General features: G+C 70.8%; 30 protein-coding genes (2 of these 30 cut by a window edge). 7 read left to right on the top strand and 23 right to left on the bottom strand.

Annotation, left to right across the window (positions count from 1 at the left end; translation table 11 throughout):
* A protein-coding gene (locus tag ACLQ14_RS12015) for a substrate-binding domain-containing protein (RefSeq protein WP_425813251.1) crosses the window boundary here: on the top strand, positions 1-1,085 show its 3' portion. Its footprint begins 34 nt before the window's first position; the window shows 1,085 of its 1,119 coding nt (coding positions 35-1,119); its start codon lies off the left edge, out of view; the stop codon is at positions 1,083-1,085.
* 83 nt (positions 1,086-1,168) lie between these two features.
* Here ACLQ14_RS12015 and ACLQ14_RS12010 read toward each other — a convergent pair whose 3' ends face one another.
* The 5 genes from ACLQ14_RS12010 to ACLQ14_RS11990 form a co-directional block, all read right to left on the bottom strand.
* A complete protein-coding gene (locus ACLQ14_RS12010) occupies positions 1,169-2,689 on the bottom strand; it encodes an alpha-N-arabinofuranosidase (protein WP_425813249.1) in 1,521 nt (506 codons plus the stop codon).
* A gap of 57 nt (positions 2,690-2,746) precedes the next feature.
* Positions 2,747-3,670, bottom strand: a complete 924-nt coding sequence (locus ACLQ14_RS12005) for a carbohydrate ABC transporter permease (protein WP_425813247.1) — start codon at positions 3,668-3,670, stop codon at positions 2,747-2,749.
* Complete coding sequence (locus tag ACLQ14_RS12000; protein ID WP_425813245.1) at positions 3,670-4,620, bottom strand: carbohydrate ABC transporter permease; 951 nt, start codon at positions 4,618-4,620, stop codon at positions 3,670-3,672. Before ACLQ14_RS12000 ends, ACLQ14_RS12005 begins: the two co-directional genes overlap by 1 nt.
* A 57-nt stretch (positions 4,621-4,677) precedes the next feature.
* The gene (locus tag ACLQ14_RS11995; RefSeq protein WP_425813243.1) at positions 4,678-6,069 is read right to left on the bottom strand and encodes an ABC transporter substrate-binding protein; all 1,392 of its coding nucleotides are present in this window, start codon (positions 6,067-6,069) and stop codon (positions 4,678-4,680) included.
* A gap of 150 nt (positions 6,070-6,219) precedes the next feature.
* Complete coding sequence (locus ACLQ14_RS11990; RefSeq protein ID WP_425813242.1) at positions 6,220-7,308, bottom strand: LacI family DNA-binding transcriptional regulator; 1,089 nt, start codon at positions 7,306-7,308, stop codon at positions 6,220-6,222.
* A gap of 213 nt (positions 7,309-7,521) precedes the next feature.
* Between ACLQ14_RS11990 and ACLQ14_RS11985 the strand changes: the two genes are divergently transcribed.
* Complete coding sequence (locus ACLQ14_RS11985; RefSeq protein ID WP_425813241.1) at positions 7,522-9,057, top strand: alpha-N-arabinofuranosidase; 1,536 nt, start codon at positions 7,522-7,524, stop codon at positions 9,055-9,057.
* A gap of 53 nt (positions 9,058-9,110) precedes the next feature.
* Here ACLQ14_RS11985 and ACLQ14_RS11980 read toward each other — a convergent pair whose 3' ends face one another.
* The 4 genes from ACLQ14_RS11980 to ACLQ14_RS11965 form a co-directional block, all read right to left on the bottom strand.
* Positions 9,111-10,574, bottom strand: a complete 1,464-nt coding sequence (locus tag ACLQ14_RS11980; protein ID WP_425813239.1) for a glycoside hydrolase family 43 protein — start codon at positions 10,572-10,574, stop codon at positions 9,111-9,113.
* A 192-nt stretch (positions 10,575-10,766) separates the two neighbouring features.
* A complete protein-coding gene (locus tag ACLQ14_RS11975; RefSeq protein ID WP_425813237.1) occupies positions 10,767-14,189 on the bottom strand; it encodes a family 43 glycosylhydrolase in 3,423 nt (1,140 codons plus the stop codon).
* Between the two features lie 105 nt (positions 14,190-14,294).
* Complete coding sequence (locus ACLQ14_RS11970) at positions 14,295-19,337, bottom strand: Ig-like domain-containing protein (protein ID WP_425813235.1); 5,043 nt, start codon at positions 19,335-19,337, stop codon at positions 14,295-14,297.
* Between the two features lie 291 nt (positions 19,338-19,628).
* Positions 19,629-20,642 (bottom strand): LacI family DNA-binding transcriptional regulator, encoded by a 1,014-nt coding sequence (locus tag ACLQ14_RS11965; RefSeq protein WP_425813233.1) that lies wholly within the window; start codon positions 20,640-20,642, stop codon positions 19,629-19,631.
* 228 nt (positions 20,643-20,870) lie between these two features.
* Here ACLQ14_RS11965 and ACLQ14_RS11960 point away from each other — a divergent pair, with 228 nt between their 5' ends.
* From ACLQ14_RS11960 to ACLQ14_RS11945, 4 genes are all read left to right on the top strand, one after another.
* Positions 20,871-22,196: an ABC transporter substrate-binding protein gene (locus ACLQ14_RS11960; RefSeq protein ID WP_425813231.1), complete on the top strand. Its 1,326-nt coding sequence runs from the start codon at positions 20,871-20,873 to the stop codon at positions 22,194-22,196.
* A gap of 193 nt (positions 22,197-22,389) precedes the next feature.
* Positions 22,390-23,352, top strand: a complete 963-nt coding sequence (locus ACLQ14_RS11955; RefSeq protein WP_425813229.1) for a carbohydrate ABC transporter permease — start codon at positions 22,390-22,392, stop codon at positions 23,350-23,352.
* A gap of 11 nt (positions 23,353-23,363) precedes the next feature.
* Complete coding sequence (locus ACLQ14_RS11950; protein WP_425813227.1) at positions 23,364-24,182, top strand: carbohydrate ABC transporter permease; 819 nt, start codon at positions 23,364-23,366, stop codon at positions 24,180-24,182.
* 8 nt (positions 24,183-24,190) lie between these two features.
* On the top strand, positions 24,191-26,122 hold the full coding sequence (locus tag ACLQ14_RS11945; RefSeq protein WP_425813225.1) for a glycoside hydrolase family 127 protein: 1,932 nt from the start codon (positions 24,191-24,193) through the stop codon (positions 26,120-26,122).
* A 71-nt stretch (positions 26,123-26,193) separates the two neighbouring features.
* Here ACLQ14_RS11945 and ACLQ14_RS11940 read toward each other — a convergent pair whose 3' ends face one another.
* From ACLQ14_RS11940 to chvE, 11 genes are all read right to left on the bottom strand, one after another.
* Positions 26,194-30,879, bottom strand: a complete 4,686-nt coding sequence (locus ACLQ14_RS11940) for a family 43 glycosylhydrolase (protein WP_425813223.1) — start codon at positions 30,877-30,879, stop codon at positions 26,194-26,196.
* 131 nt (positions 30,880-31,010) lie between these two features.
* The gene (locus ACLQ14_RS11935) at positions 31,011-36,254 is read right to left on the bottom strand and encodes a family 43 glycosylhydrolase (RefSeq protein ID WP_425813221.1); all 5,244 of its coding nucleotides are present in this window, start codon (positions 36,252-36,254) and stop codon (positions 31,011-31,013) included.
* Positions 36,251-39,424, bottom strand: a complete 3,174-nt coding sequence (locus tag ACLQ14_RS11930; RefSeq protein WP_425813219.1) for an OmpL47-type beta-barrel domain-containing protein — start codon at positions 39,422-39,424, stop codon at positions 36,251-36,253. The genes ACLQ14_RS11935 and ACLQ14_RS11930 overlap by 4 nt, the downstream gene beginning before the upstream one ends.
* A 39-nt stretch (positions 39,425-39,463) precedes the next feature.
* Positions 39,464-44,152 (bottom strand): alpha-L-arabinofuranosidase C-terminal domain-containing protein, encoded by a 4,689-nt coding sequence (locus ACLQ14_RS11925; protein ID WP_425813217.1) that lies wholly within the window; start codon positions 44,150-44,152, stop codon positions 39,464-39,466.
* Between the two features lie 234 nt (positions 44,153-44,386).
* The gene (locus ACLQ14_RS11920; RefSeq protein WP_425813215.1) at positions 44,387-45,562 is read right to left on the bottom strand and encodes an ABC transporter permease subunit; all 1,176 of its coding nucleotides are present in this window, start codon (positions 45,560-45,562) and stop codon (positions 44,387-44,389) included.
* Positions 45,559-46,641: an ABC transporter permease gene (locus tag ACLQ14_RS11915; RefSeq protein WP_425813214.1), complete on the bottom strand. Its 1,083-nt coding sequence runs from the start codon at positions 46,639-46,641 to the stop codon at positions 45,559-45,561. The genes ACLQ14_RS11920 and ACLQ14_RS11915 overlap by 4 nt, the downstream gene beginning before the upstream one ends.
* A complete protein-coding gene (locus ACLQ14_RS11910; protein ID WP_425813212.1) occupies positions 46,638-48,185 on the bottom strand; it encodes a sugar ABC transporter ATP-binding protein in 1,548 nt (515 codons plus the stop codon). Before ACLQ14_RS11910 ends, ACLQ14_RS11915 begins: the two co-directional genes overlap by 4 nt.
* Positions 48,186-48,294: 109 nt before the next feature.
* Positions 48,295-49,281, bottom strand: coding sequence for an ABC transporter substrate-binding protein (locus ACLQ14_RS11905; protein WP_425813210.1), 987 nt, complete (start codon positions 49,279-49,281; stop codon positions 48,295-48,297).
* Positions 49,282-49,581: 300 nt separating this feature from the next.
* Positions 49,582-50,799, bottom strand: a complete 1,218-nt coding sequence (gene mmsB, locus ACLQ14_RS11900) for a multiple monosaccharide ABC transporter permease (RefSeq protein WP_425813208.1) — start codon at positions 50,797-50,799, stop codon at positions 49,582-49,584.
* Complete coding sequence (mmsA, locus tag ACLQ14_RS11895) at positions 50,796-52,340, bottom strand: multiple monosaccharide ABC transporter ATP-binding protein (protein WP_425813206.1); 1,545 nt, start codon at positions 52,338-52,340, stop codon at positions 50,796-50,798. The genes mmsB and mmsA overlap by 4 nt, the downstream gene beginning before the upstream one ends.
* Before the next feature lie 64 nt (positions 52,341-52,404).
* Positions 52,405-53,550 (bottom strand): multiple monosaccharide ABC transporter substrate-binding protein, encoded by a 1,146-nt coding sequence (gene chvE, locus ACLQ14_RS11890; RefSeq protein ID WP_425813204.1) that lies wholly within the window; start codon positions 53,548-53,550, stop codon positions 52,405-52,407.
* Between the two features lie 428 nt (positions 53,551-53,978).
* Here chvE and ACLQ14_RS11885 point away from each other — a divergent pair, with 428 nt between their 5' ends.
* Complete coding sequence (locus ACLQ14_RS11885; protein ID WP_425813202.1) at positions 53,979-54,965, top strand: phosphotransferase family protein; 987 nt, start codon at positions 53,979-53,981, stop codon at positions 54,963-54,965.
* Positions 54,966-55,094: 129 nt separating this feature from the next.
* On the opposite strand, the gene araA is transcribed toward ACLQ14_RS11885, so the two are convergent.
* The 3 genes in view from araA to ACLQ14_RS11870 are tightly spaced (at most 55 nt apart) and all read right to left on the bottom strand, a layout consistent with a single transcriptional unit that may run on beyond the window.
* Complete coding sequence (araA, locus tag ACLQ14_RS11880; protein ID WP_425813200.1) at positions 55,095-56,609, bottom strand: L-arabinose isomerase; 1,515 nt, start codon at positions 56,607-56,609, stop codon at positions 55,095-55,097.
* Positions 56,606-57,343 carry an L-ribulose-5-phosphate 4-epimerase gene (locus tag ACLQ14_RS11875; protein ID WP_425813199.1) on the bottom strand — a complete coding sequence of 246 codons (738 nt, stop codon included), beginning with the start codon at positions 57,341-57,343 and terminating at the stop codon, positions 56,606-56,608. Before ACLQ14_RS11875 ends, araA begins: the two co-directional genes overlap by 4 nt.
* A 55-nt stretch (positions 57,344-57,398) precedes the next feature.
* Positions 57,399-57,671, bottom strand: the end of a protein-coding gene (locus ACLQ14_RS11870; RefSeq protein ID WP_425813197.1) for a xylulokinase. It continues 1,335 nt past the right edge of the window; the window shows 273 of its 1,608 coding nt (coding positions 1,336-1,608); the start codon falls outside the window, past its right edge; the stop codon is at positions 57,399-57,401.

The raw sequence follows: 57,671 nt of genomic DNA, 5'->3' as shown, positions 1-57,671 counted from the left end.
GGCGCCACCAGGTCCTCGAGGAGCTCCAGCGCCACGGCACCGTGCGCGTCTCCGACCTCACGGACGTGCTCGGCGTCTCCGCTATCACGATCCGTCGGGACATCGCGCAGCTCGCCGACGAGGGGCTCGTCGAGCGCGTGCACGGCGGCGCCAGCCTCCTGCAGCGAGGCGCGGCCGCCGACGACGAGGAGCAGCCCACCCCGGCGGCGAACCGCCTGCTCCCGTCGGGCATGCGCCTCGGCATCCTCGTCCCGTCCCTGGACTACTACTGGCCGGAGGTCGTGCAGGGCGCCCAGGAGGCGGCATCGGACCTCGACATGACCGTGATCCTCCGGGGCTCGTCCTACGAGGCCGCCGACGAGCGCCCGCAGCTGCGGCGGCTCGTCGAGCGGCAGGGCGTCGACGCGCTCGTGATCGCACCGCGCGCCGACGTGCCGGCGGCTGCCGCGACGGCCGAGTGGCTGCACGAGACGGGGCTGCCCACGGTGCTCGTCGAGCGCACGGCCACCTACGGGCCGTACCACGCGGCCATGGAGTCCGTCGTGACCGACCACGCGCTCGGGGCCGGCATGGCCGTGCGTCACCTCGCGGACCTCGGCCACGAGCGCATCGGCGTCGTCGTCGCCCGCCAGAGCCCCACCGCGCCGCACGTGCACCGCGGCTGGCTCGAGGCCATGTCCGAGTCGGGCCTGGACGTGACGTCCACCGTCGACGCCGCCGTCCCCGACTCGCGCGCCGCCGCGTGGGACGCCGAGCTCGACGCCATCCTCGACCGCTGCCTGGAGACCCGGACCACCGCGCTGCTCGTGCACGCCGACCCCGAGGCGATGGCGCTCGTCCAGCGCTGGGAGGACCGCGGCCTCACCGTCCCTGGCGACCTGTCCGTCGTCGCCTACGACGACGAGGCGGCGGGCCTGTTCAGCCCGCCCCTGACGGCGGTGCGCCCGCCTCGTCGGTCGATCGGGCGGGCGGCCGTCGAGCTCGCGGCGGCCCGGCTCGCCGACCCGGACCGGCCCGCCCACCGGGTCGTGATCAGCCCGTCCCTGCGCGTCAGGAAGTCGACCGCCGCACCGGCGTCGGCCTGACCGCACGCCCTCCGCAGCTGAACGACGGAGGGGCACCGCGGACCTTGTGGTCCGCGGTGCCCCTCCTCCGTCGAGCCGTGCGCTCAGGCGCCCGCGTCCCGCCCGAGCCGGACGACGGTCCACGACACGGGCGGCAGCTCGCCCTCCACGCGCCCGTCGGCGACCTTGAGCGACGTGTTCGCCACGGGGCCGACCGAGGAGTCGTCCTCGACGGTCGCGCGCCAGTGGACGTCGGGGTTGGCGAGGGTCAGCGCCTCGGTGACCGACCCGACGGCGAACGCCCGCGCGTCGATCTCGAGGTGCACGGGGGCGTCGACGGACCGGTTGACGACGAACAGGACGATCTCGCCCGTCTCCGGGTCGTGCGTGGCGACGGTGTCGACCACGGGCACGTCGCCGAACTTCGCCGTCGGCGTCGTGGGCGAGCCGACGACGGCCCGCAGCACCTCGCCCTTCGCGTGCGCGGCGGTGAGCGCGAACGGGTGGAAGATCGTCTGCTTCCACGCGGGGCCGCCGGGCTCCGTCATGATCGGCGCGATCACGTTGACGAGCTGCGCGAGCGACGCGGCGTGCACGCGGTCGGTGTGCCGCAGCAGCGAGATCAGCAGGCTACCCACGACCACGGCGTCGGCGACGTCGTACCGGTCCTCGAGCAGGACGGGCGCGACGGGCCAGTCGTCGCCCTTCGGCGGCGCGGACGGCTCGGCGTTCTGGTACCAGACGTTCCACTCGTCGAACGAGATGTGGATCCTCTTCTCGTGCTTGCCGGCGGCCCGGACCTGGTCCGCAGTCGCCGACACGGCGTCGACGAAGTGGTCCATGTCCACGGACGACGCGAGGAACGACGCGAGGTCGCCGTTCTCCTCCCAGTAGTACGCGTGCGCCGACACGTAGTCGACGTGCTCGTACGTCTCGGTGAGGACGGTGCGCTCCCACTCGCCGAACGTCGGCATCCCGGAACCCGACGAGCCGCAGACGACGAGCTCGAGGTCGGGGTCCATCATCCGCATGGCGCGCGCGGTCTCGGCGGCCAGCCGCCCATACTCGTGCGCCGTCTTGTGGCCGATCTGCCACGGGCCGTCCATCTCGTTCCCGAGGCACCACATCTTCACGCGGTACGGGTCCTCGGCGCCGTTGGCGCGGCGCTGGTCCGACCAGGACGACCCGCCGGGGACGTTGCAGTACTCGAGCAGGTCGAGCGCCTCCTGCACCCCGCGCGTCCCGAGGTTCACGGCCATCATCGGCTCGACGCCGGCCGCACGTGCCCACCGCATGAACTCGTCGACGCCCACGGTGTTGGGGTCGCTCGAGTGCCAAGCGAGGTCGAGCCGCGTGGGGCGCTGCTCGACCGGCCCGATGCCGTCCTCCCAGCGGTAGCCCGAGACGAAGTTCCCGCCGGGATATCGCACGGTCGTGACCCCGAGCTCGCGGGTGAGCCCCAGGACGTCGCCGCGGAAGCCGTCGGCGTCGGCGGTGGGGTGCCCGGGCTCGTGGATCCCGGTGTAGACGCAGCGGCCGAGGTGCTCGACGAACGAGCCGAACGTCCGCGGGCGGACGGGCCCGACGACGAACGCGGGGTCGAGCGTGACGGTGGCGTGGTGCATGGGTGTGTCTCCGGAAGGTGGTGCTGCGTGGGAGCAGGGTTCGGGGTGCGGCGCGCGCTACTTGACGCTGCCGAGGGCGAGGCCGCTCTGCCAGTACCGCTGGAGCGCGAGGAACGCGACGACGAGCGGGATGATCGACAGGAGCGCGCCGGTCACGATGAGGTTCCAGGCCTGCTCGTTCCCGGCGCCGGCCATGGACAGGGACTGCCAGTTGCCGAGGCCGACCGTGACGGGCAGGAGCTTCGGGCTGCGCAGCATCGCGAGCGGGAGGAAGAAGTTGTTCCACGTCGCGACGGTCGACAGCAGCAGGACCGTGACGACGGCGGGGCGCAGGAGCGGCAGGGCGATCCGGAAGAAGGTCCGCAGCTCGCCGGCGCCGTCGACGCGCGCGGCGTCGATGGTCTCCTGCGGGAGGGCGTCCTGCGCGTACACGCGGATGAGGTAGACGCCGATGGGGCTGAGCAGCGAGGGCAGGATGATGGCCCACATCGTGTCGACCAGGTTGAGGTCGGACAGGAGCACGAACGTCGGGATGACGAGCGCCGTCCCGGGGATCATGAGCGACCCCAGCAGGACCGAGAAGAGGAACCGGCGGCCCCGGAAGCGGTACTGCGCGAACCCGTACCCGGCGAGCAGCGAGATCACGGTGGCCCCGACCCCGCCGGCGACGGCGTAGATGACGGAGTTGCGGAACCACGTCCAGTAGATGCCGCCGTCGTGCGAGAACAGGCCCTTGACGTTGTCGACGAAGTGGAAGTCGCTGTTGAACCACAGCGGGCCGCCGGACCCGGTGAACAGGCCGCTGTTCGACTTGGTCGACGCGACGATCAGCCACCACAGGGGGATGAGGAAGTAGAGCGCGAACACGATCAGAAGGAGGTGCGAGCCGGGACGCACGCGCTGGGTGAAGCTGCGCCGACCCTTCCGCGCGTCGCGCGTCCCGGGCCGGGCGACCGCCGCGGGGAGAGTGCTGACTGCCATCACTTCAGTCCGTTCTGCTTGCGGGTGAGGAAGAGGAACAGGTACGACCCGATGAAGACGACGATGCCCAGCGCGAAGGCGATCGCCGACGCGTAGTTGAACTGGTTGTAGGAGAAGGCCAGCGCGTAGGCGTACATGTTCGGGGTGTACGACGCCGAGATCGCCCCCTGCGCGACGCCGCGCAAGATCGTGGGCTCGGTGAAGAACTGGAGGGTGCCGATCAGGCAGAAGATCGTGATCATCACGAGCGACGACACGACCATGGGCACCTTGATCCGCAGCGCGGTCTGCCAGGGCGTCGCCCCGTCGATCGTCGCGGCCTCGTAGAGGGCGGGGTCGACCGCGCGGAGCGCCGAGTAGATGATCACCATGTAGTAGCCGACCCACTGCCACGTCACGACGTTCACCAGGCTGGCGAAGATCAGGTTCGACGACAGGAAGTCGGGGGCCGTCAGGCCGAACAGCCCGAAGAGGTCCTGCGCGGGCCCGAACTGCGGGCTGTACAGGAAGCCCCACATGAGGGCGCCGATCATGGCCGGCACGGCGTACGGCACGAAGATCGCGAGCCGCGAGACCCGCGCGACGCGCGACGCCAACGTGTCGAGGACGAGCGCGAGGAGCAGCGCGATCCCGATCTGGATCGGCACCATCACGATCACGAACGCCAGGACCCGGAGGAGCCCGTGGAGGAACTCGGGGTCGGTGAACGCCTTGGTGTAGTTGTCCAGCCCGACGAACAGGGTCTTGCCCCCGGTCGCGAGCCCCTTGTTGTGCAGGCTCATCCAGAACGCGTAGACGAGCGGGACGAACAGGAAGAGGACGAAGACGATCAGGAAGGGGGCGACGAAGAGCCAGCCCCAGCGCTGTCGGCGCAGGTCCATCAGGTTGGCCTTGGGCCTTGTCGAGGTGCGCTGCCGCGTCTCGGCGCGCGAGCTCATGGTCACGGTCATGGTGATCTCCTGTCGGGGCCAGGGGCCCGCGGGCGTCCGCCCGCGGGCCCCCGCGCACTACTGCGAGACGGTGTAGCCCTGGCCCTGGGCGTACTTGACGATCTTGTCCTGGAGGGCGCTCAGGGTGTCGGCCGCCGACTGCTTCTTCGTGACCATGTCGTGGAAGGCCTGCGTCTGCTGGTCGTAGACGTAGGTCTGGAACGGGCTGAACTGGAAGCCCTTGTACCCGGCGGCGGCCGGGACGAAGACGTCCTTGTTGATCTGCTGGTCGTTGAAGAAGGGGTACTTCTTGTCCGTGAAGGACGCGGCGTTCAGCACCTGGTTGAACTGCGGGAAGAGGGCAGCCTTGTCGATGCCGATCTTCCACGCCTCGTCCGTGCTGAACAGGCCCATCGCGACCTCGGTGGCGGCCTTCTTGTCCTTGGCCTGGCTGGTCACCGAGAAGCTCGAGCCGCCGATGTTGACCTGGACCGGGTTGGCCGCGTCCCACTGGGGCAGCGGCACGGCCTGCCACTGGGCGTCCTTGTCGGCCCCGGACATGCCCTGCAGGTAGCCGGGCAGCCACGCGGCGGCGACGACGGACGCGTACGTGCCGTCGACGAGGTGCGTGTTGTAGTCGGTCGTCGACGCGTTCTCGTGTCCGACCAGCCCCTTGCCGAGGAGCTGGTTCCAGTAGTCGAGGACCTTGTTCGTCTCGGTCGTGTTCAGCGCGACGCCGACCTTGGTGGGGTCGCCCGCGTCGTAGGTGAACGTCGTCGCGCCGGCCTGCGACCACAGCGCGTACATGCCCGAGTTCGTGTTCGGCGCGAAGTCCGTGATGTAGCCCTTGTAGCCCGCGTCCTTGAGCTGCTGCGCGGCCGTGGCGTACTCGTCCCACGTGGTGGGGACCTTCACCTTGTACTTGTCGAAGATGTCCTTGCGGACCAGCAGGCCGACCGGGCCGCCGTCGACGGGGATCGCGTAGATGCCGTCGCCGCTGGTGACGTCGGACCACGAGCCTTCGGTGTACTTGGACTTGAGGTCCTGCGTGGCGCCGGACTGCGACATGTCGGCGAGGCCCTTGAGGGTCTCGAAGGTCGGCAGCATCTCGTTCTCGAGCATGATGACGTCCGGGGCGCCCTTGCCCGCCTGGATGGCCGTCGAGAACTTGTTGTACTCGTCGCCGCCCTGGCCGGCGTTGGTCCAGCAGACCTGCACGTCGTCGTGGGTGGTGTTGAACTGGTCGACGACGCCCTGGAACCCCGGGTACCAGGCCCAGACGGTGACCTTGGTGGCGTCCGGCTTCTTGATCTTGTTGGTGCACGAGGCCTTGGCGTTGCCGCCGCCCGAGCCGCCGGTCGACGTGTCGTCCGAGCCGCCGCCGCCCGACGAGCAGGCCGCGAGGCCGAGGCCGACGACCGCCGCGACGGCCGCGACGCCCCATCGGCGGGTGCGCGTGGTGGTGTTCATGTCTCCTCCTTGAGAGTCAGGCCGGGTGGCCTGGTCCGGCGGCCTGGCAGAGCCGCCGTTCCAACGTTGGAATGTGAGCGTTCACGTGAGCCCGGAAGTTCGGTCCGGGGCCACGAGACGTGCGACCGGGCGTGCGCCCGGCCGGGTTGGTCACGGCGGGGAGCCGACGTCTCCCTCGCCGCCGGGCTGCACCCCGACGACGCGTTCGCCGCCTCCCTCGGGCACGTCCCCCGTCGACTCGCGCCCGATGATGGACGAGTCCGGGACGACCCGCTTGAACGGGACCGGTGTCCCGTTCCCGTCCGACTCGATTCGCGCCAGCACGAGGTCGACCGCCGTCGCGGCGATCTGCTCGCGCCCCGGCGCGACCGAGGTGATGGTGGGCACCGAGTACCGGACGTCGTCGACGTCGTCGAACCCGACGAGCGCGACGTCGCCCGGCACGTCGATCCGGCGCGCGTGCAGCGCGTGGAGCGCGCCGAGCGCCATGGCGTCGTTGAGGGCGAACACCGCGTCGATCTCGACACCCGAGTCCAAGAGGGCACCCATGGTGTCGGAGCCGGTCTTGCGGTGCCACGGCCCCGCCTCGCCGACGAGCGCCGGGTCGAGCGGGAGGCCCGCGTCCGCGAGCGCCTGCTCGTACCCGCGCATGCGCAGGCCGGCGGAGCCGACGACCTCGCCGGGGTGCGCCCCGACGACGGCGATCCGGCGCCGGCCCAGCTCGATGAGGTGCTGCGTCGCCGCGCGGGCCGCCTCGACGTTGTTCATGGTGACGTGGTCGGCTGGGGCGCCGAAGACGCGCTCGCCCAGCACGACGAGCGGGAACGGCACGTCGAACAGCGCGATGTCGTCCTGGCCGAGCTCGAGCGGGGAGAAGATCAGCCCGTCGGTGACGCGCTGCTGACGCCCGCGCAGGACGTCGATCTCCCGCTGCCGCGAGGCGCTGGTCTGCTCGATGAGGACGGTGTAGCCGCGGGCGTCGGCGGCCTGGATCACGAGGTCCGCGAGCTCGGCGAAGTACGCGAGCGAGAGCTCCGGGACGGCCAGCGTGATCATGCCCGTGCGCCGCGTGCGCAGGTTGCGGGCCGTGATGTTGACCCGGTAGCCGAGCTCGTCGATGGCCTGCTGGACCCGCTCGCGCGTCTCGGCACGGATGTGCGGGTACCGGTTGACGACGTTGGAGACGGTCTTGACGGAGACGCCGGCGCGGGCCGCCACGTCGTGCATGGTCACGGGCATCGTGGTCGCTCCTTCGCGCTCGGTGTACCGGGTTCGTCCCCGGCCGTGACGGTCGTTCGTGTGCCCGGCGCCGCGCTGCGGGGTCTCCGCGACGGTGCCGTGGCCGGAACGCTACATCGATGTAGACATCGATGTAAAGTGCCGTGTCAACAACGTTGTAAACGACCCAGTCAGGCGTGGTGCGGCGCGCCGCGCAGCTGAGGAGAGGAACCGATGACGCACTCCCCCGCCCGTGTCACGCTGCACCCCGACTTCCGCGTCGGCACGGTCGACCGCCGGCTGTTCGGCTCGTTCGTCGAGCACCTGGGCCGCGCCGTCTACACCGGCATCCACGAGCCCGGGCACCCGACCGCAGACGAGCACGGCTTCCGCCGCGACGTCGCCGACCTCACCCACGAGCTGGGCGTCTCGATGCTGCGCTACCCGGGCGGGAACTTCGTCTCGAACTACCGCTGGGAGGACGGCGTCGGGCCGGTCGAGGACCGCAAGCCGTTCCTCGACCTGGCGTGGCGCACGGTCGAGCCCAACCTCGTGGGCACCGACGAGTTCCTGCAGTGGGCCGAGCGCGAGGGCATCGAGCCGATGATGGCCGTCAACCTCGGCACGCGGGGTGTCGAGGCCGCGGCCGCGCTCGTCGAGTACTGCAACGGCGACGCCGGCACCCGCTGGGCGGACCTGCGCATCGCGAACGGGCGCGCCGAGCCCTACGGCGTCCGCCTGTGGTGCCTCGGCAACGAGATGGACGGCCCGTGGCAGATCGGGCACAAGGACGCGCACGAGTACGGCAAGCTCGCCGCCGAGGCCGGCAAGGCCATGAAGCTCGTCGACCCGAGCATCGAGCTCGTCGTCTGCGGGTCGTCGTCCATGCAGATGGACACGTTCGGCGCGTGGGAGCAGACCGTCCTCTCGTACACGTACGACCTCGTCGACCACGTCTCGATGCACGCCTACTACGAGGAGCTCGACGGCGACCGGGCGAGCTTCCTCGGCTCCGGGACCGGCATGGACCGGTTCATCCGGCGCGTCGTCGCGTCCGCCGACGCCGTCGGCGCGCAGCGACGCTCCGACAAGCGGATCACCATCAGCTTCGACGAGTGGAACGTCTGGTACCTCGAGTCCCGGTTCCCCGGGGAGGCGAACCTCCCGATCCAGCGCGACGCCCCGCGCATCATCGAGGACGTGTACTCGGCGCTCGACGCCGTCGTCGTCGGCGACCTCCTCGTGACGCTGCTCAACCACGCCGACCGCGTCCCGGTGGCGTGCCTGGCCCAGCTCGTCAACGTGATCGCGCCGATCATGACCGAGCCCGGCGGCGAGGCGTGGAGGCAGCCCACGTTCCACCCCTTCGCGACGACGGCGCGCCTCGCGCAGGGCGACGCGCTCGACCTGCGGGTGGACGCGCCGTCGTACGCAACGAGTCGGCACGGCGAGGTCCCCGCGGTGACCGCCGCCGCCACGCACGACGCCGAGACCGGGGCCCTCGCGCTCTTCCTCACCAACCGCAGCGACCGGGTGGTCGAGGTGGAGCTCGCCCACGCCGGCGCCATCGTGTCCGTGGAGCAGGGCCGCCAGATGGTCGCCGACCACGAGCCCGCCGTCGCCGGCGCGGAGCACGCCGCGAAGGTGACGCAGGCCTGCTGGTCCGCGGTCGACGTCGCGCACGCAGTGAACCCGGGCACCCGCACGACGACGATCCGGCTCGCCCCCGAGTCGTGGACCGCGTTCGAGGGACGGCTCGCCCGCGCCTGACCCGCGCCGACGGGTGACGCGCCCCGGAGCGCATCACCCGCCGGCGGCCGGGCTCAGTGCTTCCGGACCGTGAGCCTCGCGACCTCGCTCGTCACGGCGGCGTGCGGGTTGCTGACGAGCGCCCGCACCCGCAGCCCGTCCTGCGCAACCTTCACGTGCTGGAGCCGCAGCGTCGACCCACCGCGCTCCGCCCGCGCCGCGGGCGAGCCGGGCGCCCCCTGCCAGGTCGTGCCGCCGTCGGACGACACCTGCCAGGTCACGACGGGCGCCGGGGTGCCCGCGACGCCGACCGCGAAGGTCACGGTGCCGCCCACCCGGGCGGACGCGTCCGCGGGCTGCCGGGTGAGGGAGGCGGGCACGGCGGTCTGGTCGACCGTCGGCCAGCCGTCCTTCCAGCTCAGCTTCTGCAGGCCGAGCGTCGGCAGGTACGGCGACGCCGCGTTGCCGGCGTCGTAGTAGTGGTACGCCAGGACGTCGCCGAAGACGGACTGCCCGCCGGGGCCGACCTCCGAGCCGTTCTTGTCGAGGACCGTCGTGCCGCCGCCGTCGAGCATGGACCTTCCGGCCTCGTCGACGTACGGCCCGGCGACGTTCTTCGAGCGCCCGACGACCACGTGGTACGTGCTGTTCGCTGCCTGGCAGCACGAGTCGAACGAGGCGAACAGGTAGAAGTAGCCGCCGTGCCTCACGATCTGCGAGCCCTCGACGGCGTTCGGCGGGGACATCCGGTCGACGAGGTGCACGGACTTCTCCGCCCAGCCGTGGACCGGCTTGCCGCTCGGCCACTCGATCGGCACCAGGAACAGGCCCGACCAGAACGACCCGATCGACAGGTAAGGCTTGCCGTGGTCCTCGACGACGCTCGGGTCGATCGCGTTGAACTGGAGGCCGTCGGGCGTGATGGGCGTCGGCGACTCGACGACGGGGCCCTGGTCGACCCACTTGTAGTGCGGGTCCTTCGGGTCGAGCGTCGTGTTCGTCGCGAGGGCCGTGACCGACGTGTTCGAGCCGAACGTCGACGCCGAGTAGTACAGGTAGTAGGTCCCGTCGTGCTCGTAGATCGCGGGCGCCCACAGGTTGTCGGGCAGCGTGCCGCCGTCGGCGCCGAACTTCTCGTCGATCCACGACGGGATGCGGTCCCAGACCGTGCCCTCGGACTCCCACGTGACGCCGCCGTCGTGCGACGCGCGGATCAGGATCGTGCCGCCCTTCTCGCGGTTCACGAGCCCGGTCGAGAACGTGTACCAGGTGCCGTCGTGGTCGACGAACAGGGCGGGGTCGTGGACGGGCGCGACGTCGCCGTGGACCGAGAGCCCGCCGGTCGGGAGCTTCGCGGTGGCGGCGACGTCGGCCGCCTGGGCGCTGCGCGTGTCGCTGCGGTCCTGCGCGACGGCGGGGTCCGTGCGCCACGGTGCCGTCGCGAGCGCGACACCGCTCGCGACGACGGCGACCGCGGCCGCTCCTGCGACGAGTGCGCGTCGTCTGCGGTGCTTGCGGGGGTGCTGGTCCGTGCTCATGGCCACTCCTCTACATCGTTGTAAATCGGGAGCCGCGACAGCCCGCCCGAATCGGGCGGGCGGCAGCGGTGTGACGATGGTCGATGTTAGCGCTCACATGGCGGGTGTCAAGGATGCGCTGGCCCGCCGGCGGCGTCCCGGCGCGGACCGGAGAGGCCGGCCGCCCCCGTGGGAGCGGCCGGCCCGTGCCCGTCAGCCGAGCTTCTTCCACGGGCCGTTCGCGACCCCCGGCTTCTCGTTCCGGGTCCACCACTGCGCCCGGTACGTCACGCCGTCGAAGACCGCCGTGTCACCGCTGTCGAAGATCCGCGACGGCGTCCACACGGCGGTGCCCTCCGGGGCGGTCGCGACCTCCTGCCACGGCCCGTTCACGTCACCCGGCTTCTGCTTCTGCGTCCACCACGACGCCAGCCAGACCGCCCCGCCGAACGCAACCCGGTCGCCGGCCAGATAGACCGAACCGGCGTCCCAGCGGGGCGCCTTGGGGGCGTTGTCGACGGTGACCTTCCGCGTCACCGTGGTCTTGTGGCCCGCGTCGTCCGTCGCCGTCGCGAGCAGCGTGTGCACACCGTCCGCGACCGTCGTGGTGTCCCACGCGAACGTCTGCGCACCCGCCTTCGGCTTCCACGCGTACGACAGACCCGCCGAGTCCACCCGCAGGTTGTACGCCTTGAGACCCTGACCGGCCAGGTCCACCGTCACGGCGACCTTCCCGGACACCGTCGCCCCGTCCTTCGGCGTCACGAACGCGAGCTCGGGAGAGGTGCTCTCCTCCGTCTCCGCGGCGACGACCTGCCACTCCCTGATCCCGGTCGAGCCCCCGCCGTCCGCCGCACCCCAGGAGTCGGCCACGACGCGCAGCGCCGTCGTCGTGACCGGCGCGAACGCGGTCGTGGCGAAGCCGTCGCTGTCCCGCCCGTAGGTGCTCCCGTCGGCGAGGACGACGTCGTGCCAGGTCGTCCCGTCGGGGTCGAGGTACTGGAGGGTCCACGTCTTCGGCGGGATCATGCCGCCACCTGCGTCGTCCGGCGAGTCGCGGTACCACCAGACCCCCGTCCGGTCGACGGTGACGGCGAACGGCCAGGTGAGCGTCGCGGTCTGGCGTCCGACCTGGGGCCAGGTGCCCCACGACGTCCCGACCTTCGCGGCGTCGTTCTCGAACAGGCCGTTGGTCCCGTCGTTGAGGCCGCCGGCGTTCTCCCAGCTCGACGTGAACGACGCGCTCGCCGTGGCGTAGCCCGCGACGTCGCCGGTCAGGTGCACGTCGTCGCCGAGGGGGACGACGGCGCTCCCGGTGGCCGCGTTGCCGGCCTTGTCGCTGACCCGGTACGCGACGGTGTGCGGGAGCGCGTCGGGGACGCCGATCGCCTTCCCGAGCGTTCCGTCCGACCACGGGCCCTTGCCGTCGAGCTGGTAGCGGAGCGATGCGACGCCGGACAGCGCGTCGGTCGCGTCGACCGTCACGGTGCGGGCGTCCGCGTCGACGTGCGCGGTCGCGACCGGCTTCGTGGTGTCGACCTTGACGGTCCGCGACACCTCGTCCGACACGTTGCCCGACGCGTCCTCGGCCTTGCCGACGACCGTCGTCGTGCCCTCGGCGCTCACGGTGACGTCGAGGTGGCGGGCGTCGTCGACGGTCTTCCACGCGCCGTCGCCGACCTTTGCGGAGACCCTCGTCAGGTAGTCGGTGTCGTCGTCCGCGCTCACCCGGACGGTCACCGCGGACGAGAACCATCCGTCCGCGCCGGCCGTCCCGCTCGGAGCCAGGGACACGGTGGGGGCGGTGCCGTCCGCGGGCGGCGTGGGCGGGGCGTCGTCGGTGACGTCGACCGTGGCCTCGAGGTACCCGGACGCGTCACCGAGGACGCGGCCCTGGACCTGGAACGTGCCCTCCTGCGCGTAGTCCGCCGCGTCGACGGGCCGCCAGGTGACGGGTGCCCAGAGCAGCTGCCCGTCGACGACGGTCCGAACCGCGGGCGGGAGGTCAGGCGCGGTACCGGGCTTCGTCGTGACCGCGACAGGTGCGACCGACGACGGCGCGTCCGCGTAGACCTCCCACTCGGATACGGACACCGAGTGGACGTACGCGCCCTCGGGCTGGCCCGCGAACGTGGCGCGCAGCGCCGTCGTCGTCACCGGTGTGAAGGTCACGGTCTGCCAGGTGTCGGTCCCGGTCGGGTAGGTCGCGTCCTGCACCGGCTTCCAGTCACCGCCGGCGTCGAGGTACTCGAGCGTCCACGAGGCCGGCGGACGGATCCAGTTGGAGTCCCGGTGGAACTCGATCCCCACCGAGCCGGTCCTGACCGGGGCGTCCCACTGGTACGACAGCCAGTCCTTCTCGACGGTGCTCGTGGTCGACCGGTAGTTCCCCCACTGGTCGGGCGGCAGGAGCGCGGTCGTCGCGCGGAAGCCGTCGTTGACGGCGGTCGTCCGCATGGGCGGCTGCTCCGTGTACGACGCCGTCACCTGTGCGTCGGGTGCGACGTTCGTCGTGAGCCGGTAGGCCGGGTCGTCGGCGAGAGTCTGCTTCACCGGGAGGATCTTCGTGCCGTCCCACTGCGCCTCGTCGATCGCGACGGAACGCCGGAAATGTCCCCCGTCCTCGGCATCCTTGGTGTGGTACGTCAGGTACCACTGTCCCTTGAACTCGATCATCGAGGGGTGAACGGTCGTCGCCGACGTCCCGGACAGGATGATCCCCTGATACGTCCACGGGCCTGTCGGGCTCGTGGCGGTCGCGTACGCGATGCACGCCTGGTAGTTCGACGGCGTGCAGTCGCTCCCGCCGCGCTTCCAGTCGTAGAGCAGGTAGTACAGCTCGCCCTTCTTGAAGACCCACGGCGCCTCGTAGAAGTCGCTGAGGCCGGAGACGGTCCGGATCGCCGGGTCGGCGAGCGTCGTCATGCCCGGGTCGAGCTCGACCATCCGGGCCACGCCCCACGAGCCCCAGTACAGGTAGACCTTGCCGTCGTCGTCCCGGAAGATCGTCGGGTCGATGAGCTCCTGGCCGTCCGTGCTGGTGCCGAAGACGTCCTTCCAGGTGAGCAGCGGCTTGCCGATCGCGTCCTTCCACGGGCCGACGGGCGTGTCCGAGACCGCGACGCCGAACGCCATCCGGCTCGGCTGCGACGCGTCCTTGGTCTCGATCGGGACGTACCAGTAGTACTTCCCGTCCGTGCCGGCTGCGACCTGCCCCGCGTAGGCGGCATTGCCGTCGGCCCAGGCGAACGTCGTCGCGGGGTCGAGGTCGTCCTCGTAGACGTCCCAGCGGCCGCTCGCGACGTCGTCGGTCGCCATGACGGTGTAGTCGTGCATGACGAACGTCCCGGTCTGCGGGCCGGCCTCGTCGTGGCCGGCGTAGACGTAGAGGCGGCCGTCGTCGCCGACGAGCGTGGCGGCGTCGGCGGTGTAGAGCGAGCCGTCCTTGATGATCGGGTTGCCGGGCGAGGTGATCGTGCGTGTAGGCGAGGGCGGCGTCGGGTCATCGGCGGCCGGGACGACCGTCGCGGCGGTGGCCGGCGGGACCGCCCCGAGCAGCGCGGTGGCAGCGAGCGCCGCGCCGACGGCGAGGGCGACCGGTGCGCGTCGGCGACGCGCGTGCGAACCAGATCTCACGAGAGCTCCTGTGTCCTCGGTGGTACGTGGTGACGCGGACGGGGGGGGAAACCAGGGACCGGCCGCCCGTCGGACGACCGGCCCCTGGCTACCGCTCCTGGTGTGTCAGGCCTTCTTCCACGGGCCGTTCGCGGCCCCCGGCTTCTCGTTCCGGGTCCACCACTGCGCCCGGTACGTCACGCCGTCGTAGACCGCCGTGTCACCGCTGTCGAAGATCCGCGACGGCGTCCACACCGCGGTGCCGTCCGACGTCGTCGCGATCTCCTGCCAGGGCCCGTTCACGTCGCCGGGCTTCTGGTTCTGCGTCCACCACGACGCCGCCCAGGTGGACCCGCCGAACGTGACCGTGCGCCCCGTCGTGTACGCGGTCCTCGCGTCCCACGCGGGGACGTTGGCGACCGTCACCTTCTCGGTGACCGTCGTCTTGTTCCCCGCGTCGTCCGTCGCCGTCGCGAGCAGCGTGTGCACCCCGTCCGCCACCGTCGTGGTGTCCCACGTGAACGCCTGCGCACCCGCCTTGGGCGACGCCGCGTAGGACAGACCCGCCGAGTCGACCCGCAGGTTGTAGGCCTTGAGACCCTGACCCTGCAGGTCGACCGTCACGGCGACCTTCCCGGACACCGTCGCCCCGTCCTTCGGGGTCGTGAACGACAGCCGCGGCGCGTTGTTGACCGTGAACGCGACCTTCTTCTCGGTCGTCTTCCCGTTCGTCCCGACCGCGTCGATCTTCAGCCCGTACGCCCCGTTGGCCAGGGTCGTGGTGTCGACGACGAGCGTGGGGTGCAGCCCCGCGTTCGTCGACCCCGGCGCCTTCGTGTTGTCCGTGACCCACGTCTGCCCCGAGCCCTTGTTCAGCTCGACGTACGTGTACTTCACGTCCTTCGCGTCGCCACCCAGGTCCACGGCGAATGTCACCTTGCCCGACACGGTGTCGCCGTCGCCGACCGACACCTTCTCGATCGACGGACCGGTCTCGCCGCCGCCGTCGCCGCCCGAGCCGACGGTCACGGTCGCCGACGCCGTCATGTCGGTCCCGTCCACGGTCCCGGCGACCCGGAACGTGCCCTCCTTCGCGTACTGCGCCGGGTCGACCGCGGCCCACTGCACGGCCACGCCGCTCTGGCGCGTCCCGTCGTTGTACTGGACGGTGACCGTGCTCGGGAGCTGCGGCGCCGTTCCGGCCGCCGTGGTCACCTCGACCGGGCTGACGGTGGTGACCGTCTGGCCCAGTGCCGACCGCACCCAGACCGTCGCAGCCGCGGGCAGCGTCGTCCCGGCGACCGTCCCGGAGACCGCGACGGAGCCCTCCTGAGCGAGGTCCGCCGGGTCGACGGCGTCCCACGTCACCGCGGTCGCGACGCGCGCGCCGTCGGGGTAGACGACGTCGACCGTCTTCGGCAAGGTCGGCGCCTTGCCGATCGTCGTGCGGACGTCCACCGGGGCGATCGACGCCGCCGCGGCCGCGAAGACGCGCCACTCGGACACGCCCACGGCGGAGTACGCCGAGCCGGCGCCGTTCGGCAGGGCGTCGAACGTGGCGCGCAGGCGCGTCGTCGTGACCGCGTCGAACGTCACCTCGTTCGTGGCGTCGCGCTTGACCCCGTACCCCGACGGGTGGGTGACGTCGGCCCAGTCCCCGGCGCCGTTCGCCGCCGCGGCGTCCCAGTACTGGAGCTTCCAGCCCTTCGGGACGGCGACTCCGCTCCCACCGCTGGTGCTGTCGTACCAGAAATCGACGGACGTCCGGTCGACGCGCACCGGCTGGTCGAACGTGTACTGCAGCCAGCGCGTGGCCGGCTCGGCGCCGGTCCACGTGCCCCACAGGTCGGTCTGGTTGCCGCCGGAGTAGAACGCCGGCTTGCCGTCGTTCACCGCGTTGACGTTGTTCCACGACGCGGTGAAGCTCGCGGACGCCTTGCCCGTCGGCGCGACGTTGATCTGCCCCTCCTCGAGCGCGGAGCCCTGGACGACGAGGTCTGTCGTGTCGGTGGTGTCGCCCTGGCTCGCCGTGAGGCGCAGCGTGTACGCGCCGGCCTTGCTGAAGCGGACCACCGTGGACGCCGCGCGCTCGCTCACGAACGACGCCTTGCCGCCGTCGGGGGCCGAGACGACGCTCCACTGCGCGGTGACGGGCGTGGCGCTCGCACCGGCGCCCTGGGCGAGGCCCAGGAGGCGCGCCGACCCGGTCTGGTTGTAGGTCGAGTCGACCCAGGCGTCGGCGTGCGGGCCGGTGGCGGTCGGGTCCGGCGCCTGGGCGCCGGTCGAGAACGCCTGGACCTCCTTGATGCCCGTCTTGGCGCCGGCCGCGTGCTGCACCGTGATCCGGAGCTTCTCGGCCTTCACCTGCGGGAACTGGACGTGGTTGTAGTTGCCCTGCGGGTAGACGGGGCTGCGCGCCTCGTCCGGCACGGGCTTCCAGCCGGAGCCGTCGTCGTACTCGACGAGGTACTGCGACGGCGCCGCGTACCCAGGGTCGGTCCCGCTCGAGGACGTCCGGTAGAAGTACAGGCGGACGTCGTCGACGGGCACAGCGGCTCCGCCGTCGGCCAGGTCGATCGTCAGCGCGTCGCTCGCGTTGGGCGAGCCGGCCGTGCCCCAGTACGAGGTCATGGTCGTGAGACCGTCCACGGCCTTCCCGGCGGCGTGACCGCTCGCGTCGAACGTGGAGGTCACCGGCTTGCCGGCGGCCACGTCCACGGCCTTGTCGTCGCTCGGCGCGGCCGGCGTGCCGGCCTTCGCCAAGGCGTCCACGACGCGCGAGCCGGCGGCCAGCGGGACGGCCTGGGCCGCGGTGAGCCCGGCCTTGGAGACGTTGCTCGCCGTGACGCCGTCGTCGGTCTGGACGGTCCCGGTCGCGGGGTCGTAGACGACGTGCGAGAGCTTGTCGACGGTGAAGAGCAGCTTGCCGTCGAGGAACGCGGAGTAGCCCTCGGGCACGTCGTCGCCGTAGTACTTCGTCCCGCCCGGCTTGTCCCACGTGATCGTGAGGTTCTTGCCGTGGTAGCTCAGGTTGTCGGCGGCGAAGTGGTCCCAGTCGATGTCGACGGGGTCCAGCTCGAGCTTGTCGTCCGTGCGCGGACGCAGGCCCATCGCGTCCTCGATCATGGTCCAGTTCGTCGTGCCGAGCTGGGTGTGGTGGATCCACGAGCGGTACCCGATGCTCTGCGGGTCGGCGCTGCCGTCGGACCAGAACTCGTTCTGGTCGGGGTACCGGTTGTCGCCGTTGTTCTGGTAGTGCGCCCACGCGTTCCAGTACAGGAGCTTCTTGTACGAGTCGGCGTTGATCGCGTCCGTCGGATAGTTGTGGAGGACGCTGTCGAACAGCCGGAACGTCACGGTCGAGTTGATGATCGAGAAGTTGTTGCTCCCGGGGTGACCCGCGGCCGCTGCCTCGGCCTTGTCGGCCTGGTCCGCCGTGTAGAACGGGAAGATCGGGAACTGCTTGTCGTCCGCGAAGAGCCGCAGGGCGGCGTCGTAGTCGTCCGAGTAGTCTGCGTCACCCGGCTTCGGCATGAGGCCGACGCTGTACGGGTAGTAGTTGTTGATCTCCTTCCACGGCACCTGGGTCCCCGAGACCGTGCTCGACAGGAGCAGCTTGTCCTTGGAGTCCCACAGGTTGTCGAGGACCGCGTTCTTGACCTTCTGCGCGGTGTCGTCGAGGGCGGCGGCACGCTTGGTGTCCCCCGCGACGGTGAACGCCTCGGCGCCCGCCTTGGCGCCGCTGAACACGTACGCACTCTCGGGACGGTCCAGCTTCTCGCCCGGCTTGTAGTCGAACGAGACGGCGTCGGCGTCGTTCCCGGTCCAGGCGTTCCAGTTCGTGTCGAGCAGGTAGTTGTGGTTGCTGTCCATGGTGGCCAGCTCGCCCGCGGTGTCCCGCTCGGCGTAGGTGCCGATCTGCTCCGCGACCGACGCGGGCCCGCCGTGGACCTGGTACGACTGCCACGCCGACTCCGAGATGTACTGGGTGTGGCTCGCGCTCCAGTTCGCCGGGTCGCCGGGGTTGTCGCGGTACTCGCCCTGCGCACCGGCGGTCTCGCCCTGCGACAGCCAGGTCCCGTAGGAGTACGACGGGTCACGCAGGTACTTGAGGTCGTCGATGAACATGCCGGCCGTCAGGTCGATCGCGTTGTTGTACCCGAGCGCGCCCTCGACCGACGTCGGAAACTGGTAGTCGTTGCCCGGCACGTTCGCGTCGAGGAAGTTGAACCGCAGCAGCCACCAGCGGTAGAAGAGCGTCTTGTCGATGTTGTCCTCGGGCGTGTCCAGATACGGGATGTTGTCCACCCACCACTGGTTGTACGCCGTCACGTGCTTCGTGTAGGCAGCGGCCGGCGTGGCCTCGCGGTACGCGTCGTAGTCGGCCCGCGACTCGGGGATCTCCTTCGTCACGAAGCCCATCTGGACCTTGGTCGCGACCGATCCGTTCGCCGGGACCGAGAGCGTGCGGCTGAGCGCGCCGTCGCCCGGGGTGAAGCCGTCGCCCGAGAGCCGCGGGAAGACCGTCGTGATGTTGTTGAGCGCGGTGACCGAGCCGGTCAGCTCGTCACCGTCCTCCTGCGTCGCGAACGCCGACGACGCCCGGACCGTCACGGTCCGCGCCTTGCCGTCCGCGGAGCTCACGGCGAGCTCGGTGACCGCGACGTCGTTCTGGGTGATGAACTTCGTCTCGACGACGCTCAGCGTCTTGTCGGCGCTGGTGAAGGTCGAGCGCCAGTACGACGGCGTCTGCTTGCGCTCCGCGGGGACCTCGGTGAGCGTCACCGGCCTCCCGTCGGCGAGGACCTTGAGCGTGTAGGCGCCGGTGCCGCCCGAGATCGTCTCCCAGTAGGCGACCTCGCCGCCGAACCCGAGGGTCCCGGGCTCGTGGGTCTTCATGAAGACCGCGCGCCCCCGGGAGAAGAGGTACTGGTTGGCGTCGCCGTTCGAGCCGCCCGGCTGGTTGCCGGTCCGGGCCAGCATCTTGTCGATCCAGAAGTCGTGGTCCGTGTCGCTCCCGGCGCCCGCCGCCTTGTCAGCGGCGAAGATGGCTCCGAGCTGCCCCTCGGGGTGGAAGCCGGTGCCCTCGTCCGGCACGGGGTGGTCGCTGCCCGAGAACGTCGGGAAGCCGATGTCGGCGTTGGCCGCGTCGGCACGCTGGGGCGTCAACAGACCGAAAAGGCTTGTCGCCACGAGGGCCGCGGCTGCCGTTCCGGCCGTGAGGCGGGCGGTCGTGCTGCCGGTCGGGAGGGCCAGGGCCGACGGCTCAGACGCCGCCCCGCCTGACCCAGATCTTGCTGACAGCCTCGCTGAACTGCGCGTTCGTCGGTGCCTCTGCATGCTCTCTCCTCGTCGAGATGGGCTGGTCAGCGTCGAACATGCCACACCCGAAAGAGTCACGCAATGGTTTTCGGTCTTTTCGGTCGCGACCGCGGCACGCGCCCCGGCGGGGACGGGTCGTCAGCTCGTCGGCGTCGTCGAGCCCCGCACCATGAGCCGGCACGGGAGCTTCTCGACCCCGTGGGTCGGCGAGCCCCCGATCGCGTCGAAGAGCATGCCCGCGGCGCGGCGCCCGAGCTCCTGGAGGTTCATGTCGATCGTCGACAGCGGCGGCCGGGCGTTCATCGCGAGCACCTCCCAGTTGTCGTGGCCGATCACGGCCACGTCGTCCGGGATCTCGCGGCCCAGCTCGCGCAGCGCGTCCATGGCGCCGCGCGCCACCTGGTCGCTGCCGCAGATCAGCCCGTCGAGATCGGGGTGCGCCTCGAGCAGCACCCGCGTGGCCCCGCGGCCCCAGCCCTCGGACCACGAGCCGAACAGCGCGTCCTGGACGGGCTCCACCCCGGCGTCGTGCAGCGCGGAGAGCGCGCCGGCGAGCCGGTCGTGCGCGGCACCGTAGCCGCGGTCGCCCGTGATGATGCCGATCGAGCGGCGGCCCGTGCTCAGCAGGTGCTCGGCCGCGAGCCGGCCGCCCTGCACGTTGTCGCTGGTCACCGACGAGTCGTCCGGATCTTCCGACGGCGCATAGGCGTAGACGACGGGCACGTTGACCTCGCCGGCGAGCGGCGCGCGCGGGTCCGGTCGGGCGCCCACGACGATGAGCCCGTCGACGTGGCGCGACAGCAGGGCGCGGACCTGGTGCTGCTCGCGGATGGCGTCGCCGCGCGCGTCGCACAGGAACACCGACGTCGAGCCGGCCCCGAACGCGTCCTCGGCGCCCATCATGATCGGGATCGAGAACCGGCCCTCGAGGTCCGAGGTGAGCAGGCCGACCGTCCCGGTCGTGCCCGACAGCAGGCCCCGCGCGAGCGGGTTCGGCACGAAGGCGAGCGCCTCGGCGGAACGCATGACCTTCTCCCTCGTCGAGTCACGGACCTGCGCCCGCCCGTTGAGCGCCTTCGAGGCCGTCGCGATCGACACCCCCGCCAGCCGGGCGACGTCGCCCAGCGTGGCCGGCTTGCTCTTCTCCACCATCTCTGCGCTCCCGCTGTCCGAGTGAGTGTGCGTCCGTGGTTGTGCAAGGTTTTCGCTGAGGCTAACAGACCGATTCACCTTGTCACGCTTGACGTGCACGGGGCACGATGCTAGCGTCCGCGAAAAGCATTTCGGTAGTTTCGAGATGCTTGCCGGGCGCGTGAAGCAGGCGGGCGACGCGGCCCGATGGCCAGCCGGATCTCAGAGTCGAGAAGTGAGAGGCACACGATGAAGCACAACGCACACGGGCGAAGCCGCGGGCGGATCGCCCTGGGAGCGGTGGCCGCCGTCACCGGCGTCGCGCTCACGCTCGCCGGCTGCGGCAGCAGCGGCGGCGACGGCGGCGACAAGGCCGCGTCGTCGATCCCCACCGGCGGCACCGACGACGGCACCTCGCTCACCATGTGGTCGCGGGCCCCGCTGGAGAAGCAGGCGACCAATGCGGTCACCGAGTACAACAAGACCCACAAGAACCAGGTCAAGCTCGAGCTCCTCCCCAACGACGACGTCGAGGGCAAGGTCGGCGCGGCCGTCCAGACGGGTGGCCTGCCCGACATCCTCGCGGGTGACGTCGTCCGCGTGCCGTACTGGACCGAGCAGGGCATCTTCAAGGACCTGACCGAGCAGATCGACTCGCTCCCGGAGAAGGGCGACCTGCAGTCCGGCCACATCAAGGCCGGCACCGTGGACGGCAAGGAGCACACGCTGCCGTTCGTCACGGACATCTCCGTCATGGTCTGGAACAAGGACCTGTACAAGGAGGCCGGGCTCGACCCCGACAAGGGGCCGACCAACCTGCAGGAGTTCGAGGACCAGGCCAAGGCCGTCGCGAAGCTCGGCAAGAAGGACGTGGCCGGGACCTACCTCGCCGGACAGTCCGGCGGCGCGCTCGTCTTCACGCTCTTCCCCATGGTCTGGGGCAACGGCGACAAGGCGATCAACGACGAGGGCACCGAGTCCCTCATGGCCGGCGACTCGGCGAAGAAGATCTACGCGGCCTACGCGGACCTCGCCAAGACACCGAACGGCCTCGGCGCGGGCTCCAAGGAGGAGACCGGCGCGACGTGGACCGCACCGTTCCAGAACGGGAAGATCGGCGTGATGCAGTACCCGGCCACGGCCGTGAGCGCGCTCTTCGACACGGCGAAGTTCGACATCGGCGTCGCACCCATCCCCGGTGTCGACGGCGGCTCCTCCACGTTCCTCGGCGGCGACGCGATCGGCGTCTCCAAGGACTCGAAGCACGAGGCCCAGGCCTGGAACTTCCTGTCGTGGCTCATGACCGAGGACGCGCAGCAGAAGGTCTTCGCCGACAACGACGACACCGCGTCGAACCTCAAGGTCCTCGAGAACGGGTACCAGGACGCCGACCCGCGCACCGTCGTCGCGAACAGCACGATCAAGGACGGCCAGACGCCCATCGCCGTGAACTTCAACGAGGCCTTCAACGCGGCCGGGAGCCCCTGGCAGCTCCTCGTCCAGGACGCCGTCTGGGGTGACGCGTCGAAGGTCGACAGCGACAACGACGCCATCACGTCCACGCTCGGCCAGTAGTCCATCGCACGCGCGTGGCGGGGGGGGGCGCCCCCCCCCCCCCCCCCCCCCCCCCCCCCCCCCCCCCCGCCCCCCATAGACCCGACCCCCACCCCGAGCCGGGGGGGGCGCCCGCCGCGCCCCCCCCCCGGGGGGGGGGGGGGGGCCCCCCCCCCCCCCCCCCCCCACGCACCCCGCCCAACGGAGGGTCCCCATGAGCCAGTCCACCTACGCGGAGCCGGTGGTGGCGCCGTCGCCGCCCGCGCCGCCGTCGTCCGGACGACGACGCCGCACCGCGAGCCAGCTCGAGAACCGCCGCGGCTGGCTCTTCGCCTCCCCCACCGCGCTCCTGCTCGCCGTCCTGTTCGTCGCGCCGATCGTCGTGGTCGTCGTCATGGCGTGCTCGCACTGGACGCTGCTGGGGGGCGCCCAGGGTGGCAACTTCCCGGACAACTTCACCAAGCTGTTCTCGGACCCGCTGCTCGGCAAGTCGATCGGCTTCACGCTCAAGTACACGGCGCTGACGACCGTGATCCTCATGCCGATCGCCTACGGCCTGGCGCTCCTGGTCCAGGAGTCGCGCCGCTGGAACTCGTTCCTGCGGACGGCGATCCTGGTGCCGTCCGCGCTCGGGATCGCGTCGGCATCGCTCCTCTTCTACGCGCTCTACTCGCCCCAGGTCGGGCCGCTCAACGGGATCCTCGAGAAGGTCGCGGGCACGCAGGCGGGAGCCTCGATCCTCGGCACGCCGGGCGGCGCGCTCTGGGCGACCGTCGTCCTCGTCGTCTGGCGCTTCGCCGGCTACTACATGCTGCTCACGATGGTCGGCCTGCAGGCCATCCCGTCGGAGGTCTACGAGGCTGCGCGGATCGACGGCGCCGGGCGGCTGCGGACGCTGCGCTCGATCACGCTGCCGCTCCTTCGTCCCACGATCGCGATGACCATGATCCTGTCGATCACCGGCTCGCTGCTGGCGTTCGACCAGTTCTACATCCTCACCAAGGGCGGCCCGAACAACTCGACGCTCACGATCGTCCAGCTCATCTACCGCGACGCGTTCGAGACGCGCAAGGACCTCGGCCTCGCCGCCGCGCTGTCCGTCCTGCTGCTGCTCGCGCTCGTGATCATCAACATGATCCAGCTCCGGGCCCTGAGGCTCGACGCGGACGAGAAGTGAGGGCCCGCGCGATGCGCTCGAACACGGCGGGACGCTCCGCCGCCTACACGCTCACGACCGTCATGGCCGTGGTCTTCATGCTCCCGCTCGTCTGGGCCGTCGTGAGCTCCGTGTCCCCCAGTCCCGGCACGGCGCAGACCGACGGGTTCGGGTTCGGGAACTACACGACGATGTTCAGGTACGGGCTCGGGTTCCCGAGCTACCTCAAGAACTCGCTCGTCGTCTCGATCGGCGCGACAGCCGTCACGATCCTGATCGCGGCGACCGGCGGCTACGCGTTCGCGCGCTTCCGGTTCCGCGGCAAGAACGCGCTGTTCGTCCTGGTCCTGTCGGTCATGATGATCCCCTACGCCGCCCTGCTCATCCCCCTGCTCGTGTGGATGAAGGACATCCACCTGCAGAACTCCCTGATCGGCGTGGCGCTCGTCCTCACGCTGTTCCAGGTGCCGTTCTCGATCTTCATGATGCGGAACTCGTTCGCGACGATCCCGCGCGAGCTCGAGGAGGCCGCCTACATCGACGGCTGCAACTCGTTCCAAGCCTTCTACCGGATCATGCTCCCCGCGGTGCGCCCCGGGATCGTCACGGTCGGCCTGTTCACCTACCTCGCCGCGTGGAACGACTTCATGGTCTCGCTCTACCTCCTCAGCAGCGAGAAGGCGCCCCTCCCCCTGGCCCTCGTCAACATGCGTCAGCAGACCATGGGCGTCATCGACTACGGCTCGACGACCGCCGGCGTGGTCGTGCTCACGCTCCCGGCGATCGTCCTGTTCCTCGCACTCCAGCGCTACTACATCCGCGGCTTCACGTCGGGCGCGGTGAAGGGATGACCAGCAACGTGACCCCACTCACCACGAGCCCACGCCCCGCCGGGTCCCGGCACCGTCAGGTGGCCGCCCCCGTCGCCCCGGGATCCGGTGCCCTGCGACCGCTCGGGCTCGACGACGTCAGCATCGCGGGCGGGTTCTGGGCTGCGCGCCAGCGGCTCAACCACGACGCGATCGTCCCGCACATCGCGTCCTGGCTGGAGCGGACGGGCTGGCTCGCGAACTTCGACGCCGTCGCCGCCGGGACCGTCGCCGCCACGCGCCGGGGCCGCGAGTTCTCCGACTCCGAGGTCTACAAGCTCCTCGAGGCGATGGCCTGGGAGATCGGCCGGACCGGCGACGAGGCGCTCGAGACGCACCTCGACGCGATCGTCGCGCGGGTCGCCGCCGCCCAGCACGCGGACGGCTACCTGAACACGCGCTTCGGCAACCCTGGTCAACCGGCCCGCTACTCGCAGCTCGACTGGGGGCACGAGCTCTACTGCTACGGACACCTGTTCCAGGCCGCCGTCGCACGCCTTCGCACCGGCCACCGAGACCGGCTCGTCGACGTCGCGGTGCGCGCCGCCGACCACGTGTGCGCCGTCTTCGGGCCCGACGGGATCCAGGGCGTCTGCGGGCACCCCGAGATCGAGCCCGCGCTCGTCGAGCTGTACCGCGCCACCGGCGACGAGCGCTACCTCGCGCAGGCGCGCCTGCTCCTCGACCGGCGCGGGCACCACACGCTGCCCGACATCGAGTTCGGGCGCGGGTACTTCCAGGACGACGTCCCGATCCTCGAGGCGACGGACCTGCGCGGCCACGCCGTGCGCGCGCTGTACCTGTCCGCCGGAGCCGTGGACGCCGCCGTCGAGCAGGACGACCCCGCCCTCGCCGACGCCGTCGAGGGGCAGTACCTGCGCGCGCTCGAACGGCGCACCTACCTCACCGGAGGGATGGGCTCGCACCACCAGGACGAGGCGTTCGGGGACGACTACGAGCTGCCGCCGGACCGCGCGTACTGCGAGACCTGCGCGGGCGTCGCGTCCGTCATGGTGGCCTGGCGGCTGCTCCTGCGCACGGCCGACCTGCGCTACGCCGACGTGATCGAGCGGACCCTCTACAACGTCGTCGCGGCGTCGCCGCGCGAGGACGGCAAGGCGTTCTTCTACACGAACCCGCTCCAGCAGCGGGTCGCCGCCCAGGAGACCGACCCCGACGCCGTCAGCCCCCGCGCCCACGCGCAGCTCCGGGCACCGTGGTTCGACGTCTCGTGCTGCCCGCCGAACGTCGCTCGCACGCTCGCCCAGCTCGCGACATACGTCGCCACGGCGTCGGACGACGGCGTCCAGCTCCTCCAGTTCGTCGAGGGCGAAGTGACGGCGCAGCTCGGCGACGGAGCCACCGTCCGCCTCGCTGTCACCACCCGGTACCCCGACGACGGCCTCGTCGCCGTCAGGGTCGTCGAGGCGCCGGACCGACCGTGGGACCTCACCCTCCGGATCCCGGCGTGGGCGACGGGCGCCACGGTGGAGGACGGCGGGAAGGTCGCCGCGGCGCACGCGCCCGGCCACGTCGTCTCCGGCCTCGCGGCCGGTGACGTCGTGGTGCTGCGGCTACCGCTCGAGCCGCGGTGGACGCACCCCGACCCCCGGATCGACGCCGTCCGCGGCACGGTCGCCGTCGAGCGGGGGCCGCTCGTGCTGTGCGCCGAGTCGGTGGACCTGCCCGACGGCGTGGCCCTCGAGACGCTCTGCGTGGACCCGATGCTCCCGCCGCAGCCCGACGGCGACGGCGCCGTCGTCGAGGGGAGCAGCGTGAGGTTCGCCGAGCCCGACCGCACGCCGTACGGGGCGCCGCCGATCCCCCGCGAGGTCAGGTCCGTCGAGTGCCGGCTCGTGCCCTACCACCGGTGGGCGAACCGCGGGCCCAGCGCGATGCGGGTGTGGCTGCCGACCACCTGAGGACCGCGCCGCGAACAGCCGGGCCCCGCCGAGGCGTCACCTCGGCGGGGCTCCGCGTCATGCCGTACCGTTCACCGCTTCCTCCAGAACTGCGCCTTGCCCGCCGACGGCTCCTGGTTGTGCGACAGGCGCACCGCGGTCCACACAGCGCCGTCGTGGGTCACCTGCTCGCCCGTGTCGTACGTCGTCTTCGAGACCCACGCGGGCGGGTTGTCGATCGCGAAGGAGATCTTCTTCTCGGTCGTCTTCCCGTTGACGCCGACCGCGTCGATCTTCAGCCCGTACGCCCCGTTCGCGAGCGTCGTGGTGTCCACGACGAGCGTCGGGTGCAGCCCGGCGTTGTTCGACCCCGGGGCCTTGGTGTTGTCCGTGACCCACGTCTGGCCCGAGCCCTTGTTCAGCTCGACGTACGTGTACTTCACGTCCTTCGCGTCACCGCCCAGGTCTACCCGGAACGTCACCTTCCCCGAGACCATGTCGCCGTCCGCGACCGACACCTTCTCGATCGACGGGCCGGTCGCCGCAGGCGCGAACGTCCACGCGTCGACGTCGAACAGCTCGCCCTTCGAGGCTCCGGAAAACACGAAGTAGACGTCGTGCGTGCCGGTCACCGCGGTGGCGAGCTTCGCCTCGACCGTGCTCCACGCGGAGCCGTCGCCCGCAGGCACGTCGAGGGTCGCGACGGGGTCTCCGTCGGTCGGGCTATCGAGCCGGACCTCGACCGTGCCGCCCGCCTTCGCGCGGACGTCGGCCGACACGGACCCGGCGCCGGACGTCCCGAAGTCCACCTGGCCGAGCGCGGTCCACTCCCCCGCGTTCACGTTCGTGAGGACCTGCTCGCCCGACGAGTCGTCGCCCTTGGATCCGACCCGGACGCCCGACGACGTCACGTACGCGTCCTGGATGCCAGAGTCCCAGCCGATCGTCTCAGCTTCGATCCGGTGGTACGGGTCGAAGCTTGCGGTCTGTGCGACACCCTCGTACGTACCGGTGACGGGCGCGATCGAGCCGTCGGCGTTGATCGACACCTTGTCGATCTGCGTGGACCGGTAGCCGTGCTCCTTGTCGAGCGAGCCGCCCTTGACGAGCGCCGACTGGACCGTCTGCGCGTGGTAGGTGATGTACCACTGGTCGCCCAGCTGGAACATCGCGTGGTGGTTGTTCCCGCCCGCCCCGAAGAACGACCCCGGGTTCGGCAGGATGGTGCCCTGGTAGGTGAACGGGCCCATCGGGCTCGCCGACGTCATGTACGCGATGGTCCCGGTCGGGATCGCGTGGCCGTCGATGGTCTCCGAGTGCGAGAAGTTGGTGCAGTACGAGTAGTAGTACGTGGCACCGATCTTGTTGATGCCGGAGTCTTCGAACACCGCGGGGGCGTCGATGGTCTCGGCGGAGCCGACCGTGCTGATCATGTCAGCGCCGAGCTTGATGACCCGGGTCGACTTGGGGTGGTCGGTGTCGGAGCCGACGCCGCCGCCGAAGTACAGGTAGCCCGTGCCGTCGTCGTCCACGAGGACGGCGGGGTCGAACATCCAGACGACTCCCGCGGTCCCCGGCGTGGCGGAGCTGACGAGCGGCCTGCCGATCGGGTCCTTCCACGGGCCCGTCGGCGAGTCGGACGTGAGGACGCCGATGCCGCCGCCGCTGTTCGCGAAGTACAGGAAGAATTTCTCCTTCCCGTCGATCGTCGTGTGTGCCGCGGCCGGGGCCCACGAGTTGGACGCCCACGTCGCGGCGCCGTGCGGCCCCGCGACCTTGATCGCGCCCTCGTTCGTCCAGTTGACCATGTCGGCGGACGAGATCACGTTGATCGTCTGGATCTTGCCGTACGAGTTGTCCTTGATGTTTCCGCTCGCGTCGGTCTCGTACGCCTGGACGACCGCGCCGTCCGCGTCGACGTACGAGCCGTCGCCGGTCATGTACTCGTAGACGCGGCCGTCGTAGACCATCGCCCACGGGTCGGCGCCGTACTGGTAGTCCACGAGCGGGTTCGACTTCCCGACCGCCTTGGCCGGCGCGGCATCGCCCGCCGGGTGCGTCGGGGTGACGGCCTGCGCCTTCACCGAGACGTCGTCCGCGAGGAAGTCCATGAGGTCGTTCGTCTTGTCCGGGGTGCCGGTCCACACGGTCTCGACGAACACGGACGCCGACGCAGCGTCGAACCCGGTCGCCGGGACCGTGTACGAGCCCTTGACGGTCGTCCACTGGCCCCTGGTGACCGTCGCCGACGCCATGATGGACGCCTTGGTCTTGTCCTGGACGGTGACGTTGAACTGCTTGGTCGCGGGGCCGGTCGTGTACTTGACCTTGGCCGAGACGTCGTACGTCGCGCCGGCCCTGAGCTCGCCAGCGACGCTCTGCAGTGGCCCGTCACCGGTCTTGGTGCGCCCTGTCACGAGGACGCTGCAGGCTCCCGACGCTTTGTCGTCCCGCGTCACCGCGAGCGTGGCGGTCCCGTTCGCCTTCCACGGGGAGAGCGTGCCCGTCTCATAGCCGCCGTTGTCGACGACGCCGCCGTCGAACGCGGACGTCGTCGCGCCCGTCACCGACACGTCGTCCGCCTCGAAGTCCATGAGGTCGTTCGCCTGATCCGGAGTCCCGGTCCAGACCGTCTCGACGAAGACCTTCGCGGTGGACAGGTCGAGGTCCGCGGAGGGCACGGTGTACGAGCCCTTGATCGTGGTCCACTCGCCCCGCTTCACGGTGGCCGACGCCATGATGTACGCCTTCCAGTGTGCGTCCATCACGGTGACGTTGAACTGCTTGGTCGCGGGTCCCGTCGTGTACCGGACCTTCGCCCCGACGTCGTACGTCGCGCCCGCGACGAGCTCGCCTCCGACGATCTGCTGCGGGCCGTCACCGGTCTGGGTGCGCCCTGTCACCTTGACGGCGGACGTGCCGGACGCCGCGTCGCCCTCGAGCGCGAGCTTGGCCGTGCCGTTGCCCGTCCACGGGGCGAGAGAGCCGGACTCAAAGCCCCCGTTGTCGATCACCGACGCCGTCGTCTGGCACGGCGCCGGCGCGGACGTCGCACCGCCGATCTCGTCGCTCACGTGGAACCAGTCGGCGTCGACGTAGCCGCCGGTCGTCGTCGTCGCGTAGTTGAAGATCGCGAACCGGTAGCCGACGAACTGCGCGAGGCTGTACTCCATGCCCAGGTCGTCACCGATCCTGGTCCACGTGGCGCCGTCAAGCGAGTACGCGAACGACGCCTTGTTGGCGAAGCTCTTGTAGTTCGTCTCGGCCCGCAGGTACACGGTGTCCGCGGACAGCGGCACCGGCGCGCTCGTGTACGCGACCGTCCCGTCGCTGTTCGCGCGACGCATGACCAGGCTCGTCGCGCCGTCCTTCATCGTGACCGCCACGTAGCCGTACTTCTGCTGGTACGCGGAGATGCCCGCGACGTCGCCGTCCTTCATGTGCGACACGTCGAGCTTGACGGCGCCCGAGCTCGTCGGGCCGTAGGTGCGCTGGGTCAAGGTGTTGCGGGCGTCGAGGATGCTCGTCGCGAGGCTCCCCGTCGTGAGCCGCAGGTAGCCGGGCCGGTCGGTCAGCGACCAGTACCGGTTGTCCGGGTTGTGGTTCCACTGCCACTGCAGCTTGAGGTTCGAGCCGTTGTTCGCGTTCTCCGGCGAGGAGACGAGGTCGGCGTCGTTCGCGCTGTTCCAGTACCCGGGCGCCTCGTCGGAGTTGTCGAACTCGTCCGACGTGACGATGCCGGACAGGTCCGCCGGGTCCGACGACGCCGTGCCGCCCGGGACCGGCATGGTGGCCTGGAGGTCGTAGGTCGGCCAGCCGTCGGCGCCCCACGTGACGTGCGCGAGCTGCGGCGCCCGCCCGACGGGCCCCTGGTCCTGGAAGAGCATGGCGTACCACTCGCCGTCGGACCCCTGCACGACGCCACCCTGCGCCGCGCCATCCCCGGCCTGCCCCTCGACCGTGGCCTTCTGACTGAGGACGACCTTGCCCTCCCAGGTGCCGCCCGCGGACTGCGGGGTGAGGGACTTCGAGCGCCAGAGCACCTCCTGACGAATCCCGCCGGACGGCCACTCGATCATGAAGACGTAGTAGTAGTCACCGATCTTGTACGCGTGCGAGCCCTCGGCGTTGAGGCCGGCCGTCTGGTCGACGTTCGCGTCGTCGACGAGCGTGCTCTCGGCGCCCGCCCACGCGAACGTGCCGTCGCCGCGCCTCGTGAGCTCACGAAGGCTGATCTTCCCGCCGCCGTACACGAGGTACGTCTTGTCGCCGTCGAACAGGAGCGACTGGTCGTGCGCGTACCCGTCGAGGACGGACTTCTTCCACGGGCCGTGCTCGATGCTCGTGGTCGAGTAGAGGTAGGTCTTGCCGGTCGTGAGGCTCCCGACCGACACATAGTAGGTGCCGTCGTGGAACTTGATGCTCGCGGCCCAGGTGCCCTTGGCGTACGCGTTCTTCCCGTTCCGCAGCGCGAGCTCGTCCGAGTCGGCGAGGATCGGCGCCGTGTAGCCCGCGATCGTCCAGTGCACCAGGTCGGTGGACCGCATGATCGGCACGCTCGGCTCGAGGTACATGGTCGTGCTGACCATGTAGTAGGCGTGGCCGTCGTAGGCGACGTCGACGTCGGGGACGTCCGCGAACATCACCGGGTTGGTGAAGGTGTCGGTCGCGGCGGCGAGGGGCGTCGCCGCCGCCGACGCCGCGATCCCTCCCGTGCCGAGCAGTGCGCCGCCGGCCAGCAGACCGACCAGCGCTCGAGAGGTTCGGGTGGTTCTCATCGTCGAGCTCACTCTCCCTAGATGGATATCGTTATCGAACCGGGCAAAGGGTGGAATATCGTTACACTCGCGCACGCGACCACCCCCGCCCTCCGGGCCGGCCGCTCCCGTGGGAGCGGCCGGCACGGGAGTCAGGCGACCTTGCGCCAGGGCCCGTTCGCGTCGCCGGGCTTCTCGTTCCGGGTCCACCACTGCGCCCGGTACGTGACGCCGTCGTAGACCGCCGTGTCACCGCTGTCGAAGATCCGCGTCGGCGTCCACACCGCGGTGCCGTCCGACGTCGTCGCGATCTCCTGCCACGGCCCGTTCACGTCGCCGGGCTTCTGGTTCTGCGTCCACCACGACGCCGCCCACGTGGACCCTCCGTAGGTCACCGTGCGGCCCGTCGTGTACGCGGTCCTCGCGTCCCACGCGGGGACGTTGGCGACCGTCACCTTCTCGGTGACCGTCGTCTTGTTCCCCGCGTCGTCCGTCGCCGTCGCGAGCAGCGTGTGCACCCCGTCCGCCACCGTCGTGGTGTCCCACGTGAACGCCTGCGCACCCGCCTTGGGCGACGCCGCGTAGGACAGCCCCGCCGAGTCCACCCGCAGGTTGTAGGCCTTGAGACCCTGACCCTGCAGGTCGACCGTCACGGCAACCTTCCCGGACACCGTCGCCCCGTCCTTCGGGCTGACGAACGACAGCCGCGGCGCGTTGTTGACCGTGAACGCGACCTTCTTCTCGGTCGTCTTCCCGTTCGCCCCGACCGCGTCGATCTTCAGCCCGTACGCCCCGTTGGCCAGGGTCGTGGTGTCCACGACGAGCGTCGGGTGCAACCCCGCGTTCGTCGACCCCGGCGCCTTCGTGTTGTCCGTGACCCACGTCTGCCCCGAGCCCTTGTTCAGCTCGACGTACGTGTACTTCACGTCCTTCGCGTCGCCACCCAGGTCCACGGCGAATGTCACCTTGCCCGACACGGTGTCGCCGTCGCCGACCGACACCTTCTCGATCGACGGACCGTGCTGCACCGGGACGGGCTCGGGGTCCACGCCGGTGAGCGTCGGGACGACCGGGTTCATCAGCCCGTCGGCCGCGAACGTGACGCGGTCGATCGTGGTCTCGCGATGCGTCCCGTCACCGCCGGGGATCCCGAACCGGTGGTACGCGATGTACCAGTCGTCGGTGCCGGGCACCTGGACGATCGACGAGTGACCGGTGCCGAGGATGCCCTGCGACGGGTCCTTGGCGAGCAGCGTCCCGCGGTTGGTCCAGGGCCCCGCCACGCTCGACGACGTCGCGTAGCTCACGTGGTAGTTCTCGCTACCCGTGTCGTCGACCGACCACGTCAGGTAGTAGGTGTCCTGCCGCTTGTTGACGAACAGGCCCTCCCGGAAGTCCTTGAGCCCGCTGATCACCTGGACCTTCGCCGGGTCGTAGGAGACGAGGTCGCCGTTGAGCGGCACCATCCGTGCGGTGCCGTTGCCCCAGAACAGGTAGGTCGTCCCGTCCGTGTCGGTGAACACGGCCGGGTCGATCTGCTGCGCCCCGCCGAAGTCGGCCTTGTGGATGAGCGGCGCGCCGAGGGCGTCCGTGAAGCGGCCTGTCGGGGAGTCGGACACGGCGACCCCGATCTGCTGGTCGGCGACGAAGTAGAAGTAGTACTTCCCGTCCTTCTCCGTGATGGTCGGCGCCCACGCGTGGCCGTCCGCCCAGCTCACGTCCGGACCGAGGTCGAGGATCACGCCGTGGTCGGTCCAGTCCACGAGGTCCTTGCTCGACCAGACCTTGAACGAGGTGCTCCCCCAGCCCGCGACACCGTCGGTGGTCGCGTAGATGTAGTAGGTGTCGCCGAACACGACGATGTTCGGGTCGGCGTTGTAGCCCGGCAGGGCCGGGCTCCGCATGACGAGCGCCTTGACCGTCCAGGTCCGGGTCGCGCCGTCCGCCGCTGTCACCGTGTACGTGACGGGGTGCGTGAGGTCGCGCGTCGACCCGTTGTCGGGAGACACGGTCGCGGAGTCCGAGACTCGGAGCGTCGGCGCGAGCGCGCCGAGATCGGTGCCAGGCTTCACGGGCAGCGTGATCGTCGACGACGCGGCGTCCACGATCGCCGGCACCTTGAGCTCGGGCAGCTCGACGCCGACGACGGCCGTGCCGTTGCCTGACCGGTCCAGCACCTCGGACGCGGTGAGCGCCCGGTCGTAGATGCGGAAGTCCCGCACCTGGCCCTTGAGGTACTTGTCGGCCGAGTACAGCGAGCGCCCCACGTAGTTGGCGACCGTGTGCCCGTTCCCGATCTCGCCCGGAGTCAGGGTGATCCCCGTGTTCTGCGCGACCTGGACCCCGTCCAGGTACACGGTGGCCGTGTGCTTGGCGGCGTCGAGCGTGTAGGTGAGCTGCTTCCACGCGCCGCGCGGCAGGTTCGACGACGACGAGGTGTTCTGCTCCGTCGTCCAGCTCCCCGACGCGATCGCGGTGCGGTAGGAGTCGCCCGTGGTGAACAGGTAGCCGTTGCCGGCGCCGGCGCTCGTGTTACCGAGCCCGTACACGAAGTACGGCGTGCCCTGCGACGCGTCGATCTTGACGTCGACGGAGACGGTCGCCGAGGTGAGCCCGGCCAGGACGTCGTCGGGCAGGTCGACGTAGTCGTCGGTGCCGTCGAGCGTGACACCGCCGGCGGACGGGACCGCCCCGTTCATGAGCTCGGCGTCGCGGCCGTGGCCGGACGCGTCGTGCGCGACCGTGCCGCTGGTCTCGTCGAACGGGTAGGAGACGACGAGGTCGGGATCGACCGTCGCCTCGCCCACGGTGAGCGTCGCGGTGCCGCTGCTCGCGCCGACGACGCCGTAGCCCGCGTAGGACGCCGTGACGTCGACCTTGCCGACCGGCAGGTCGGCGGGCAGGTCGACGGTGGCCGTGCCGTCCTGGCCGAGGTGCGCGGTGGTGCGCCACCCGCCCGCGGTGACGGTCACGTCCCCGGCGACCTGCCCGTGGTCGGACGCCGCGACGTTGACCGTGGCGGTCGTCCCGGTGCCCTGGTCGACGACAGGGTCGGCGAGCGCGACCTTCGTGGTCGAGGTGACGGCCGTCGTCGTCGCGCCGGTCAGCCCGTCCCACTCGGCCTGCGTGATGTTCATGACCGTGCCGTGGCGCGGGCTCGCCGGGAGCGACCAGCTCGCCGGCAGCTTCCAGTCCGGGTTCTCGAGGCTGTCCGAGTGCAGCGGGAGGTACTTGCGGTACCCGTACTCGTCCACGAACAGGTAGTAGCCGCCGCCGTTCACGTCGCCGACGTTCGCCTTGAAGATCGACGGGCCCTCGGCGCGCACGAGGCCGGCCTTGGTCGCGATGCAGGTGTCCTGGACGGTCCAGTCCTGAGCCGGGGCCAGGAGGTCGGTCGAGCTGTCCTGGAAGATGTCGGTGCAGCCGCCCGCGCTCGCCTCGTCCTTGGTGAAGCGGTAGTAGGTGTCGCCCTGCTTGTAGACGGTCGTGTCGATGCGGGACTTGCCCGTGTCCTGCCAGACCTTCGCGGGCGTGAACGTGACGAAGTCGCGAGTCGTGGCGTACATCATCCGGTGGTAGCTGTCGCCCGTGTGGTTCGGGTCGTCGTCGCCGTAGAGCGAGGAGGCCCAGAAGACGACGTACGCGCCGATCTCGTCGTCCCAGTACGCCTCGGGTGCCCAGGTGTTGCCCGCGCCGTCGGGCGCGACCTGGACCTGCCGCTGGTCCGACCAGTGGACGAGGTCCTTCGACTGCCAGATCTCGATGCTCTTCGAGCCCGTCCGGACCGAGTCGCCCCACGACGTCCCGGAACCGATCGAGAGGTCGGTCGCGATCAGGTAGAAGGTGTCGCCGTCGCGCGACCGGATGATGAACGGGTCGCGCAGCCCCTTGGTGCCGAGGGTGGAGGTGAGCTCGGGCTTGCCGCCGTTGAGCTCGGTCCACTTCAGCGCGTCGTTACCCTGGCTCGCGGCGAAGTAGATCTTCTCGCCCGCGAGGGAGTCGCCGGTGAAGTACGCGTACATGTAGTTCGTCGTCGGGACCTTGCGCGGCATCGGCTCGACGTGCGCCGTGTACGTGCGGGCGGCGCTGTCCTCACCGAGCCTGGCGGTCGCGGTCAGCGTCACGTCGGCGGCGGCGCGCCCGTAGGCCGGACGCGTCACCTCGCCCGTCGCCGCGACCACGGCCTCGTCCGACGACGTCCACGTGATCGCCGAGCCGTAGCGGCCCTTCGCGGGGAGGGTCAGGTTGCCGCGCACGTCGTCCAGGTTCGTCACGGTGAGGTGCTCGGCGTCGTAGGCGACCTTGTCGGACGCGGCCGGCTCCGGCAGCACGGTCACCGTGAACGTCGTGGTGCGCGTCGCGGTGCCGTTCGTGACCGAGGCCGTGAGCCTCACGGTGGCCGGGTCCTTGCCGGCGGTCGGCCGGGTCACGGCGCCGTCGGCCGCGACGACGGACGGGTCGGACGACGACCAGGTCACCGTCGCGCCCTTCGACGTCTTCGGCAGGGCGAGGTCGTCCGTCACGGCGGACAGGTCGCCGAGCGAGAGCGCCGCGAGCGCGGCGTCGGCGCCGGCCTCGGCTGTCGGGGCCGCCAGCGCACCGACCTCGTCGGCGTCGAGCGTCCGGTCGTAGACCCGGAAGTCCCGGACCTTGCCCTTGAACGAGACGTCGGCGGTGTAGGCGGACCGGCCGACGTAGTTCCGGGTGCTGGTGCCGTCGGGCTCCCCGATCTGGGCGGGGGTCTGCGTGATCGCGTCGTTCGAGCCGACGAGCAGACCGTCCTCGTAGAGCCGCGCCGAGCCGGGGTCGGCCTCGGTGCCGCCGTCGACGACGTAGGTCACGTGCTTCCACGTGCCGGTCGCGAGGCCGCCGGACTTCTTGGCGCTCTGCTCGGTCGAGTAGCCCGCGGAGGCGAGGGTCCCGCGGAACGTGCCGCCGGCCCCCGTCGTGAAGAGGTAGCCGGTGCCGTTCGGGTAGACCGTCGGGTTGCCGAGGCTGAACATGAACCAGCTGCCGGTCAGCGCCGGGTCGACCCAGACGTCGAAGTCGACGCTCACCTCGTCGTCGCCCGCGACGAGGTCGTTCGGGAGCTTGATCGCGTTGCCGCTGCCGGACGCTCCCCCGCCGAACGTGAACCCGTCGCCGGCGTTCCAGGAGGCCGTCCCCTCGACCGCGCCGTCCCTGCCGTGGCCGGACGCGTCGTGCGCGACCGTCCCGCTCGTCTCGTCGAGCGGGTAGTACGCGACCAGGCCGTCAGCGAGGTCCGCCGCGGTGGCGGCGGCCTCGGCGACGCCGGCCGGGGCGGCCGGGGCGGCCGCGTGCGCCGCCATCGGCACCATCGTGCCCAGCAGCGCCGCGGCGGTCCCCGCCGCGGCGAGTCGTCTCGTCGTCCTCATCGTGCCCTCCCGGTGGCCTTGGTGATCTTGAGCTTCACCGCGTCCGACGACGCCGCGAACGTCGCGTCGCCGGAGTACGTCACGGTGAGTGTGTGCGAGCCGACCGCGAGGTCGGGGGTGAGCGTCACGGTCGCGCGGCCGCCCGAGAGCGTGGCAAACCCGACGAGCGCCGACCCGTCGGTGACCCGCACGGTCCCCGTCGGGGAGCCGCCGGCGCCCGTGACCCGAACGCTCACCTGCGCCGACGTCCCGGACGCCACGGACGACGGCGCCGACGCCACGGTCGACGTCGTCTTCAGCGCTACCCCGGCGGACGGCACCGGCACGGTGTTCACGACCTCGACGTTCCCGGCCACGTCCACCGCCCGGTACTGCACCGTCGTGGCGGCCGGACCGACCGTCACCGGTGCCGCGTACGCCGACCACGCGCCGGACGTCCCGACCCGGTACTCGAGCCGGGCCACGCCGGACCACTCGTCTGCCGCGGCCACGGTGACCGTCCGCGCCGCCGCGGACACGGACGCCTTCGACACCGGCGCGCCCGTGTCGACGAGCACAGCCCGCGACACGATCGCGGACACGTTGCCGGACGCGTCGGTCGCCCGGGCCTGGACGATGTGCCGCCCGTCGGCCGGGACGGAGACGCGGGCCGCGGCGCCGCCGGTCGTGACCCACGAGCCGCCGTCGAGCGACGTCTCGACCGACGCGACCGCACCGTCGTCGGTGGCGGTCGCGGCGACCGTCACCGGGGCCGTCGCGAACCATCCCGACGTCGGCAGCGCCGGCGCCGTGGAGAACGCGACCACGGGGTCCGCGGCGTCGGTCACCTTCACGGTCGCGACCGCCTGGACGTCCGCGCCCGCCACGACGTCGGCCCGGAGCTCGAAGGACCCGGGCTGCGCGTACCGCGCGGCGTCGACCGCGGGCCACGTCACCGCGACCTGCTTCGACGACCCGTCGTGGTAACGGACCGTGACGGTGGACGGCAGCACGGGCGCGGTGCCCGTGCGCGTCGACACCGCGACCGGGTCGATCGCGTCGACCAGCAGGTCCGGCTGGTAGGCGGCGAGGACGCGCTCGTACTCGGCCTGCGTGAGCGGCAGGACCGTCCCGTGTCGCGGGCTCGTCGGGAGCTCGGACTGGGCCGCGACCGACGTGAACTGCCCCGAGGCGAGGTCTGTCGTCGCGAACGGCACGTAGCCCTTGCCGCCGTGGTAGCTCGGCTGGTCCACGAACAGGTACCAGGTGTCCTTGCCGCCGGTGTTCACGTCGCCCGGGTTCGCCTTGAACACGGTCGGGCCCTCGCCCGCGGAGAACGTCCCGCCCCACTGGTTCGGCTGGCCGAACGCGACCTTCTCGGTCACGAGCTGCCAGCCCGGCGTCGAGGTCGTCGTCGGGAGCGATCCCGACACGGTCGCGAGCAGGTCGGTGGACCTCTCCTCACGCGGGATCATGTACTTCTCGTCCTTGACGAACCGGTAGTACTGGTCGCCGTCCCGGATCACGGTCGCATCGATCATGCCGAGGCCGGCCCCGCGCTTGACGTCGACCCACGGCTTCGGGTCGCTGAACGTCACGAAGTCGCGCGTGGTGGCGACCATCATGCGGTTGTACGTCGAGGACGCGGCGCGGCCGGTCGGGTCCGTCGTGTCGTACAGGTTCGACGCCCAGTAGACGACGTAGCTGCCGAGGTCCTCGTCGTAGTACGCCTCGGGCGCCCACGTGTTGCCCGCGAGGTCGGACGACACCTTGACGTGCCGCTGGTTCGACCAGTGCACCAGGTCGTCGGACTCCCAGATCTCGAGGTAGGTGGAGCCGGTCTGCTGCGCCGCGGTGAACGACCCGGTCGGGTAGACCTTGAGGTCCGTCGCGAGCAGGTAGAACCTGTCGCCGTCGTGGGACCGGATGATGAACGGGTCCCGCAGGCCCTTCGTGCCGAGGGTCGACGTGAACAGCGGGTCGCCGTCGTTCAGCTCGTCCCAGTGCAACGCGTCGTCGCCCTTGCTCGCGCCGAAGTGGATCGCCTCGCCCGCGTCGGTGCTCTCGCCCTCGAAGTACGCGAACAGGTAAGCGTCCTTCGACCCCTGCTCGGGCAACGGCTGGACCTTTATCGGAATCGTCCGCGTCGCGGTCGCGTCGCCCTTGGTCACCGTGGCGGCCAGGGTCACGTGCACGGCGTCGCCACCGTGCACGGGCCGGTTCACCACGCCCGACGGCGTCACGACCGCCGGGTCCGACGACGACCACGCGACCGTCGTCCCCCCGGCGCCCGAGGTGGGCAGCGTGACGTTGCCGCGGACGTCGTCGGCACCCGGGACGGCGAGCGCCGCGGCCGTGGACGCGACCGCGGCGTCGTCGGTGGGCGCGGCGCCCGCGAGCGCCGCGACGTCGTCGGCGTCGAGGGCGCGGTCGTAGACGCGGACGTCCTTGAGCCGGCCCTGGAACGACGCGTCGGCCGCGTAGGCGGACCGTCCCAGGAAGTTCCAGGTGCTCGTCGCGATGCTCGCGGGGGAGGTCGTCACGTTGACGCGCCGCCCCACGAGCGCGCCGTCCTCGTAGAGCGAGACGCTGCCCGGGTGGGCGGGGGTGCCGCCGTCGACGACGAGCGTCACGTGCTTCCACGTGCCCGTCGCCAGGGCGCCCGGGCGGGCGGCGCTCTGCTCGGTCGCGAAGCCGCCGGTCGCGAACGCTCCCCGGAACCGGCCGGACGAGTCCTTGCCCGTCGCGAACAGGTAGCCCGTGCCGTCCGGGTAGGGCGCCTGGTTGCCGAGGTTGAACAGGAACCAGTTGCCCGTGAGCGCCGGGTCGACCTGGACGTCGAGGTCGACGCTCACGTCGTCGTCGCCCGCGACGAGGCCGTCGGGCAGCTTGATCGCGTTGCCGCTGCCCGCCGCGCCCCCGCCGAACGTGAAGCCGTCGCCGCCGTTCCAGGAGGCGGCGCCCACGACGGTGCCGTCACGGTGGTTCCCGGACGTGTCGTGCGCGGTGCTGCCCGACGTCTCGTCGAGCAGGTAGGACGCGACGAGACCGGAGTCGAGGTCCGTCGCCGAGGACGGGGCCGCGGGCGGGGTCGTGGCGGCCTCGGCCGGCAGCGTCGCCCCGAGCCCCGCGACGGCCAGCGTGACGGCGGCGACCGTCGCGGCGGACCGTCTGTTCCGTGCTGATGACATGGTGCTCCTTCGTTGGAGGTCCAGCAGGGGGGTCGGGTGCTACTTCCGGACGGTGAGGGTCTCCGACGCCGCCGACGACGCCGCCGTCGCCGATCCGCCGTAGGTCACGTCGACCGTGTAGGTGCCGGCGGCGAGCGCGGGCAGCCGCAGGGTCGCGTCGCCCTTCCTCGAGAGGCCGACCGCGGCCGACACGGCGGGGGACGAGGCCCCGGCCCGGCGCACCGTGACGGTCACGGTGCCGGTGGGCCCGGCGGGCCCCGCGGTCGTGACCCTCACCGTGAGGTTGGCCCGCTGCCCCTGCTTGGGGCTCCTCGGCGCGACCTTGAGCTCGGTACGCGACGACGCCTTGGTCACCGTCACCCGGGTCGTGTCCGACGACGCCGCGAAGGCCCGGTCGCCGGAGTAGGCGACCGTCAGGGTGTGGGTCCCGACGGCGAGCGTCGAGACCTTCACGGTCGCGCGGCCGCCGGCGAGCCTCGCCGACCCCACGAGCACCGTCCCGTCGCTCACGCCCACGCTTCCCGACGGCGTCCCGCCGGAGCCGCCGACCTTCACGGTGACGGTGACGGGCTCGCCGTACGCGACGGTGGCGGGCGCCGCCGCAGCGGTGGACGTCTCGCGGAGCGTGGCGCCCGCGGCCGGCACGACGACCGTGTTGGCGTCCTCGGTGTTGCCGAGCGCGTCGACCCCGCGGTACTGGACCGTGGCGGCCCCCGCGCCGACGGTCACGGGCGCCGTGTACGTCGCCCAGCCGCCGGACGTGCCGAGCCGGTACTCGATCCGGGCCGTCCCCGCGCCCGAGTCGGCCGCGCGCAGCGTGACCGTGCGGGCCGTGGTGTCGACGGTCGCGTTCGAGATCGGCGGCGTCGCGTCGATCGCGAACGTCACGGGGCGGATCTCCGAGACGTTGCCGTCGGCGTCGGTCGCGCGCACCTCGACGGTGTGCTGCCCCTCCCCCGTGACCCGGACCGACGCACTGGTCGCGGACGACGAAGCGACCCAGTCGCCGCCGTCGACCCGCGTCTCCAGCGTGGCGACGCCGCGGTTGTCCGACGCCGTCGCGGTCACCGTGACGGGGTCGGCGTAGTACCCGCGCACCCCAGCGGACGACAGGTCGAGCGAGTCGACCGTCGGCCCGACGGAGTCCACGGTGTGCAGGCGCAGGAACGTCACCGAGTACGGCTGGAAGTCGTAGCTGAAGTCACCCGACAGCCCGGTGAGCTCGCTCTCGACGGGCACGACCTTGGTCTTCTTCGCCTTGGTGTTGGTGTCGGTCGGCTGCCCGGTCAGGACGGTCGCCGTCCCGGTCCCCTTGATGCCGACGTCGGACACGTGGACCGCGGTGCGGCGCGCCGTGTCGGACGTGTTGACGACCTTGACCACGAGGTCGCCGGTCGACGCGTCGCGTGTGACGTCCTGGAAGACGTCCTGCGTGGCCTGGACGTCCTCGTAGTCCATCTGGAGGACGCCGTCGAGGTACAGCTTGACGTCCCGGCCCTGCACGACGACCTTGAGGTGGTACGTCTTCCCGGTCTCGATGCTGCTGCCCTCGACCGCCTTGACCTCGCCCGCTGAGCCGCCGTCGGCCTTCTGGAGCGCCTGGCGCGTGTTGGACCAGCCGCCGAGGTTCCACCAGAAGAAGTTGTTCGCGCCCGTGGCGGCGAACCCGACGAGGAAGCCCTCGGACCCCGCGGTCTTCGTGGCGTCCAGCTCGAGCGTGTAGTCCTTCCAGTCCTTGGTGTACGCGCCGCTCACGATCGAGCGGGCGTCTGTGACGGACGTGCTCGTCTGCGTGTAGGCGCCGTCCTTGACGGCCCAGGAGCCGGACTGCGCGGCCCACTGCGAGTCGCCGCCGGAGAAGTCGTCGCTCAGCAGCGTGCTGCCCGTGTCGTTCGACGTCACCTTCACGTTGTCGTACGACGCGGCGGTGCTCCAGGTGGACAGGAAGATCCCGCCGTCGAGCGGCTCTGGCGTGACCTGCGGGCCCGTGTACGTGCTCGGGACGACCTCGTCACCCGCGGCGAGGTTGGTCGAGAACATCTTCTGCACGTAGTAGTTCGGGCTCGCCCACGACTCGTCGTTGTCGAACCAGATCGCGTCCGGCGACCACTGCACGTAGTCCTCGTTCGACAGCAGCGGCGCGTAGGACGCGAGCTTCACGACGTCCGAGTTCCGCTCGAGGCTCGTCATGTACGCGGCCTCGGTGACCGAGTTCCACAGCGAGTTGCCCTGCGACGCGTACTCGCCGAGGAAGACCTTCGGCCCGCTGCGGTCGTAGGAGTCGTACCGGTCGGCGTTCGCGAGGAACCAGTCGGGGCTGTTGTAGTAGTGCTCGTCGACCATGTCGACCTTGTGCTGCCGGTTGAAGTCCCACAGCGTGTCGAAGCGCGAGCCCGAGTCGTCCGGGCCCGAGTTCGAGATCACGGTGACGCCCGGGTAGGCCGCCTTCACGGCCGCCTGGAACGTCGGAAAGTTCGCCTCGAACTCGGTGTTGTTCTCCTCGTTGCCGAGCTCGATGTACTTCACGCCGAACGGCTTCGGGTGGCCGAGCGCCGCGCGCTTCGCGCCCCACGTCGTCGTGACGTCGCCGTTCGCGAACTCGAGCAGGTCGAGCGTGTCCTGGACGTACCGCTTCACGGTCGCGGCGTCCGTCGTGCCCTTCAGCGCGCTGCCGCAGCCCTGCGCGCCGACCGTCACGACGGGCAGCGGGGTGGCGCCGAGGTCCTCGGCGAACTCGAAGTACTCGAGGTACCCGATGCCGTACGACTGGTTGTAGCCCCAGAAGTTGGCGTTCGTCGGACGCTGCTCGACCGGGCCGATCGTCTCCTTCCACTGGTACATGCGGTCGCGGTCTGCGCCGCCGGACTCCGCGTACGAGGGGAAGGTGCCGACGTCGGTCACGCACCCGCCCGGGAAGCGCAGGAACTTCGGCTTGAGGTCGGCGATCTTCTGCGCGAGGTCCTTGCGCAGCACCGACCTGCCGTTGACCGGACCGACCCACGTGTCCTCGGGGAAGAGCGAGACCATGTCGAGGCGGACGATGGACGCCGCGCCCGCGAGCACGGCGAGGCGAGTGGCGTCGGTGGTCGCGTCCGCGGTGAGGGTCACCGTGTACTTCTTCCACGCGTCCGAGCCGTCGACGGCGACCTTCCCGGTCGCGTAGGCCGTCGCGCCGTCCGCGGTCTCAAGCCGGACCGTGAGGTCCTGGGCCGTCGCCGAGCGCGCCCACACCGAGAAGTCGTACTTCTGGCCCTGCTCGATCGCGATGCCCGCGTTGTAGCCGGCGTTCTGGATCCCGGCGCCCGCGCCCTTCGCGTCGAGCGTGAGGAAGTAGCGGTTGTCGTCGTTGACCCTCTGGTCGCCCGTCCCGACGGTCGCCGTGGACCCAGCCCCGGCGTCGCGGCTCAGCGTGCTCCACGCCGTCATACCCGTGAACGCCTTGTTGTCGGTGCTGTTGAACTCGAACGACCGGTTGCGGACGAGCTCGGCGTAGAGCCCGCCGTCGGCCGCGTAGTTGATGTCCTCATAGAAGATCCCGTAGAGGTCGTCCGCGACCTGGATGCTCGTCGCGTCGCCGTCGATGTCGAGGCTCGACCCGTCGCTGATCTTGACCGCCTGGACGGTGAGGCGGACGGCGTCCGCCACGGCGCCGAGCACGAGCAGGCCGTCGTGCACACCCACGTAGCCGGCGTCGCCGGCCGGGTCGGCGGCGCGCAGGAAGACCTTGCCACCGCCGGCGTCGGTGATCCGCAACGACGCGGGCGCTGCGCCGACGTCGCCCATCGCGAGCGTGCCGCCGGCCCCGAGGACCACGGGCACCTGGCCCGACGCGAGCGTCACCGCCCCCTCGGAGACCTCCGTCGCCGTGAGTGCGAGCGTGCTCGTCGGCCGCGTGTCGGTCAGGCCAAGGCGGCCGTCCTCGGTGGACAGGTACTGGTCGCCGTCGCCGCCGAGGAACGTGAACGTCCCCGCCGGGACGACGTCCTTGCCGTCCGCCGCCTGATAGGCGAAGTCGTCGAACACGGCCGGGAAGGTCGTGCCGTCCTGCGCCGCGAGCGCGTACAGGCCGAGGTGCGTGATGTCGAACGACACCGTGACCGAGCCCGTCGTGACCCAGGCCGCGGTGGCAGCGTCCCAGTAGCTGGTGGTGACGACGTCGCCCGCGCGCTGCAGGCGCAGCGTCTCGGCCTGCGAGCCCGGCCGGTCGCCGAAGCTCGCCGCCGTGAAGGACGCCGCGGTCTCGATGTCGTTCTCGATCGCGACGCCCGACGCGGAGAGGCTCCCGACGAACGTCAGGCCCGACCGGACATAGTTGTCGAGGTCGTCGAACGCGATCAGGCCGGCACCCTGGTACACCTTGCCGACCGGCGCGTGGACCGTGGTCACGACGTTGAAGTCGCCCTCGGGCACGTCAACCGCGAACACGTTCTTGGCCGTATTGGTCGTCTGATACGTGTCGCCGGGCTGGGCCGTGAGCGTGAGCGAGCCGGGGTTCTGGCTGAGCGACCAGGCGGACTTCGCCTCGTTGACGATCGACCACCGCGAGCCGAGGGTCGCGGAGTCGAACGAGTCGACCACGCCGGGCAGCGTGGGCCCGGTCGTGCTCCCGGCCGCCTGGGCCGGTGCGCCGGCGGGCGCGGTGAGCGCCCCGCCCAGGACGACGGCGAGCGCCGCCCCCAGCCCGAGCGCGCGGGCCGGGGCTCCTCGTCGTGTGCGTCGTTGTGACACGATCATCCTGCTCCTTCGTCGCCGAGGTCCGCCGCGAGGCGGCCTGTGGAAGACACGGAGCGTCGAGCACGGGTCCCGCTGCTCCGTTGCCTACGGGTGCGCCCCGGGCTCGGAGGCCCCGCCCCACGCGTGGTCCCTGGTGGCAGCCAGGGGCGCGGGGCGGGGTCCTCCTCGTCCGGGGGTGGTGCGTGTACCGCGGTGGTGCGGGTGCTGCGTCTGGTGCGTGCGACCCGGTCAGCCGACCGACGGGGCCGCAGGAGCGGGGGGCGGAGCGTCGGCGGGCGCCGCCGGGCTCTCGTCCTTGTTCTTCTTGCGCCGGCGCGTCTGGCCGGTGCTCAGGGCCCGCTGCAGCAGCACGAACAGCAGCAGCACGGCGCCGATGAAGACCTTCGTCCACCAGGAGTCGAGGCCCTCGCGGGCGATGAGCACCTGGATGAGGCCGTAGACGAGCACGCCCACGACCGAGCCGAGCACGAACCCGCTGCCGCCCGTGAGCATCGCTCCGCCGATGACGACGGACGCGATCGCGTCGAGCTCCATGCCGATGCCGGTGAGGTTGAACCCGGACCGCGTGTAGAAGGCGAACAGGATGCCCGCGATCCCCGCGCACGTGCCGGAGACGACGTAGACCCACACCTTGGTACGCGCCGCCCGCAGGCCCATGAGGCCGACCGCCTGGCCGCCGTCGCCGGCCCCGAGCCCGTACACGGTGCGGCCGAACCGCGTGTAGTGCAGCAGGTAGACGGCGATCAGGACGACGACGACCGCGACGATCATCGACAGGTTGATGTACCAGATGCTCGGACCGTGCCCGAACTTGATCCGCCAGGACGCGAGGGCCGTGAAGTCCTTGTCCTCGATCGCGAGGGACTCCACGCTCACGAGGTTGCACAGGCCGCGCGCGAGGAACATCGCCGCGAGCGACGCGATGAACGGCTGGATCGAGAAGTACTGGACCAGCACCCCGATGAGCAGGCCGAACACCGTCCCCGTGAGCACGCCCGCGAGCAGCACGAACGGCAGCGGGACACCGAGGATCAGCAGCTTCGCGACGATCAGGCCGACGAGCGCCACGACCGCACCGACGGACAGGTCGATCCCGCCCGTGAGGATCACGAAAGTCATCCCGACGGCCAGCACCAGGAGGTACGAGTTGTCGACGAGCAGGTTCGAGAACAGGCGCATGTTGACGAAGTTGCGCGTGTCCGTGGAGTAGCGCGCCTGGCCGATCACGAGGATCAGGACCAGGGTGAGGAGCGCGCCCGCGACCGGCAGGAAGCGCCGGTCCGCCAGGCGGTGCCCCCACCTGCGGGCCACGCCACCGAAGCCCGCGCGGCCACCGCCGGCGGGGACTGTACCGCCCGACGCACGTGACGTCGTCGTCGGGGCGGGGGTCTGAGTGCTGGTCATGCGGCCACCTCCGCGGCGACGGGGGCCTGCGGCCGCGAGCGGGGCACGGAGCCCACGCGGGACCGGAGGCGCTCGGAGCCCGCGACGCAGACGATGATGAGGATGAGCGCCTTGAAGAGCGGCGTCACCTGGGTCGGCAGGTGGAAGATCACGACCGCACGCTCGAGCGTCGACAGGATGAGCGCGCCGACGACGCAGCCCGCGAGCGAGAACTTGCCCCCCTCGAGCTTGGTGCCGCCGAGGACGACGACCATGATCGCGTCGAGCTCCTTCATGAGGCCCACGTTGTTGGCGTCGGCCGCCATGGTCGGCGCGCCGTAGACGATGCCCGCGAGACCCGCGAGCAGGCCGCACAACGCGTAGACGAACCAGGTGATGTTGCGCGACTTCACGCCCGCGAGCCGGCTGGCCTCACGGTTGATGCCGATGGCCTCGAGCAGCATGCCGAGGGCCGTGCGGCGCACGAGCAGCGCGACGAGCACGAACACGCCGCCCGCGATGATCACGGGCATGGGGATGCCGAACAGGTACCCCGCGCCGATCGCCTTGAACGGCGGGCTCGTCACGGTCGTGATCTGCCCCTTGGTGATGAGCATCGCGATGCCGCGGCCCGCGATCATGAGGATCAGGGTCGCGATGAACGGCTGGATCCCGAGCACGGTCACGAGGAACCCGTTGAACGTGCCGATCGCGAGGGCGACCACGAGGCCCAGCGCGAGGCCCGTCAGCGCGGTCCCGACCGTGGTGCCGCTACCGGACTCCGCGATGTACGTGAGCGACACGGCGAGCGAGATCGCCATCACGGCGCCCACCGACAGGTCGATGCCGCCCGTCGCGATCACGAGGCACATGCCCGTCGCGAGGAGCAGCGGCGTCGCGCTCTGTCGCAGGATGTCGACGATCTGGCCGAACAGGTGGCCGTCCTGGACGGTGACGTCGAGGAAGCCGGGGCTGACGATCCCGCACGCGAGCAGCAGCACGACGAGGGCCACGATCGGCCAGAACAGGTTGTGCCGGACGAGTCGGTCGACCCTCGGGCGCAGGCCCGAGCTGGTGGTGGTGGCGACGGTGCCGGTCATGACGCGCTCCCGCTTGCTGCGATGGTCTCGAGGACGGTGCTGGCGGTGACATCCGGGTTGTTGGTGATCTCGCCGATCTTCTGACGGTCACGCATGACGACGACCCGGTGGGACAGCCGGAGCACCTCCTCGAGCTCGGAGGAGATGAAGACGACGCTCATCCCTTCGCTCGCGAGCTGGGCCACGAGCCGCTGGATCTCGGCCTTGGCGCCCACGTCGATGCCGCGGGTGGGCTCGTCGAGCAGGAGGAGCTGGGGGGCGGTGGCGAGCCAGCGGGCCAGGAGGACCTTCTGCTGGTTGCCGCCCGAGAGGTTCTTGATGAGGGCGTCGGGGTTCGCGGGGTGGATCGCGAGCGCCTCCATGTACTTCGCGACGGTCGCGTCGAGCTCCTTCGCGGGGAGCCGCCGCCACGCACCGCGCTCGGCCTGCATGGCGAGGGCGATGTTCTCGCGGACGCTGAGGTCCCCGATGATCCCCTCCTTCTTGCGGTCCTCCGACGCGAGCGCGACCCCGCGCTGCAGCGAGCCCAGCGGGCTGGCTGTTCGGACGTTCGTGCCGTGGACGGACAGCGTGCCGCCGTCGGCGCGGTCGGCCCCGAACAGGAGCCGGGCGACCTCGGTGCGGCCCGAGCCGAGCAGGCCGGCGATCCCGACGATCTCGCCCTCGAACAGGTCGAGGTCGAACGGCTCGACGGTGCCCTCACGGCCCAGGCCGATCGCCTGGAGGACGGGCGCGCGACCCTCGTCGGCGTGGGCCGCGGCGTGCCGGGCGGCCTTCTCGATGTCCGCCAGGTCCTCGCTCGCGCGGCCCACCATCTTCGAGACGAGCTCCAGGCGGGGCAGCTCCGCGGTGAGGTACTCGCCGACGAGGCGGCCGTTCCGCAGGACGGTGAGCCGGTCGGTGATCTCGTAGATCTGGTCGAGGAAGTGGGAGACGAACAGGATCGCGACGCCCTCGTCCCGCAGCTGCCGAATCACGTCGAAGAGCTGCGCGACCTCGGCCTTGTCGAGGCTCGAGGTGGGCTCGTCGAGGATGAGCACCTTGGCGTCGACGACCATGGCCCGCGCGATCGCGCAGAGCTGCTGGATCGCGATCGAGTGCGAGCCGAGCATCGACATCGGGTCGAGGTCGAGGCCGAGCCGGCTCAGGTAGGTGCGGGCCGCGCGGCGCGTGGCCGGCCAGTTCACGAACGGCCCGAGCCGGATCTCGTGCCCCAGCATGATGTTCTCCGCGACGGAGAGGTTGGGGGCGAGGTTCACCTCCTGGTAGACCGTGCTGACCCCGGCGCCCTGCGCGTCGGCAGGTCCGTCGAAGCGGCGGTCCTCGCCGGCGACCGTGATGGACCCGGAGTCGATCCGGTAGACGCCGGTGAGCGCCTTGATCATGGTGGACTTTCCGGCGCCGTTCTCGCCCATGAGGGCGTGGACCTCTCCCGGGCGGAGCGTGAGGTCGACCCCGTCGAGGGCCTTGACGCCGGGAAACTCGATCGTGATCCCGGTCATCTGGACGACTGGCGCGCTGGCCGTCGTGGACGTGGGGGACATCTGTGTCTTCCGTCCTGCGGTGGTTGTGCTGAGGAGTGGCCGCGGGCGGTTCGGTCCGGCCCGCCGCCGACGGCGCCCGCGCGGGTCTCGCGCGGGCGCCCGGGACGCGTCAGTACTTGCGCGCGTCGATGGTCTCCTGCGTGATCGTCTGGTCGAACGCCTCGTCGGGGACGATCGTCCGCTTCGGGACGTCGTCGCCGGACACGACCTTCTTCACCAGGTCGGCGATCTGGTCGCCGTAGACCGGGTTGCACTCGACGACGTAGTTGAACTTCTTGTCGTGCAGGGCCTGGAGGCCGTCGTGCACGCCGTCGAACGAGACGATCTTGATGTCGGTGCCGGGCTTCTTGCCGGCAGCCTGGATGGCCTCGATGGCGCCGAGGGCCATGTCGTCGTTGTGGGACACGATCATCGTCATGTCGGGGTACGCCTGGAGCGCGGCCTCGGTCGCGGCCTTGCCCTCGGCGCGCGTGAAGTTGCCGGACGCCTTGCCGATGATCTGGCTGCCGAGCTCGGCGTCGACCGGCTTCTCCCGGTCGACCTGGGCCGACGAGCCGAGGGTGCCCTGGAGCTCGAAGATCTTCGCGTCAGCTGCGTTCTTCTTGATCCAGGCGACCGCGGTCTCGCCCTCCTTGGTGAAGTCGTTGCCGATGTACGTCGCGTACGGGTCGGACACGCTCGTCTTCACCGTGCGGTCGACGAGGACGACGGGGATCTCGGCGTCCTTGGCCTCCTGGAGGACCTCGTCCCAGCCGGTCTCCACGACGGGCGAGAACGCGATCGCGTCGACGCCCTGGTCGATGAAGTCGCGGATCGCCTTGATCTGGTTCTCCTGCTTCTGCTGCGCGTCCACGAACGTCAGGTCGAAGCCCTTGTCCTTGGTGAAGGCCGCCTTGACGGAGTCCGTGTTGGCGGTGCGCCAGCCGGACTCGGCGCCGAGCTGCGAGAAGCCGACCTTGACGGTGCCGCCTGCTCCGCCGCCGCCCCCCTTGGTGTCGTCCGAGCCGGACGAGCCGCCGCTGCAGGCGGCGAGGGTCACGGCCGCGAGGGCCGCCACGGCGCCGGCGACGACGCGCCGGGTACGGGTGGTGTTCATGTCTCCTCCTTGAGACCCGGCCCTCTCCGGCCGGACTGCTGTGGTGGTCCACCGCCGTCTCCGGCGGGTCGTGTTAGCGCTCACATGCGCTTCATGAGGGATGTTAGCGCTCACACGGTGGGCCCCGTCAAGGACGAGACCAAACTGTGACCCAGGCTGCTCACCGACGGTGACGCGCGATTCGACGACGGTGACGCCACGAGCACCGGCGGCGACACTCCGTGCGTCCACGCTGACGTCGTAGACGACGGAGCGGGGTCGGGCGGCAGCTGCCGCCCGACCTCGCCTCGTCACGGTGCCTCAGGACAGCGCCCGCCCCGCCCGCCGCTTGGAGGCGACGTCGAACGCGACGGCAGCCAGGAGCACGAGGCCCTTGATGAACTGCTGCCACTCGGTCCCGAGCCCGAGGATGGTCATGCCGTTGTTGAGGATCCCGATGATGAGGCCACCGACGATCGCGCCGCCGATGGTCCCGACGCCGCCGGTGACGGCGGCGCCGCCGATGAAGACGGCGGCGATCGCGTCGAGCTCGAACCCGTCACCCGCGCTGGGGCCGGCGAGGTTGAGCTGGGCCGTGAAGACGAGGCCCGCGAGCGCCGCCAGCACGCCGATGTTCACGAACAGGAGGAACGTCACGCGGCGCGTGTTGACGCCGGAGAGCTCCGCGGCGCGCAGGTTGCCGCCGATGGCGTAGACCTGGCGCCCGAAGACCGAGCTGGCCATCACGGCCGAGTACGCGACGACGAGGACGCCCAGGATCACGAGGACGACGGGCGTGCCGCGGTAGGTCGCGAGCAGCCAGCCGATGCCGAGGATCAGGACGGCCATGAAGGCGTTCTTCACGACGAACCACGGCAGGGGCTCGAGCGACAGCCCGTTGACCGCCCTGCTGCGGCGGGTGCGCACGGCCTGCAGGACGAGCGCCACGACCGCCACCACGGCGAGGATCATGGTCAGCGGCTCGAAGTACGACGTGCCGTGACCGAGGTCGGGCAGGAAGCCGGACCCGATCTTGCGGAAGGCGTCGTCGAACGGGGAGATCTGGGTGTTGTGCAGGAGGATCTGCGCGAGCCCCCGGAACAGGAGCATGCCGGCGAGCGTGACGATGAAAGCCGGGATCTTGAAGTACGCGACCCAGTACCCCTGCCAGGCCCCGATGACGGCGCCGGCCAGCAGGCAGAGCAGGATGGTCGCCCACCAGGGCACCCCGTGCTTGCTGTTCAGGACGCCGGCGAGGGCCCCGATCACCGCGACGACCGACCCGACCGACAGGTCGATGTGGCCGGCGATGATGACCATCACCATGCCGATCGCGAGGATCAGGATGTAGCTGTTCTGGACGACCAGGTTCGACACGTTGCGCGAGCTGAGCGTCACCCCGCCCGTCAGCCCCTGGAAGACCAGGACGATGACGATCAGGGCGATGAACAGCCCCACCTGCCGCAGCTGCCCCGCCAGGTACGACATCCCGGTCCGCCAGGCGTTCTCGGTCGTCGGGACGCGCGTCTCGGCGCTCATTCGTGGTCCTCTTCCTTGACTGCGGTCATGTGGTGCATGAGCCGTTCCGGCGTGGCCTCCGCGCGCGGGACGTCGGCCGTGACGACTCCCTCGGAAATCGTGTAGATCCGGTCGCACATGCCGAGGAGCTCGGGCAGCTCGGACGAGATCATGACGATGCCCTTACCGGCGGCCGCGAGCTCGTGGATGATCGTGTAGATCTCGTACTTCGCCCCGACGTCGATGCCGCGCGTGGGCTCGTCGAGGAACAGCACGTCGGGGTCGGTGTACATCCACTTGGACAGGACGACCTTCTGCTGGTTGCCGCCCGAGAGCTTGCCCACGACCGCGTTCACGGACGGGGCCTTGATGTTCATGTCGCGGCGGTAGCGCTCGGCGACGACGTGCTCGGCGTTCGCGTCGACCCACCCCGCCCGGGCGAGCTTGCGCAGGCCCGCGGCGGAGATGTTCCGCGCGATGTCGTCGATGAGGTTGAGCCCGTACTGCTTGCGGTCCTCCGTGGCGTACGCGATCCCGTGCGCGACGGCGGCGTGCACGGACCGCAGGTCGACCGGCTCGCCGCGCTTGTACGCGGTGCCCGAGATGCCGACGCCCCAGCTGTGCCCGAACACGCTCATCGCCAGCTCGGTGCGTCCCGCGCCCATGAGCCCGGCGATCCCGACGATCTCCCCCGCGTGGACCGTGAGGTTCGCGTGGTCGACGACGACGCGCTCGCGGTCCATGGGGTGGTGGACCGTCCAGTCCTCGACCCGGAAGAGCTCGGGACCGATCCGCGGCTCCCGCTCGGGGAAGCGGTGCGTCATGTCGCGCCCGACCATGCCGCGGATGATCCGCTCCTCGGTGACCTCGGCGGACATGGCGTCGAGCGTCTCGATGGTCCGCCCGTCGCGGATGATCGTCACGGAGTCCGCGACCTTCTTGATCTCGTTCAGCTTGTGCGAGATGAGGATCGACGTCACGCCCTCGGCCTTGAGCTCGAGGACGAGGTCGAGCAGGTGGCCCGCGTCGTCGTCGTTGAGCGCGGCGGTCGGCTCGTCGAGGATGAGCAGCTCGACGTCCTTCGCCAGCGCCTTCGCGATCTCGACGAGCTGCTGCTTGCCGACGCCCAGGTCCAGGACCTTGGTGCTCGGGTTGTCGTGCAGCCCGACCCGCTCGAGGTACCGCTTGGCCTCGCCCTCGGTGCGGTTCCAGCTGATCCAGCCGCGCCTCGCCCGCTCGTTCCCGATGAAGACGTTCTCCGCCATCGTGAGGTACGGGCTGAGCGCGAGCTCCTGGTGGATGATCACGATCCCGGCGCGCTCCGAGTCGTGCGTCGACCCGAACCGGCACACCTCGCCGTCGTAGACGATGTCGCCGCTGTAGGAGCCGTGCGGGTACACCCCCGACAGCACGTTCATCAGCGTCGACTTGCCGGCGCCGTTCTCGCCGCAGATCGCGTGGACCTCGCCGCGCCGGACCTTCAGGGTGACGTCGTCGAGCGCCCTGACGCCGGGGAACTCCTTGGTGATGGACCGCATCTCGAGGATGGTGTCCTCGGCCATGTCTCCTCCTGACCGCGGGGGCGGGCGCCCGTCCGGCGCCCGCCCCGGTGGGACCTGCGTCGGGCTACTTGAGGTCGTCCTCGGAGTAGTAGCCGCTGTCGATGAGCTCCTTCTGGTAGTTCTCCTTGGTCACGACGACGGGCGGCAGCAGGTACGTCGGCACGACCTTCTTGCCGTTGTCGTAGCTCTTGGTGTCGTTGATCTCCGGCGACTTGCCCTGGAGCAGCGCCTCGGTCATGTCGACCGCCTGCTGCGCGAGCTTGCGGGTGTCCTTGAAGATCGTCGAGTACTGCTCGCCCTTGGCGATGTTCTTGACGCTCGTGACCTCGGCGTCCTGCCCGGTGACGACCGGCCAGTCGCTGGTGTTCGGCTTGTAGCCGCCCGCCGTGAGCGCCGACAGGATGCCGTTCGAGAGGCCGTCGTACGGCGACAGCACGCCGTCGAGCTTGATCTTGCCGCTCGAGTAGCTCTTGGCGAGCAGGTCGTCCATGCGGTGCTTCGCGGTCGCGGGGTCCCAGCCCTGGATGGCGATCTGGCTGAACCCGGTCTGCCCGCTGGTGACGACGAGCGTGCCGTCGGCGATCAGCGGCTTGAGGACGCTCATCGCGCCGTTGTAGAAGAACGTGGCGTTGTTGTCGTCGGGGCTGCCCGCGAAGAGCTCGACGTGCCACGGGCCCTTCTTGCCCGTCTTGGCGCCGCTCGCGTCCAGGTAGCCGAGGCCCGTCAGGAGCGAGTTGGCCTGCTGGACGCCGACCTTGAAGTTGTCGAACGTGGCGTAGTAGTCCACGTTCTCGTTCCCCGTGAGCAGGCGGTCGTAGGCGATGACCTTGACGCCCGCGGCCTTCGCGTCGTCGAGCTGCTGGCCGAGCGCGCCACCGTCGATGGACGCGATGATGATGACCTTCGCGCCCTTGGTGATCATGGTCTCGATCTGCTGGCCCTGGGTCGGGATGTCGTTGTCGGCGTACTCGAGGTCCGTCTTGTAACCGGCGGCCTTGAGGTACTTCACGACGTTGTCGCCGTCCTGGATCCAGCGCTGGTCGACCTTGGTCGGCATCTCGATGCCGACGAGCGCCCCCTTCGAGTCGGTGGTCGAGCCGGCGTCGCCACCCCCCGAGCCGCCGCGGCCGCCGCCCGAGCAGGCGGCCGTCGTGACCAGCAGACCGGCGGCGACGAGTGCCACCGCCGTCTTGCGTGTCGAGAACTTCACTGTTCCTCCTTGGTGCGGTGCTGCGCCCGGCTGCGGAGCGGCGGTCGCCGCCCGGGCGCCAGGGCGGGCGTGGTACGCCCGTCCCCGTGGACGAGTCCTGATACGCGGGCCTCCTCGGTGAGATCCGCCGGACGCCTCGGTGCGACCGGCCCGGTGCCGCGGCGGACGTCACGTCCACTGACGGCAGGTCGGCATGTTAACGCTCACAAGGACAGCGATGTCAAATGACCATCAGGCAACCTTGTTGGCGGTTGCGGTGACCAGGGCCGGCGACCCCGCTCACCTGCACGGACGGCCGGGCAGCCGCCGCTGCGGTCGCGGGCACCGCAGCACAAACCCGACCGAGTGGTAGATACTTGCCCCGGTTCCCTGTGGCCCGGGGGCCCGCGATGTGCGACGAAGCCGACAGGACTCCGGGAGCAGGGCACGTGGAGAGCATCACCAAGAACCGGCAGCCGCCCGCGACGCTGCGGCGGATGGTCGCACGCGCCTACGGCCCCGAGCAGGTCCCGGACGCGGACGACTTCGCGACGGAGCTGTCGTACGGGTTCTTCAACGCCCTGTACCGGATCCGGCTGCGGGACGGCGCCCAGGTGGTGCTCAAGATCGCGCCGCCGGCTGACGTGGCCCTGATGTCCCGCGAGCACGGGATGATGCGTAACGAGCTCGCGGCCATGGAGCTCGTGCGGCGCCGGTCGGACGTCCCGATCCCGCGGGTCGACTTCGTCGACCTGTCGGGCGAGCTGATCTACGCCGACTACTTCTTCATGGAGTACGTCGACGCGCCGTGCTTCGGGATCGCCGCCGAGGCAGGCGAGCTGCCGCCGGAGGTGGTGGAGGCCGGCTTCGAGCACCTCGGCGCGGTCAACCGCGCGCTGACCGAGATCGTCGGACCGCACTTCGGCCCGCTCGAGGGCCCCGGCTTCGCGACCTGGCGCGCCGCCGCGACGGCGTGGTTCGAGGACGTCCTGGCGGACGGCGCGAGGGTCGCCGTCGACCTCGGCCGGACCTACGACGACGTCCGCCACGCCTGGGACGAGCACGCCGACGCCCTCGACGACGTCACCGAGCCACGGTTCGTCGAGGTCGACCTGTGGATGAAGAACTCGATGATCCGCGACGGGCGGATCGTCGCGGTCATCGACCACGAGCGCGCCATGTTCGGCGACCCGCTCATGGAGGCCGGCCTCACCGGCCTCGACCTGCCCGGCTTCCCCGACCCGGCGCCGTTCGCGCGCGGCTTCGGCCTCACCGAGCTCACGGACTCCCAGCGCACACGCCGGCGCCTCTACACCCTGTGGCTCGCCGTCACGATGCTCGTCGAGACGACCTACCGTCGACAGCCGCAAGCGCAGGTGCGGTGGGCGGGCGAGCAGCTCGACGTCGCGATGGGCCTCCTCGGCCGTCCGAGGTAGGCGGAGACCGGCGTCGGGCACGACGCAGCACCGGTCCCCCGCGCGGGGGTCCGGTGCTGCGTCGCCGCCCGAGGGCGGAGGAACCAGGCCGGCGGCGGCTCAGACCCCGTCGGCGACCCGGTGGACCCGTCAGATGCCGTCGGCCACCCGGTGGTAGACGGCGTTCCACCGCAGCTCGCGCTCGAACCCGCGCTGCGTCGTCGTGGCGTCGATCGTGAGGAGCTCGGTCTCCGACATCCGTGCAAGGTCCTCGAAGACCTCGACGCCGAGCGCCGTCGTCATCACGGTGTGGTGGGCAGCCCCCGCGAGGAGCCAGGCCCCCGCCGACGACGCCAGGTCGGGCTGCGGCGCCCACAGGGCGTGCCCCACGGGGAGCCTCGGCAGGTCGTGCGGCGCCTCGACGACGTCCACGACGTTCGCGACGAGCCGGAACCGGTCGCGCATGTCGCTCATCGCGACGACGACGCCCGGGCCGGCGTCGGCCTCGAACACGAGGCGCACGGGGTCCTCGCGGTCGCCGATGCCGAGCGGGTGGATCTCGAGCCGAGGCCGCGCGGTGGTGAGCGTCGGGCAGACCTCGAGCATGTGGGCGCCGAGGATGACCTCGGACCCGGGCGTGAGGTCGTAGGTGTAGTCCTCCATGAGCGACGCGCCGCCCGGCAGCCCGTGGCCCATGACCTTGGTGACCCGGACGAGCACGGCCGTCTTCCAGTCGCCCTCGGCGCCGAACCCGTAGCCGTCGGCCATGAGGCGCTGCACGGCGAGGCCGGGGAGCTGGCGCAGCCCGCCGAGGTCCTCGAAGCTCGTCGTGAAGGCGCCGAACCCGCCCTCCTCGAGGAACGAGCGCAGCCCGGCCTCGATGCGGGCGCCGTAGCGCAGCGACTCGTGCCGCTCGCCGCCCGCCCGGAGCTCGGGGACGACGTCGTACAGCTCCTCGTACTCCTTGACGAGCACGTCGATCTCGGCGTCGGACACCGCGTCCACGCGGGCCACCAAGTCGTTCACGCCCCATGTGTTCACGGAAACGCCGAAGTGCACCTCGGCCTCCGTCTTGTCGCCCTCGGTGACCGCGACGTTGCGCATGTTGTCGCCGAACCGGGCGAGCCGCATGCCACGCAGCTCCGCGTACCCGGCGGCCGCGCGGGCCCACGTGCCGACCTGGGCCTGCACGGGCGCGTGCGTCGCGTGCCCGACGACGACCTTCCGCGGCACGTTCATCCGGCTGAGGATGTACCCGAACTCCCGGTCGCCGTGGGCGGCCTGGTTGAGGTTCATGAAGTCCATGTCGATGGCGTCGTACGGCAGCTCGACGTTCGCCTGGGTGTGGAGCTGCAGCAGCGGCGTCGCGAGGGCGTCGAGGCCGCGGATCCACATCTTGGCGGGGCTGAACGTGTGCATCCACGCGACGAGGCCGATGCAGCGGTCGTCGGCGTTGGCGTCCAGGACGGCGCGGCGGATCGACTCGCTGTCCTTGAGCACGGGCTTCCAGACGACGCGCACGGGCACCGCCGACGCCGCGTCGAGCGCGGCAGCGACCTCCTGCGACTGCGCGGCGACCTGCGCGAGGACGTCCTCGCCGTACAGGTCCTGCGACCCCGTGAGGAACCAGATCTCCTTGCCCTCGAACGGGCTGACGGCGCTCATGCGTGTGTCTCCTCGGTGCTCGTGGCGGGCCCCTGCCCGTAGACGTTCTGGTAGCGGTCGTAGAGCCGGTCGACGTCGACCGGGTCGATGGTGAGCGGCTCGCCGAGCTGGCGCGAGATGTGGATGGTCCGCGCCACCTCCTCGAGCATGACGGCAGCCTTGACGGCGCCCTTCGCGTCGCGCCCGATCGTGAACGGGCCGTGGTTGCGCATCAGGACGGCGGGCGACCGGGAGCCCGCGAGGGTCTCGACGATCCCGCGTCCGATCGAGTCGTCGCCGATGATCGCGAACGGGCCGACCGGCACGGGGCCGCCGAACTCGTCGGCCATCATCGTCAGCACGCAGGGGATCTCCTCGCCGCGCGCCGCCCACGCCGTCGCGTAGGTCGAGTGCGTGTGCACGACGCCGCCCACGTCGGCCCGCTCCCGGTACACGTAGGCGTGAGCGGCCGTGTCCGACGACGGGCTGCGGTCGCCCTCCAGCAGGTTCCCGTCGAGGTCGCAGACGACCATGGCCTCGGGCGTGAGCTCGTCGTAGGTCACGCCCGACGGCTTGATGACGAGCAGGTCGTCCGGGCCGGGGCCCGCGGCCGCGTCGACGACGACGCGCTGCGAGACGTTGCCGGCGGTCCACACGACGAGGCCCCAGCGCGGGAGCTCGGCGTGGAGCGCCGCGACCTGGGCGCGCGCGGCGTCCACGGCGGGACGCAGCGCGTCGGGGTAGGGGGCTGTCATCGGAGGTCCTCCAGCTTCGGGGTAGGAGTAGGTGCGCGGCCGGGCCGCGGCGGGGTCAGAGCACGGCGGTCGCGGCCTGCTCGACGGCGAGGCCGGCCGTGTAGCGCTCGAGGAACCGCGCGTAGCCCGCGACGTCGGCCGGGTCGGGGTCGGCGACCTCCACCTCGGTCCCCGCGAAGACGTGCTCGTCGAGGTACCCGGCCAGGTCGTGCCCGGACTCGTCGCCGAGGTAGGCGGCGAGGACGGCGATGCCCCACGCCCCGCCCTCGCCGGCCGACGTCCCGACGGCGACGGGGGCGCCGAGCGCCGCTGCGAGGAGCCGCTGCGC

It is taken from the genome of Luteimicrobium sp. DT211 (assembly GCF_049844995.1).
Lineage (GTDB): Bacteria > Actinomycetota > Actinomycetes > Actinomycetales > Cellulomonadaceae > Luteimicrobium.
The sequence above is the reverse complement of the archived record's forward strand: the minus strand, read 5'-3'. Positions and strand labels throughout refer to the sequence as shown.

What these genes read in the sequence shown, in the direction of transcription:
- ACLQ14_RS12010 (WP_425813249.1), bottom strand. Translation starts at nt 2,689, where the DNA reads ATGCACCACGCCACCGTCACGCTCGACCCCGCGTTCGTCGTCGGGCCC.
- ACLQ14_RS12005 (WP_425813247.1), bottom strand. Translation starts at nt 3,670, where the DNA reads ATGGCAGTCAGCACTCTCCCCGCGGCGGTCGCCCGGCCCGGGACGCGC.
- ACLQ14_RS12000 (WP_425813245.1), bottom strand. Translation starts at nt 4,620, where the DNA reads ATGACCGTGACCATGAGCTCGCGCGCCGAGACGCGGCAGCGCACCTCG.
- ACLQ14_RS11995 (WP_425813243.1), bottom strand. Translation starts at nt 6,069, where the DNA reads ATGAACACCACCACGCGCACCCGCCGATGGGGCGTCGCGGCCGTCGCG.
- ACLQ14_RS11990 (WP_425813242.1), bottom strand. Translation starts at nt 7,308, where the DNA reads ATGCCCGTGACCATGCACGACGTGGCGGCCCGCGCCGGCGTCTCCGTC.
- ACLQ14_RS11985 (WP_425813241.1), top strand. Translation starts at nt 7,522, where the DNA reads ATGACGCACTCCCCCGCCCGTGTCACGCTGCACCCCGACTTCCGCGTC.
- ACLQ14_RS11980 (WP_425813239.1), bottom strand. Translation starts at nt 10,574, where the DNA reads ATGAGCACGGACCAGCACCCCCGCAAGCACCGCAGACGACGCGCACTC.
- ACLQ14_RS11965 (WP_425813233.1), bottom strand. Translation starts at nt 20,642, where the DNA reads ATGGTGGAGAAGAGCAAGCCGGCCACGCTGGGCGACGTCGCCCGGCTG.
- ACLQ14_RS11960 (WP_425813231.1), top strand. Translation starts at nt 20,871, where the DNA reads ATGAAGCACAACGCACACGGGCGAAGCCGCGGGCGGATCGCCCTGGGA.
- ACLQ14_RS11955 (WP_425813229.1), top strand. Translation starts at nt 22,390, where the DNA reads ATGAGCCAGTCCACCTACGCGGAGCCGGTGGTGGCGCCGTCGCCGCCC.
- ACLQ14_RS11950 (WP_425813227.1), top strand. Translation starts at nt 23,364, where the DNA reads ATGCGCTCGAACACGGCGGGACGCTCCGCCGCCTACACGCTCACGACC.
- ACLQ14_RS11940 (WP_425813223.1), bottom strand. Translation starts at nt 30,879, where the DNA reads ATGAGAACCACCCGAACCTCTCGAGCGCTGGTCGGTCTGCTGGCCGGC.
- ACLQ14_RS11935 (WP_425813221.1), bottom strand. Translation starts at nt 36,254, where the DNA reads ATGAGGACGACGAGACGACTCGCCGCGGCGGGGACCGCCGCGGCGCTG.
- ACLQ14_RS11930 (WP_425813219.1), bottom strand. Translation starts at nt 39,424, where the DNA reads ATGTCATCAGCACGGAACAGACGGTCCGCCGCGACGGTCGCCGCCGTC.
- ACLQ14_RS11920 (WP_425813215.1), bottom strand. Translation starts at nt 45,562, where the DNA reads ATGACCAGCACTCAGACCCCCGCCCCGACGACGACGTCACGTGCGTCG.
- ACLQ14_RS11915 (WP_425813214.1), bottom strand. Translation starts at nt 46,641, where the DNA reads ATGACCGGCACCGTCGCCACCACCACCAGCTCGGGCCTGCGCCCGAGG.
- ACLQ14_RS11910 (WP_425813212.1), bottom strand. Translation starts at nt 48,185, where the DNA reads ATGTCCCCCACGTCCACGACGGCCAGCGCGCCAGTCGTCCAGATGACC.
- ACLQ14_RS11905 (WP_425813210.1), bottom strand. Translation starts at nt 49,281, where the DNA reads ATGAACACCACCCGTACCCGGCGCGTCGTCGCCGGCGCCGTGGCGGCC.
- mmsB (WP_425813208.1), bottom strand. Translation starts at nt 50,799, where the DNA reads ATGAGCGCCGAGACGCGCGTCCCGACGACCGAGAACGCCTGGCGGACC.
- mmsA (WP_425813206.1), bottom strand. Translation starts at nt 52,340, where the DNA reads ATGGCCGAGGACACCATCCTCGAGATGCGGTCCATCACCAAGGAGTTC.
- araA (WP_425813200.1), bottom strand. Translation starts at nt 56,609, where the DNA reads ATGAGCGCCGTCAGCCCGTTCGAGGGCAAGGAGATCTGGTTCCTCACG.
- ACLQ14_RS11875 (WP_425813199.1), bottom strand. Translation starts at nt 57,343, where the DNA reads ATGACAGCCCCCTACCCCGACGCGCTGCGTCCCGCCGTGGACGCCGCG.